The following is a 56,092-nucleotide window of genomic DNA, read 5'->3' as shown; positions in this document are numbered from 1 at the left end:
GCTTTTGAGGAATCAAAGCAAGCACCGAGCCCGTCGCCTTGTACCGCTTCAACCAACGGTAGATCGTGGCCGTATCCACGCCTGTTTGTTTAGCACGCTCTTCCGCTGCATCTCGCCCTACGGTATGGCGATCCACCAAGGGCTTAATAATGGAAAGGCGATGCTCAGCCTCCCGCCAATCGGCATCCCCAATCTCAGACAAATCCTGCTCAAGGGGAGCAGGCCCTCTATGGAAAGGCGTTAATTCACTGATGCGAAGCGGACAACTACGCCCGGACTCAACGGCTATACCAATGACCGTCTCAAAATCGAGCACCTGAGAAATTCGGTAAACGGTGTCACCTTTCTGAACCTGCTCACCCACCGTGATTTGCAAGTGTTGGCGTGTTTGGGCAACACCGTTACTGGGTTCATCTGTGTTGTCACGAGGATTATTCATGATCGGGTATCCACACCTCTGATAGAGGGCTAAAGGATTGCGCCATATCGCAATCTAGCTGCCGGGTCGCCAGCAGATGCCATAAATGCGCAATTCCCTCTGCCCGATAAATGTCACCCATGAAGTGCCGAGACAACAGGTAATCCAAGGTCGCCACCCCCATCTCCCTCACCGTGTTGAGCACTGCCTGGCTTTCAACCGAGGCAAACACCATTCGTTTGTAGCGCGCCAAGAAGGTGATGTTGTCCAGGGTCTTATCACGAATGCGGCTCTCGTCATGAATGCTAAATGACCACCCCTCGTTGCTGGCATGCCGCATCGCCGCCTTCCATTTAGGCGACCATTCACGCCAATGTGCTTGCCACTTTTCCCGTGGTTTGACCTCCACCAGGAGAGGTTTTGGGTAATCCCTGTAATCACGATTACCGAGACGGTAATAAACCAAATAATCCGGCGTGTAGGTGTAGCGTCTACCGGTCACGGGATGATGAAACGGAATCTCGCACGGCTGGGAAATCACACCAAGGACGCTTACATCAAAGTCAGCCTTGATGAGGAAATCACGTTCGAGCGTCGACTCGAACGCAATAGACTCCTCCCCGCGAAAGGCATAGTAGCCAGACACACTTCGTCGGGTAGGGCCGATGTTACGAACGGATGTAGGCAGTGGCATGAGCAGTCGCACCAAATATTGAACAAAACGCGGTCTGTCGCAGCAATTACTATTAATTCTGTCGCACTCAATCTTGTACAGACTACCATAATAGCCCGATATTACGCGCTGAGGGTCGCATTAATTGCTGAAAATGACAGCGGCTCAAAACCCAAACCCGGAGAGATATCGCTGGCTCATCACGGCGTGCTGTTTTTGGATGAACTACCGGAGTTTTCCCGCCATGTGCTAGAGGTTTTGCGCCAACCGCTAGAAACGGGAGAGATCCATTTAGCCCGCGCCAGCCATGAGCGCCGTTACCCAGCTCAATTCCAGCTCGTCGCTGCAATGAACCCTTGCCCCTGCGGCCATTTGGGCGATCCGCGCCAGCGCTGCCAGTGTACCGCCAGTCAAATCCAACGTTATCAAGCGCGGCTTTCCGGGCCGCTGCTAGACCGCATAGACCTCCAGGTGGAAGTCCCTGCCCTGCCGCCAGATCAGCTCACCGCACAAACCCAAGGCGAGTCTTCAGAAGCCGTGCGTGAGCGGGTGATGGCCGCCCGAGAACGCCAAATGGCCCGCGGCGCGCTGAATAGCCAGCTAAGCGGCAAAGCCCTGGAGGCCGCCTGTGCGCTTAACGATGAAGAGCGCGCTTGGCTTGCGGGCGTGCTCGAAAAGCTCAAGCTCTCCGCCCGCGCCTATCACCGCGTACTGCGCGTAGCCCTGACCCTGGCCGACCTTCAGGGCGAACCCAAGCCCACCCAGCCGCATCTAATTGAGGCCATTGGTTACCGCCAGCTGGATCGGATGCTAAAGGGGGCGTAAGCCCCCGCAACCCACTGGACGGTTAGCGAGTGGCGGCGAGTGAGTCCACTAGGCGTTGGCACAACGCATCCAGCTTCTGCCCCGTGGTTTCATCGTGTAACGCGCCACTATCGTTGAAGGCGCTGCCCGCTTTTGCCAGCGATAATGGCTGTGGCAGCACAACCAGCCCCAGATTGGCTAACAGTTGCTGGCCCAGCGGTAGCGCACGGATGCCACCTAGCCCACCGGGGGAAGCCGCCACCAGCGCTGCCCACTTACCGGCAAACAACCCGAGCCCCGGCGTATCCTGGTAGGGTCGTGACAGCCAGTCCAGAGTGTTTTTCAGCAGCGGGGTGATAAAACCGTTGTACTCCGGCGAGGCGATCATCACTGCTTGGTGATCCGCAAGAATCTCACGCAGCTTCAGCACATTCTCCGGCATGCCCTGGGCTTCGATATCTTCATCAAACAGTGGGCAGGGGTAATCCTTTAAATCGATAAAAGTGGCTTCCCCGCCAAGCGCCTCAATACGCTTGGCGGCCAGCTTGGCTAGCTGCTTATTCAGTGACGCTTCTCGGGCACTGCCCGCAAATACCAGTACCTTTTTGACCGATGATCCCATTGTCATTTCCTCTTTGAATAATATATTTGAAAGCCACACCATTTATTAATATTTACGCCTGTTGAGCAAGGCGTATTTTACGACTCAGGGCCAGACTCGATGTGAAACCCTGCTGCCATTAAAACGTCTGCACTTTGTCATTCAACTATCACTATTACGGATGAAAATTAGCAAACGCTGCACCTGCTCTAATTTCTCTTCCCAAATGGTGAAATAGTGATGACAAAGCCGTTACTAGCGACTGCTCTACTCGCCTTTGCGTTTACCAGTACGGCACACGCCCAGCAGAGCTTCCCCGCCACACTGTCCGGCCATGCCCAACTGCCCGGCAGCACCTTTGTGACGGCCCCTGCCGGTGCCGCTGAGCACTACAACGTCTCAGGCCGTTTTACTGGCCAAGAGGGCCGCGTTGAGCAGCTGTATACGAACATGCAAGAGACCGGCCTAGCGCTACCCTTCCCCAGCCAGCCTCTTCAGGGGTTTTCTGGTATTCGCTCACTTGGCGATAACCGTTTCCTGGTGTTGACCGATAACGGCTTTGGCTCCAAGGCGAACTCCTCCGACGTCATTCTGATGTTTAACATCATAAAGACTGACTGGGACACTGGGCGTGTCATCGTTGAGGAGACCGTTCAACTCTCGGATCCAAACCGCAAGGTGCCCTTCCCGATTATGAATGAAGCCACCCCTGGCCGATTCTTAACCGGTGCCGATTTCGACCTCGAATCGATACAGCCGGTGGGCGATAGCTACTGGATTGGCGATGAGTTCGGCCCCTGGATTATCCAGGTCGATAACGAAGGTGAGGTGTTGCAGGTGCTGGCCACAGACCCAGGCGGCACACTAATGCGCTCACCCGACAATGCCTTTGCCCTCACCCCGAACCCTGGCGCGCCTCTCGCTGATGATGTGGTGGTGTTTCGCTCCGGCGGCTATGAAGGCATGGCGCTCTCCGAAGACCAAACAACCCTTTATCCCTTATTGGAAAAGCCAGTCTGGGACAGCAACGCCAACGCCCCGGAAACCATTGATGACGTCCCTGTGTTAAGAATGTTCGAGCTCCATACTGAAACCGGCGAATGGGGCGACGCAACCCGCTACTACCCCTTGGAGTCAGCGGATCATGCGATTGGCGATTTCAATCTTATTGGCGGTACCCGCGGCCTAATCATTGAGCGTGATAGCCGCCAGGGCGACCCGCGAGAAGAGTGGGCAGAGAATCCCGCCGAGTTCAAACGCATCTATCTCATCGACCTCGAACGTACGGACGAGCAGGGTGTACTTGAGAAAATCGCCTATATCGACTTGATGGACATCCAGGATCCAGAGGGCCTTGCACCGCGGGGCACGATCAACGGCACCTTTAACTTTCCCTTTGTGACCATTGAGAACGTGGATCGTGTCGATGAGAGCACCATCGTGGTTGCCAACGACAATAACTACCCGTTCTCGATTGGCCGCCAGCAGGATCGCGCCGATGATAATGAACTGATACTGCTCGATGTAGAGGACTTCCTGAACGCCCAGTAATGAAAGTAGGTATGAACATAGAAAGGTAAAAGCACTGAATAACCCCGTAGCGGGGTTTATTCAGTGCTCGTGACGTATAGGGAGTAATCTCGCCAATGTGTTTTACAAAATCTATTGGCTAGCACTTTCAACAAACCCATCTACAAAGTTATCCAACGCTTCAAACAGCACTTCACGGATGGGATCTGCCTCGTTTACCAAGTGGTGGCGAGCTTCCGGGTGACGATGAATTTCGGCATTAGGAAACTTCTTCGCCAGAATCGCTAAATTCCACTCCCAATCGACGGTCAAATCCTGCTCGCCCTGGAGTATCAGGGTAGGCAGTGGGTTGGGCTCCTGGGCCAGTAGGCGAGGCATCCAGCGGCGCATAGCGCTCACCCAGGCAACGCTCAAGCGCTCAGGCTGCAGCGGGTCACCCTCACGTAGAAACTCGGTGAACTGCTCGTCGGTAGAGTTGGGGCGATATTTACGCGGCAACTCTTTTACGAACGGGCTGGCAATCAAGTGCAGCCAGCTGGTTTGGCTCCATCCCCAAGGCCGCACCAGGGGCGCCAGCAGCACCAAACCCGACCAGCCGGACGCCTCACGGCGGGTGAGTGCATCGGTAGCCAGAATCGCCCCACCGGTACTCTGGCCCACGCCTAACCACGGCTCAGGCGCCATGGCTTGGCTCTTTAGGGTCATCTGCAAATGGGCCAGGCAGTGCTGATAATCATCGAAATCTTCTATTGCCGCCCGCGCACCGCTGGAAAGGCCGTGGCCGGGAAGATCCCACAGCACCACTCGCCACCCCTTAGCCAGCAGGCGTTCAAGCAAATGGCGATATAGCCCCATATGATCGAAATAGCCATGTACCACAAAGGCAGTGCCCACCGGCTGCGGGGGGCTCCACACTTGGCACCACAGCGCAAAGCGCCCTGTATCGATAAAGCCTGCATGCACTTCACTGGTATCTAACAGCAGTGCTTCTAAGCCATAGTGGTGGAAATAGCCTTGCATGGCGTCTGCCAATACTTCCCCTGGCAACAGGCGGCTAAGAGCGGTATCGCCCGAGGCGTGGCGAAACAAGCCTTCCAGATGTTGGAAATCACGCATCGTTGTTTCTCCATAACGCCATGTTCCGTTGGCCTAGACGCGGCTGTCGAGCCGCATTCCCAAAACCTAATACCTAGTCATTTGGTCGAGCATTTTACCGCATTAGGGTCTACGCTGTTTACATGCCCGAGCAGGTGTGGAATTATTTTCCATAAATACATTTTACTCTGACCGTGGCCAACACATTCCCCACGGGCATCCTCACAGGAGAAACCCCATGAGCGAGCGTATCACGCGCCACCGTTTACAAGTGGCAGCCGATTTAGACCGTTTTATAAATGAGCAGGCGCTACCGGGAACAGGTGTTGATGAAAACGCCTTTTGGGCCGGTGTGGATGCTCTGTTTCATGATTTGACCCCTAAAAATCGTCAATTGCTGGAAGAGCGCGACACGCTGCAAGAAAAACTTGACGTGTGGCACCGGGAAAACCCCGGCCCGGTCACCGATATGCCGGGATACCGCCGCTTCCTGAAAGAGGTTGGCTACTTGGCTGAAGCACCGGCTAACGTCAAAGCGACCACTGCCAACGTTGACCGTGAAGTAGCCGTTCAGGCAGGCCCGCAGCTGGTTGTACCGGTGAGCAACGCACGCTATGCGCTGAATGCGGCTAACGCGCGCTGGGGCAGCCTTTACGACGCCCTGTACGGCACCGATGCGATTTCCGAAGAGGATGGCGCAGAGAAAGGCACCAGCTTCAACCCGAAACGTGGCGCCAAAGTGATTGCCTATGCCCGCGGCGTGCTTGACCGCGCGGCACCGCTGGCGACTGGTTCGCACCGTGATGCGGTGAACTACGCCATTCGTGATGAGCATCTGGTGGTGACCTTGGAAGGTGGTCGTGAAACCGGCCTGAAAGATTCTGGCAAGCTGATCGGCTTTACTGGCGAAGCGGCCAAGCCCGACGCGATTCTGTTGGGTAACAACGGCCTGCACCTGGAAATCCAGATCGATCCCAACGACTCCATCGGCAAAACCGACCCGGCAGGCGTTAAAGATGTCGTGGTGGAAGCCGCGCTGACCGCCATCATGGATTGTGAAGACTCCGTAGCGGCTGTGGATTCAGAAGATAAAGTGGGCGTTTACAGCAACTGGCTGGGCCTGATGAAGGGCGATCTGGAAGAGACGATCGAAAAAAACGGTAAGACGTTTACCCGCAAGCTTAACGCCGACCGCACCTGGCAAACCACCGATGGCAGCAGCGTAACCCTACCCGGCCGTTCGCTGATGTTCGTGCGTAATGTGGGTCACCTAATGACCACACCGGCGATTTTGGATGAGAAAGGCAACGAGCTACCGGAAGGTATCCTTGATGCGGTGGTCACTTCACTGCTCGCGCTGCATGATCTGAAGAAAGACGCCGACCAGCCGCGCAACTCACGCACCGGTTCGGTTTACATCGTTAAGCCGAAGATGCACGGCCCTACAGAAGTTGCCTTCGCCAACGAGCTGTTTAGCCGCGTTGAAGACATTTTGGGCATGAACCGTGACACCCTGAAAATGGGTATCATGGATGAAGAGCGCCGCACCACCGTCAACCTAAAAGCGTGTATCGCTGAAGCGGCTTCACGGGTGGCGTTTATCAACACCGGCTTCCTCGACCGCACCGGCGACGAAATGCATACCGCCATGGAAGCGGGCCCCATGGTGCGTAAGGGCGACATGAAGAGCGCCGCTTGGATTCAGGCCTACGAGAAGAGCAACGTACAAGTGGGTCTTGCTTGCGGTCTGCGTGGTCGTGCGCAAATCGGTAAGGGCATGTGGGCCATGCCAGATCTGATGCACAACATGCTGGAGCAGAAAATCGGTCACCCAAAAGCCGGTGCCAACACCGCTTGGGTGCCATCCCCTACCGCTGCTGCGCTGCACGCCCTGCACTACCATCAGGTCAACGTCACAGACGTTCAACGCGAGCTGGAAGCGTTGGGCGAGCCCGACTATCTGGACGACCTACTCACCGTGCCGGTAGCGGAAAACGCCAACTGGTCGGATGAAGAGAAGCAGCAGGAGTTGGATAACAACTGCCAGGGTATTCTCGGCTACGTAGTGCGCTGGGTAGAGCACGGCGTGGGCTGTTCAAAAGTGCCGGACATCCACAACGTGGGCCTGATGGAAGATCGCGCCACGCTGCGTATCTCCAGCCAGCACATTGCCAACTGGCTGCTACACGGCATTGTCGATGCACCGCGGGTGGAAGAGACCCTCAAGCGCATGGCCAAAGTAGTCGATGAGCAGAACGCTGGCGACCCCACCTACACCGCCATGAGCGCCGATTTTGAAGGCTCCACTGCTTTCAAAGCCGCCTCCGATCTGATCTTCAAAGGCCGCGTGCAGCCTTCCGGCTACACTGAACCGCTACTCCACGAGTGGCGTCAGGTGCATAAAGCGAAGTAAGATCGTTTTACGGTGTAATCAGCCTCGAGGCTCATACCTCGGGGCTTTTTTTATAAAGGAAAACAATAATGACCGTAATGACTGCCGAGCAAATCGAACACTTTCTAGATGAAGTGTTTCCCCAGCGGATGGGCAAGATAGAGAGCGTGGGTGACATGACGGCCACCCTGCGCTTGAAGATAGGCAACGAGCACCTACGCCCCGGCCCGCGGGTTTCCGGGCCCACCATGATGGGCTTTGCGGATGTGGCTATGTACGTGGCGATCTTGGCACAGATCGGCCCCGAACCCATGGCGGTGACCAGCGACTTAAACTGCCACTTCCTCCGCGCAGCGTCCGGTGATCATGACATTATCGCCCACGCCAAGCTGATCAAACTCGGCCGTCGCTTAGCGGTGGGCGAAGTACAGCTATTCTCAGCCAGCGACGAAACGCGACCCGTGGTGCATGTCACCGCCAGCTATGCATTGCCTCAAAAACCTGATGACGTTTCAGCCTGAGCCACCCCGCGTCAGGCTATCAAGGTGCAGTATCAGGGAGTTGGTCGATCATTCGATCAAGGGTTATGGGGTATTCACGCACCCGAACGCCGGTGGCGTTATAAACCGCGTTGGCGATAGCCGCCGCAACGCCGCAGATGCCCAGCTCACCGACTCCCTTGGATTTCAGGGGCGATGAAGCCGCATCCGTGGTATCCAGAAAAATAACCTCCTGCTCGGGGATATCGGCATGAACCGCAACCTCGTAACTGGCAAGGTCGTGATTAACAAAGAAACCGCGCTCAAGGTCAACGGTTAGCCCCTCCGACAACGCAGCACCCACGCCCATCGTCATACCGCCGAGCACTTGGCTACGGGCGGTGATCGGATTTAGGATGCGGCCCGCATCACACACCGCGAGCATACGCCGAACACGCGTTTCGCCGGTATAGGCATGCACGCCCACCTCGATGAAATGCGCCCCAAAGGTGCCAATCTGCATGTCGTCTTTAAAGTCGCCAAAGTGGATCGTATCTTCGGCGACAAGCTCCTCACCATCTGCCACGTCGGCAAGCGCCAAATCAGTATCCCCGGCTAGTACGCGGCTGTTCTCAAAACGCGGCGTTTCAACGCCCAAACGCTTGGCGATCTGCTCTTGAAGCGCCAAACAGGCGGCGTACACGCCAGCGGTAGAACTAGTTGCGCCAAACTGCCCGCCCGACCCCGAAGAAGTGGGATAGGCACTGTTGCCTAGCCGAATCTCAACGTCCTCCATGGCCATCCCCATCGTCTCGGCAGCCGTCTGAGCAAGAATGGTGTAGGAGCCGGTGCCGATATCGGTCATATCGGTCTCAACGATCAGTCGCCCGCCCTGCAAACGTACGCGTGCCCCGGAATCCAGCGTGGGCGCTCTGCGATAGGCCCCTGCCATACCGTGGCCGATCAACCACTCTCCTTCGCGTTTTTCCCCTGGCGTGCGGTTGCGCGCCTCCCAGCCAAAGGCTGCTGCACCTTGGCGTAAACATTCGACATAATGGCGGTCGCTAAAGGGCTTTGAGGGATCTTCCGGATCGACTTGGGTGTCGTTGAATATCCTGAACTCGACGGGATCCATCCCCAGCTTCTGCGCCATTTCATCCATGGCAATTTCCAGCACGGCAAGCCCTGAGGCTTCTCCAGGAGCGCGCATATCCGCCGATTCGGGTAAATCCATCTCAACAGGCTGATGAGCGACTCGGCGACTCGCACCGGCATAAAACGTGCGGGTTTGATTGACCGGGTTCTCGCCACTGCCACCGGGCAGGGTATGCGAAACTGCCGAATGGTCGAAGGCAGTTATCTTGCCCTGGGCATCGGCCGCAATGCGCAGGCGCTGAATGGTGCCGGAGCGGTGTGTGGCATTGTTAAACACCAGCGGGCGAGGTAAAGCCAGCTTGACCGGCCGACCCGAGGCCCGCGAGCCGAGGGCGGCGAGTACCGCGTCAGCGCGTAGCCACAGTTTTCCGCCAAAGCCACCGCCGATGTAGGGGCTTTCGACGCGAATCGTGTCGGGGTCGATATTGAAGGAGGTCGCCAACGCCTGTTTATTCATTTCGATCATCTGGTTTGACGTCCACACCGTCATCTGGCCGCCATCCGACCAGTCCACGATCGTTGCGTGGGGCTCCATCATGGCGTGGCTTTGGGAAGCGGTGCGATAAACTTCATCTAGCGTGAAGGCCGCGGTTTGAAACGCCGCGTCAACGTCACCCACATCTGCCAACGGTTCACCGGTGCTATCTGGCTGTTTCCAGACCTCCTCAAGATCAAAGATTCCCTTCTCTTGTTGATAGCTGACATCGATCAACGCCGCGGCGCTGCGCGCCTGCTCCAGGGTATCCGCCACCACTACCGCGATGGCCTGATGGTAGTGGGCAATCTTATCGCCACCGAACAGCCGGGCAACGTTGTTTTCCGAGCGATCAAGGGGCTCAATCTCCAGCGTCGTTACTACTGACACAACGCCTGGTGCAACACGGGCAGCAGACGCATCCATATGGGTAATTCGACCCTTGGCAATGGTCGCGCACAGGGGATAACCCACCAGTTGGTTTGCCACAACGTCATGACGCTCGTAAGCATAGGGCGCACACCCCATCACCTTAAGCGTGCCGTCGATTCGCGCATGGGGTTTGCCAATAATACGGGCGCGATCGAACAGGTTATCTTCCGCTGATTGATTAAAGTCCATGGGTCACTCCTGAGCCAGCAGCGTGGCAAGCGTTCGCTCTGCTAGGGTAAGCTTATAAGCGTTGTCTTGGGTCGGGCGGGCGCCGTCCAGTAATCGGCTCATGACCGCTGAAGCTCCCTGCGGCAGCGCTGCATCGGCTTCGTCACGGCGCCAAGGCTTCGGGGCCACGCCGCCAAGCGCGACACGGCCTTTGCCATCCAGCGTTTGGATAAGCGCAACGGAGACCAGCGCGAATGCGTAAGAGGCTCGGTCACGCACCTTAAAATAGGCGTGGCGGCCTTCAACAGGCGCGGGCAGCTCAACGGCGGTAATCATCTCGCCCGCCTCCAGGGTGTTTTCTACCTCGGGAGTGTCTCCAGGCAGCTGGTAAAACGCATCCAGTGGCTTACGCCGCGTCTCCCCACTAGGCGTGATGGTTTCCACTTCGGCATCTAATACCCTAAGCGCAACGGCCATGTCCGAGGGGTGAGTGGCAATACACGCCTCTGACGTGCCAATAACGCCTAGCCCACGCGAGCTGGCGCCTTTGTCGAGTGCCGCACAGCCAGCCCCAGGCGAGCGCTTGTTGCAGGGCATCCCTGTATCGTAAAAATACGGGCAGCGGGTGCGCTGGAGCAGATTACCGCCGGTAGTGGCTTTATTGCGAAGCTGGCCCGATGCGCCTGAGACGAGTGCCCGGCTGAGCACCGCATAATCGCGACGAATTCGTGGGTCGGCGGCTAGCGCGCTGTTACTCACCAAAGCCCCCACACGCAGACCTCCGCTTGGGGTAGGCGTAATAGCATTGAGCCCAGTACCCGTTACATCAATCAGGTGCAGCGGGGTTTCAATCTCGTGCTTCATTAAATCAAGCAGGTTGGTGCCACCGGCGATAAATTTGGCGCCAGGCACTTCAGCGGCACGGGCAGCCGCCTGAGCAGGATCAGATACGCGTTCATAGGAGAAGGCTCTCATGCGTGCTCCTCCGCCACCTGATTAATGGCTTTTAGAATATTGGCGTAAGCGCCGCAGCGGCAGAGGTTGCCCGACATCCGCTCGCGAATCTCGACGTCGGTCACCTCAATCGGTGCGGTCAGATCCCTCGTTACATGGCTGGGCAGGTTCGCTCGAATCTCCTCGAGTACTGCCTTTGCCGAACAAATCTGCCCCGGCGTGCAGTAGCCGCACTGGAAGGCATCATGATCGAGAAACGCTTGCTGCATGGGATCAAGATGGTCGGGCTCTCCCAATCCTTCGATGGTCGCCACGTCATCACCTTCATGCATCACCGCCAGCGTCAGGCAGGCGTTAATCCGTTCGCCATTCACCAACACCGTGCAGGCGCCGCACTGTCCGTGGTCGCAGCCCTTTTTGGTGCCAGTGAGTTTTAAATGTTCACGTAAGGCATCTAGCAGCGTCGTTCGGTTATCCAGTTCGAGCTGGTGCTTTGCTCCATTGACCACTAAAGAGACGTTCGAGCGCTCCGTGCCATTCTGTGCGGTTTCGCGATGCCTTTCAGCGCTATTAGGTGGGTTCATAACTATGCGCCTTCCCTGCTCATTGCTGTCGTTTTATGGATGTCGTAACGACTTCAGCATAGTCATGATTGAGGTGAACAACCCGGCTATTGAGCATAAAAAGGTTCTGAAAAAATCTATGGCATCCTCTGTACACGCTGTTGCTACGCTAGGCTATGCGTTTTATGTCCACGCAAAAACAGGCAGTGGATGCCGTATGCTAACTATGGGAATGGCGGTTGTGGCACTCACCCGCAACCTTCGCAAAAAGCGCCTACCAGGTAACGAGCCTGAGGCGCACAGCATTACGGCGCCAGCGTCATGAATGGCTCATCTTGCTGGTCGCTAAAGGCATAGACGTTATAGGGTTCATCCTGAGGCCCTGGCATACCCGGCGTGCCAATGGGCATGCCCGCCAGGCCAATGCCATCGACGTCAGGTTGCTCTTCAAACAGTTTGGCAACCGCTTCCAACGGCACGTGGCCTTCAATCCAATACGCGCCCATCTCGATGGTATGGCACGACCCTAAACCATAGGGGACGCCCGCCTGCTGCTTGATATCACCCAGCTCTACGTCATCAATGATCGTTACTTCTACGCCAAGCGCTTCAAGATGGCGCGCATATTCATCACAGCAGCCACACTGGGGGTTTTTATACAGCGTAGCCTCGTCAGGCAGTGCCGCATGGGCAGAAGCCGCCCCCAGAACCAGTGCACCAGACAGGACTAGCGAGGTAGTTAAGCGGTTCATAAATAACCTCCTTGATGGAAACGGCGAAAAGATAATGAGTAACACGAAGCGACACTCAGCCATAAAAACGTCAGAAGCATAAAGCTTACAACCTGTGTGTTGCCCCAAGGTCAAGGTGAGCGATGACGGCGCGGCGCTAATAGAGCTACTCCACCAAGCGCCAGCCAACCGGCCATCAACAACAGCCCGCCGACAGGCGTAATAATGCCAAGATTCAGTCCTGCCAGTACCATCAAGTAGAGCGAGCCTGAAAAACACGACATGCCTAGCGCCCACAGCGCCAGCACCCAACGCTGTCCGGCAAGCGGCTGCACTTGGCGCCATACCAGCACGATCATGATGGCTAGCGTATGCCAGGCCTGATAGCGCACGCCGGTTTCAACAGCGCTCACCATCGTTTCTGTGGTGCGCGCCGCCAAGCCATGGGCGGCATAGGCACCTAGCATTACCATCATCGCGCCCGATAGCGCCGCGATACACCACCACACTTTGTCTGTTCGTTGCACGCTACTCTCCTACACCTATTGTGGTTGGCATCCATCGCGCTGATTGCACCTACGGCTTACCTTGCACGGCGCGAAACCGCTACAATAGAGAATACCCTAGAGAACGAACTGCCACGACGAATGAGACACGCCTATCTATGTCTATCCAGATACGTCTAAACGGCGAACCCCATACGCTGTCCACCGGCCTCACCGCCGCCGACTTAGTTGAACAGCTGGGCCTTAGCGGTCGTCGTATCGCCGTCGAAATTAACGAAGAGATCGTCCCCCGCAGCCAACACGCCGACACCCGCCTGGTCGATGGTGACCAAGTGGAAGTGGTTCACGCGATTGGCGGCGGCTAAAGGAAACACTATGACCCAACAAACGCATGTAGCGCTAGCCGATACCCCGCTAACCATCGCCGGACGCGATTTTCACTCGCGCCTGCTGGTTGGAACAGGCAAGTACAAAGACTTCACCGAAACCGGCGCCGCCATTGCCCAAAGCGGCGCTGAAATCGTGACCTTTGCGGTACGCCGTACTAATTTAGGCCAGGACGCCGATGCGCCCAACCTGTTAGACGTTATTTCCCCCGAACGATACACCCTGCTGCCCAATACCGCCGGCTGCTACAACGCTAAAGATGCGGTGCGCACCTGCCGTTTGGCCCGCGAGCTGCTCGACGGTCACAACCTGGTCAAGCTGGAAGTCCTGGGCGACGACCACACGCTCTATCCCAACGTGGTCGAGACGCTAAAAGCCGCCGAAACGCTGCTTGCCGATGGCTTTGACGTCATGGTGTACACCAGCGATGATCCTATTGTGGCACGCGAATTAGAAGCCATGGGCTGCTGCGCCATCATGCCGCTAGGCTCGTTGATTGGCTCGGGTCACGGCATTCAGAACCCGCACAACGTGCGCTTGATTGTTGAGCAGAGCAGCGTACCGGTGCTGGTGGATGCGGGCATTGGCACGGCATCAGATGCGGCCATGGCCATGGAGCTCGGCTGCGACGGCGTACTGCTCAATACCGCCATTGCTCACGCCCGCGACCCGCTGCGCATGGCCAACGCCATGAAGCTGGCCGTGGAAGCCGGGCGCGATGCGTTTTTAGCCGGCCGTATGCCGCGCCGCCAATCCGCCGACCCCTCTTCACCTTTTGCTGGCCGTATTAACGGTTAATTGATTCGAGACCCCATGACTGAACCCAAAAGCGCCGCTAACGAAAGCAACGACGCCCCCGAAAACACGGCTGAGACCACCACTCGCCCGGAAAGCTCAGAGGCACCGCTACATCGCCGCGGCATTAAAAGCTACGTAATCCGCGCGGGTCGTATGACCCAGGCACAAAACCGTGGCTTAGAGGAGATTTGGCCGCGGTTTGGCCTGACCATCGCCGACGGTCGCCAAGACCTGGACGCCCTATTTGGCCGTCAGGCGCCGCGGGTAGTGGAAATCGGCTTTGGCATGGGCAACTCGCTGATAGAACAGGCCGAGACTCACCCAGACACCGACTTTATCGGCATTGAAGTCCACGCCCCTGGCGTTGGCAAGTTGCTCGACGAAGTCGATAAGCGTGGCCTCACCAACCTGCGCGTTTACCGCGAGGATGCCCTGGCAGTGCTCGAACAGTGCCTGCCCGAAGGCTCGCTGACCACGCTGCAGCTGTTCTTCCCCGACCCCTGGCCGAAGAAGAAGCACCACAAACGGCGCATCGTGCAGCCTGCCTTTGTTGAGCTGATCCGTACGCGCCTGATGCCCGGCGGCACCTTCCATATGGCCACCGACTGGGAAGCCTACGCGGAGTGGATGGCAGAAGTCATGGAAGCAGCGCCCGGTTATACCAATACCGCCAGTGCGGAAACCGCCCCCTATGTACCGCGCCCGGCGTTCCGCCCATTGACCAAGTTTGAAGCCCGCGGCGAGAAACTGGGGCACGGGGTTTGGGATTTGATCTATCGCCGGGAGGGGTGAATCTACGGGCTGTCTCCACCTCGCGATGGCCTAGTCTTTACGCGCTATCTGAAATAGTGGGTTCCTACTCAAATTCAGTTAGCGCGAAGCTCTCGCCCTCCACCACCTTCGCCTGCCAGGCATGTAGCGTCGGGTAGCGGTTTTGCCAATCAAAGGCCGGTAGGCGAAAGCTGATATACGCCAGCGCCACGGCAACGGTAATCGCCCCCAGGGTGCGCTGGGCACTGCCTGCCAGCACGCTGGGATGGGCATTAAGCGTTATCAACGTGCGTTCGATCGCTTTTAAACGGCGCTGCCCCAACAGCGTCGTATCCACTTCATTACCACCATGCTTACGGCCGATCACCACGTTAAAGGCAGCGTCCATCAAGCCCTGCCCCAGACCTGCCAGCGCCAGAGTTTCAGCTAGTATTGTACTGGGTATCAGAGACGGCCCTTCACCCACTGCATCCAGATAATGAGCAATCAACAGCGACTCGGTGATGACGTCACCCGCATCGGTTACCAGCGTTGGAATACGGCTCAGTGGTGTAATCTGTACAAGCTCGCTATCCGCCGCCCAAGGGTCGCACCAGCAAAGCTCAGTGCGCTCGATCAGTTGCTTTTCATAGAGGCAAACACGCACAACGCGTGCATAGGGAGAAGAGGTGTTTAAATAGAGCTGCATGGGGCGGTCTCCTGTTAAGTCATATGTTCGTCGCGCTGTTTTATTTTAGTGAAGTTAGTATTCCCATTTGATGCAAGCTATCAATTTCAGCGTATATCTCTTCGCAGAAGGATTCAGCCACATTACTTAACGGCTTGTGTTTAGATTTAAGTAAGGCCATTTCCCACTCAATCGTTGGCTCCATGGGCTTTGATACAACCGCTGTTCCCTGCAGCAGTAGCTCTGCGATGGGATCAATGACTGCGACCCCAACTCCGCGATCTACTAATGCGCACACCCCACGCATATGGCGCATTTCAGCGGCAATATGCCTCTTTATATCCACTGTCTGCATAATGTAGTCCACGCGGGCACGCAAAGGACTATCCGCCATCAGCTCCACGAACGTCTGGTTTTGTAAGCTAGAAATCGATACAACGTCTTGCTTCGCGAGCGGATGCGTACGATGCATGATGCAGCGCGCAGAACAACGCGCAAGACTACTGGCGGTGGCCCCATAAGTGTCGGCTTCAAGCGTGATCCCCAGCGCCACATCACAGGTATTGTTGTCGATCATTTTAAGCAACTCTTGCAACCCCGCATCGATGACTCGAACGCCTACATGAGGGTGATTTTGTTTAAAGCGCTTAATCACATCGAGCAAAAAGGTATCGCAAAAAATGGGTTGTGCAGCTACCACGACACTGCCCAATTGGTTATTAGAAATTGCATCCGCGTCTTTTTGAGTGTCTCGAATACTCGCCATCAGCCGCAATACGGACGCGTGATATAAAAAGGCTTCTGACGTCGGGGAAAGCTGATTACGGGTACGTTTGAATAATGCAAAACCTAGCTCATCCTCTAACCCGATTAGTAATCGGCTTACCATTGACTGACTGATTCCTAACGTTTCTGCGGCCGCTTTTGTAGTGCCGTGTTTCATAAAGGCATCAAAAGCTTCAATTTCTTTTATTTTCATTACCTTAAGCTCTTTTTAGTAACTTTTAGCTAAATAGTCAGCAGATAAAAACAGTCTTCATAAACGATAGGCTTGCAACTTTGGCTCACCACTAGAACAAAAACGAATACTAAATTGAATTGTTGCAACATTTTTCATACCTGTCTATGTTTAAAGCGCTGGATTCAATTAATGCTCGTTACTCAGACCTTCAATAACAGCCATTAAGTAGCAGCCATTAAGTAGCAGCCATTCAATAACAGCTATGCAACAACCACTGCGGAGACAAGTATGAAACTCACCTTTAGCTTAGCGGCAGCAACGCTTCTCGCTGCCTCCACCGCCTATGCTCAGAGCTACCCCTCCGAACCCGTCACGCTGGTAGTTCCTTATGGCCCTGGCGGCGCTTCCGATCTGGCCGGTCGGGCGCTAGCGGAGTCTGCTCGTGAATATCTAGGTCAGCCTGTCACGGTCGTTAATCAAGCCGGCGCAGGGGGGATGACCGGCGCTCGTGATGTCGTACAGGCTGACCCCGATGGTTACACCTTGCTATTAGCCCGCGTCGGTATGGCGCTCTCACCAGCGGTCAACGAAAACAGCAGCGTTGACTGGGACGAGTACACCTTTATTAGCCCATTGGAAGCCACACCGATGATTCTTGCCGTGGCCGACGACTCACCCTATGAAAGCGTTGAGGATTTGCTGGAGGGCATTGAAAACGACCCGGGCGCGATGAGCTATGCCGCCTCCGGCGCCACCGCCATCGATGGCTTTACCGTGCAGTCACTACTGGCTGACGCAGAAATGGATCCGCTGACAGCGGCAACCTTGATTCCCTACCGTGGGGGCGGTGAGCTCGCAACGGCGCTACTGGGCGGGCATGTTGATTTTCTCGCCATCGCTGCTGCTTCGCTAATGCCGCATATTGAGAGCGGTGATATGCGCCCGTTAATGGTGTTCTCACCAGAGCGCATGGAAGCACTCCCAGACGTGCCGACTGCTGAAGAGTTGGGTTATGAGCTAGCTGGGCAAGTGATTGGTTGGAGCGCGCTGTATGGCCCGCCAGATCTACCTGAAGAAGTGGTTAACACTTGGGCTGACGTGATGGAGCAGGTGGCTGAGGATGAGACATGGCTCAGCCGTGCTGATGATCGTGGCTCAATTTCCACCATCGGTAGTGTCGATATGGAGACCTACGCAAAAGAGCAGTACGAGTTTTATCGCACCTTAGCAGAACAGTTTGGCTATCTGGAGTGAGTCAGCGTTAAGCACCACGTTGTTGTCACTACCTACATCATTTCATCACTGGAGGGGACATGGGTATAACACGCGGTTTAGTTATCACGGTGCTGTTCGGTATCGTTCTGTTTTTACTGATACCCGCCTATGTGCCCCGCCCGCGCTTTATTCCCGGGTTTGCGCCACCGCCTGATATGTGGCCACGCACGGTTTCCATGCTCGGCATGGCATTGGGCATACTGCTCGTAGGGCTGTCTTGTTCACGTAAAACCGAAGCCATCGCCGACCCTGAAGACGCCCGCTCAATACGTGGCGATACGCCGCTTGCCACACTACTCACTCGCTTCGGTTGGACGGTGCTGGCCTTTGCGCTGTTTATCGGCTCCGTGATGCTGCTCGGCTTTCTGCTATCGAGCATCCTGTTGTTGATGGCGATGCTGATACTGACCGGTTATTGGCGCCATAAAGTGGTGGCGACCATCGTTGCTGTCGCACTCCCACTGGTTCTCTACCTGTTTTTCTCCAGCGCACTCAATACGCGTTTCCCTGTCGGCAGCCTTTTCAAGGCGATCGGTATTTAACCAACCGCGTATAGGACTTACCACTATGCTCAACGACCTGCTGGTTGCCTTCCAGGCGGTGGCCACTATTGAGAATTTTTTGATCATGGCCGCCGGTATTTGGGGTGGCGTGATTATCGGCGCCATTCCCGGCATGACCGGCACCATGGCGGTTACGCTGGCGCTGCCCTTTACGTTTTATATGCAGCCGATACCGAGTATTTTATTACTTGTTGCGCTCTACAAAGGCTCAACCTACGGCGGCTCGGTATCCGCAATATTGATCAAGACGCCAGGCACCGCGTCGGCCGCCTGTACCACCCTTGACGGCTACCCGCTGGCCCAACAGGGCAAGGCAGGCAAAGCCCTCAACATGGCGCTCTATTCGTCCTGTACCGGGGACTTTATTTCCAACCTTTCGCTGATTTTTATCGCCGCGCCACTGGCGCTTCTCGCACTGCGTATTGGGCCACCCGAATACTTTATGCTGATGATATTCGCACTCACCACCGTCGCTGGGGTGTCAGGGCGTTCGCTGCTGCTTGGCCTTGTGTCGGCGTGCTTAGGGCTACTGCTCGCCACCGTGGGCGAAGATATGTACGGCTCGTTTCGCTTTGATCTAACCGTGGATATGCAGAGCGGTCTTGCCGTTGCGCCCGTGCTCATCGGTCTGTTTGCGATCCCTGAGCTGCTTAAAATTATTGTCTTTCGTCACAACCAAAGCCATAAGCCCATGCAGTTGGGCGATAACCGCGTAACGCGAGACGAGCTGCGTCGATCCTTAAAGGCAATGCTAAAAGGCAGCATGATTGGTGTCGTGATGGGAGCCATTCCCGGCATTGGCCCCTCGGCAGCGGCGTTCTCCTCCTACGGCGAAGCACAGCGTAGCTCAAAGAATCGCGAGAACTTTGGTAAAGGCGAACTGGAAGGAATCGCGGCATCCGAGTCCGCCAATAATGGTTGCTGTGGCTCCACCATGATCCCGCTATTAGCGCTGGGCGTGCCGGGCGATGTGATTACCGGCGTGATGCTGGGCGCCTTTATGATTCACGGTATGACCCCAGGCCCGATGCTGTTTGAGAACAACCTTCATGAGGTTTACATGCTGTTTATTGGCATGCTGTTCTCCTCTGTTCTGCTGTTTGGTGCGGGTAAAGCAACGATGCACTTTTTCTCGCATATCTCGCGAATTCCCCCCGGCCTAATGGCGCCTATCGTGCTTGCGCTATGCGTCTTCGGCATTTTTTCTATCTCCAACAGCCTGTATGACGTCATCGTACTGCTGGCGATGGGCATATTTGGTTTTTTCATGTTCCTGTTCGCCATTCCCGCCGCGCCCTTTTTAATCGCCTTCATTCTTGGCCCGATGCTGGAAGAGAACCTGCGGCGCGCCCTTGCGCTCTCGCGCGGGGATCCCAGCATCCTGGTGTCGTCGCCGATCACCTGGCTTTTCGCTTCGCTGGCGGTGTTTGTGGTGGTCGTGACGATTCGTCAACAGCTTAAGAAGGCCAAAGCCTGAGCCAACAACTCCCTTATTGCCAAGGAATGAACATTATGCAAGTTAGTGCCACGCCTAACGCTCACCCGCAGTTGGAAGCCGCGGTATCACACCTCGCTGACCTGATTGCTTACGACACAACCAGTGCTTACTCCAACCTCGAGCTTATTCATCACATGGAGACGTTCTTCTCCAGTCTTGGCGCGGAAGTAACGGTGCTACCAGATGAGAGCGGCGAAAAGGCCAATTTGGTCGCCCGTCTGGGGCCCGCCGACATGCCTGGTATCGTCCTCTCTGGCCATACGGACGTCGTACCCGCCAACCCTAAGAACTGGCAGAGCGACCCGTACAAAATGGAGCAGCGCGGCAGTCGCTTGTTTGGTCGGGGCACCTGCGATATGAAAGGCTTTGCCGCCTGTGTGATGGCGGCGGCGCCGGCGTTTGCCAGCGGCGAACTGCAGCGACCTTTCTATTTCTGCTTCTCTCATGATGAGGAAGTAGGCTGCCTGGGTGCCCCCGCCATGGCACGTTTCTTGGCCGCGCTTAAGGTACCACCAGCCCTGGCCATTATCGGTGAGCCCAGCGAGATGAAGCTGATCAACGGCCAGAAGGGCAAGATCGCTATGCGGGTGACGGTGCGCGGTGAAGGGGGCCACTCGTCGTTCTCCCCTCAACATGTCAATGCGGTGGAGTATGCCTCGCGTATCATCACCATGATCGCCGAACGATCACGACGATATGAGCAAGAGGGCCCTTTCGACCACGACTTTACCGTTCCCCACGCCACCACACTGACCACCATGATAGAAGGCGGTGTAGCGACCAACGTCACCCCCGACACCTGTAGCTTTATCTTTGAGCTACGCAGCATCGACCAGGATGCCGCTGCCACGGATATCCAAACACTGATCAGCGATATTGAGGCCACTCTACTACCCGACATGCAGCGCCAATCAGCCGATTCCGCCATTGAGTGGCAAGAGCTATTTGCCTACCCCGCCATGGGCGATGCCACCGACAGCGAGATGTTCAAGAAGCTCGAACCCATTCTTCCTGAGCGTGGTGGCAAGGTCTCTTATGGGTCTGAAGGTGGGGTTTTCGAGATCGATGGCGACATCCCCTCGGTAATTCTTGGGCCCGGCTCTATTCGCCAGGCCCATAAGCCCGATGAGTTTATTGAAATTGATCAACTCAGCCAGTGCCTAGCGTTCTTGGATGAGTTAAACACCTGGATGAAACGCTAACGCCTACATGAGTGGAGGTGAGTTATTTGGCACACACCCGATGCATGGTGCCACTTCCACTTTCAAAAGCATCGATGTTCGCCAGCGTGGTCTCGGCGATATTGGTCAGCGCCTCGGCAGTGAAGAAAGCCTGATGACCGGTGATCAGTACATTATGGAAGGTCGTTAGGCGCATAAACTGATCGTCGTCAATCACACCCTGGGAGAGGTCTTCAAAGAACAACTGCTCTTCCTCTTCGTAAACATCCAACCCTAAGCGGCCGATTTTGCCGCTTTTCAGTCCTGCTATCACAGCTTGGGTATCGACCACCCTTCCGCGGCCGGTATTGATCAGCATGACGCCTTCCTTCATTTGCGCGATGGCGTCAGCATCAATCAAATGGTGAGTCTCAGGCGTTAACGGACAGTGCAGAGAAATAATGTCGGCGCTGGCAAACAGCGTAGCTAGCGGCACGTACTCAACAAAGGATTTCGCAGCCGGGCTGGGAAATGGGTCGCTGGCCACTACCCGGCAACCAAAGCCGTGCATAATATCGGCAAAAATCAGCCCAATATGCCCCGTGCCAATAATGCCTACCGTTTTACCGTGCAGGTCGAACCCTAGCAGGCCATCAAGGGCAAAATTGCCCTCCCGCACACGGTTGTAAGCGCGATAAGTCATGCGGTTCAGGCTTAGCACGAGCGCCACCGCATGCTCGGCAACCGCATGGGGTGAATAGGCGGGTACCCGCGCAACCGCTATGCCTAACCGTTCAGCGGCAGCCAAATCGACATGATTAAAGCCCGCTGAACGTAGCGCTACCAATGTTGTGCCGCCATCATGCAGTTGCTCTAACACGGCGGCATCAAGGCAGTCATTCACGAAGGCACAAACCGCGTCAAAACCGTTGGCTAAGGTCGCCGTGTCTTCAGTTAAACGCGCCTCAAAAAAGCTTAAGTGGTGGCGATGCCCCGAGTTGGCGCGTGTAAGAAAAGTGCGGTCGTAGGGTTTAGCACTAAACACGGCGATGCGCATGGGCTTTACTCGTTGAGCGGTTTTAGCGGCTCCCAATCCGAACGATTGGCCAGAAACTCAGGCCTGGGCCGGTTACCGCAGTAAGGGTCGTGCAGCGTGTTTTCAACACTGTTGTAAACAAAGAACAGATTACTTCTCGGCCAGCAAGACATATTGATATTCGAGCCGTGCATGGTATTGCATTCAAAGATCACCAGCGAACCGGCAGGCCCCTTAGGCGCCTCGATATCGTTTTCTAGCATTATCTCGCGAAGACTACTGGCTGGGGGCACGCCTACCTCTTGGCTTTTTAGCGACTCTTTATAGTTATTTTCCGGCGTTCGTCCCACACAGGGAACAAAGTACTGATGCGAACCGGGGATTAGCATGAGTGGACCGTTAAATTCACCGTTGTCAGTGAGTACGATGGAGCAACTTAACGCACGCATACGCGGCATGCCATCTTCGCTATGCCATGTTTCAAAGTCGGAGTGCCACTCAAACCCTTTGCCTTTGAAGCCTGGCTTATAGTTAATGCGTGACTGGTGGATATATACATCGCTGCCCAGCAGTTGCTTGACGATCGCTAACAATTTGGGATCTTGAGTCAAGCGCTGGAAACGTTTTGAAACATCATGAATGCCGAAAACGGTGCGTATCTCTTCACGTCCTGGCTCAAGGATAGTGCCTTCTGAGAGCTTGAGATCAGCATCGTCTTCATACTCACGCAGCTCTTGAAGAAAAGCCTGCATATCATCGGCGTCAAAAAAGCCTTCAAATGACAGAAACCCCTTTTTCTCGTACTCATCAATTTCTGACTTGCTCAAAGGGCCATTCGCAAGCTGTGATTCATCGCCATATACCACGGGATCAATACGCTTAAACATTCCCAACTTTCGTTCCAAGCGAGTCGGGAAAAGATCTTGTGTATCGCTCATAGCAAACTCCTCCGTTAGTGTGCTTATTAATAAACGCCTTTAAACGCTACTTATAAAACGTAGACGCCAAAGCGCCCCCAAGCAATGACACATGTCATCCTGCGGCGCTACAGCGGTTTTTGTATTAAAAATATAAGCGGCTAAGCGCATACACGTAGCCAAAAATCGGTAAGCGTAGAGAGCGGGGAAGGTTAGTAGACGCAAAAAAGAAAGCCGCTCCATTGGAGCGGCAAAAAGACCGTGACTAGCAATGAGAGGGAGAAACCATGACAGGAAACTGGCGGTTTCTGTCGTGGTTGCCAGCGTCTCATTAAACGCTGACAATCACACTGTAATAGTTCTCATTTACCCCGTCAATACAAATACGAATATTTTTTATTACCGTTTGTCGAAAGCGAACAACGCAATCGCCCCCACAGGAGGTGAATAAAAATGGGTACCATAAAAAAAGAAAGCCGCTCCAATGGAGCGGCAAAAAGACCGTGACTAGCAATGAGAGGGAGAAACCATGACAGAAAACTGGCGATGAATGTTTGCCAAGCAGCTGTCCTGGTTGCCAGCGTCTCATCAAACGCTGACAATCACACTGTAATAGTTCTCATTTACACCGTCAACATAAATACGAATATTTTTTATTTAGCTTTCCCACTCTTAGCTAACCAGCTGAAGCCACAACGGGAGGGTGAGCATGGCCAGTAGGGTTTGGCCAGTAATGATCGCGGCCATCAGTTCGGCATCGCCGCCCAGCTGGCGGGCTAGGATATACGCAGAGGTGGCGGTGGGCAGTGCTGCAAACAGTAGCGCTACGTCGCGGCTTACGGGATCCAGCTGCAGGATCCAGGTTAATGCCAATACCAGCGCGGGCATGAGCAGCAGTTTAACGCTATTGGTGGCCAGTACGCCGCGGTCAATGCGTAGTAGCGCCGCCGGGCGCAGCGCCACACCCACGGCCACCAAGCCTAATGGCAACGCCGCACGCCCCAGCAGCGCCACCGTATCTTGACTCCAGCCGGGCAAACCAACGCCCGACAGGTTCAGGCCAATACCCGCCAAGCAGGCCAGAATCAGCGGATTTTTAATCAACGCCATGGCACTTTTACCTACGCTCGCACCGCCTAGAGTGCCAGCGGCGACAAAGCTGGCCACACACATTACGTTAACCACTGGCACCATTAGTGCCACGGCGACGGCTGCGGTGGTCGCGCCTAGGCTGCCGTGTAGCGCGGCGGCGCCAGCAACGCCCACATAGGTATTAAAACGTACCGCGCCTTGAAATACCGACGTAAACGCCGCAGGCGTTAGCTGTAGCCAGCCACGTAAACGCCAGAGCAGCAGGCCAAACAGCGCCATCGCGCCCAGCAGCACCAGCGCCAAGCGGCCAACCGGCACCTGGCTGACATCAGCGGTGGCCAGGGTTCCCACCAGCATAGAGGGAAACAGCACAAAGTAGATCAGCCGCTCCATTTGCGGCCAGAAGGTGTCGCTAGGCCAACGCCCATAGCCAAGCACGGCACCCAGTAAGATCAATAGAAATAGTGGGCCTAAAGCGCCAGTGATACTCTCCATTTACGTCCCTTTTGCCTGCGACATCCCAGCACAGCGATATCGGCGCGATTGCTGTTACCATGGCTATAACACCCCGCCCCCACGGCTTGCGTAGCGATTATTCTGCCATGAAGATGATATCAAAACCTGCTCCCCCGGCGGGCTTCCCCGCCTTAAGGGTACTGATACTGGTCACTGGCTTGGCGTTGGCGGCCTGCGCATGGTACGCCTTTGCCCATTGGCTTCATCGCGATAGCGATGTGACATGGTTTCCGCCCACATCAAGCTGTAACCTGCACGCAGCGCCCTGCACTGCTACTTTGGGTGATGTAGGCCGTATCACGCTCAACGTGCAGGCAAATGGACGGATTGATGCATTGGAGATACTGCCGCTGGAAGTGGAGGTGGATGGCCTCACCGCCACCCAGGTCGAGGTCGATTTTATTGGTCGGGATATGGACTTGGGCTTACATCGCTTTGCCCTTAGCGCCGATGCACCCGGCCACTTTCAAGGTCAAGGCCAAGTGGGGATTTGCACTCAGAACGTTATGCCCTGGCGAGCGCGTGTCATACTGCAAACCGCAGAAGGCAAGGTAGGCAGCTGGTTCGATTTTGACGTGATTCGGAGTTAACGCATATGGCACGAAAACCCTTATGGCTAGGCGCCGGGTTAGTCGCGGTTTTACTCATAGCCAGCGGCATTGGCCTCTATCAGTATGCCTTCGCCCCTCAAGATGGCGAACCCGTAGGAGGCCCGGTAGACTTACCCTCTACTCAGGGTGATTTTTCATTGACCCAGCTGGACGACGATCAAGTCGCGATTGTTTCGTTTGGCTATACCTACTGCCCTGACATTTGCCCCATGACCCAATCGGTTAAACGCCAAGCCCTGGCCCAGCTCTCTGAGGAGCAGCGCGAGCGTGTAGTGCCGGTAATGATCACCGTTGACCCCGAACGCGACACGATTGAGCGCATGCAGGAGTACATGGGCTTTTTCGGCGAGGCGTTTATCGGTGCAGTGGGCAGCCAGGAGCAGCTTGAGGATGTCGCCTCACGCTATGGGGTGATCTGGCGGAAAGTCGAAGCGCCGGGTTCAGCAATGGACTACACCATTGACCACAGCGCCTCGCTTTTTTTGGTTAATCGCGAGGGCGATATTCTTCAGCGGGTGCTCTACTCACCGACCCCGCATGGACTGGTTTCCGCATTAGAGAGCGAGCTGGGCGGCTAAGCGGCGCCTCTTAATCGGCTTGTTCAGGTGCTGACTGCAAACGATCCAACATCGCCATCAGCGCCCCAATTTGGGTACCGTCGCGGGTATCGTGCTGGGGGCTTAACTGCCAGGTGCTTTCGGCAAACCCCCACCAGTCCCAGCAGCCCTGCGGGTTCGCCATGCTGCTTTCGGCCTGAGGATAGAGTACGATTTGTTGATGCGCTGCCGCCCAGGCATTTAACCCGGTGTAGCGTATAAACGTATCGCCAATGGCCTCTGCGTTCATTTGACAGCCGTGCAGCGCCAGCGTGACCGGGCACTCGCCCGCTTCACAGCCTTCGGGTATAAACGCATAGCCGGTGTCCGCTAGGCCCTTTACCGCAAACTCTGACTGATCAAAGGCGACCAATTCACCACCTTGCCCTGCCTCTTGCTCACTAGCGCCCGAGGCTTCTCGTTCGGGATAGAGCCAATCCAGCATTTCTCCGGCAATATCCTCATCGCAGGACAACAAAAAGCTCCCCCCACCCTGACGACAATCACCCCACTCGTGGGGCCCGGGGGCGGCTTCGCTGGGTAACTGTATCGGCCAGCCATGCCCCGCCTTTTCACTGCGTGCAACGCGCAGTTGATCAGGCGAAGCAAGCCACTGCTGCCACTGCTCAGCAAGCAGGTCGCCGAGCTGTGGCTCAACCACTTCATCCTCTTCGCCGTGCCATAAGTAGGCTCTAAGCTGGCTAAGCGCCTCAGCGCTGCCAACCTGTTCAAGCTCAATATAGCGCTGGTGGCGAGCCTCCAATTCATCTAGCGAAGGCAAGCCACGGCGGGTCATCATGCACTGATTAAGCGCCAAACTGAGCGAGCCCTGGGCGCAGCTCCAGGGCCCTGCTGCCAGTACACCTAGGCCACTAAACCGCTCGGGCCAAGCTACCGCTAGCTGGGTCGCCATATAGCCGCCCGAGGATACCCCCACTACGCTGGCCTGCTCACTCGCAGCACTTAGGGCGGGCAAATTCTCAGGCTCACTGTCCGTCTCGGCCTGCGCTAGCAGCGGCGTGCACAGACCTAAGCAAACCAGTGTCTGGGCGAGAGAACGCAGGTTCGAAGAGGGGGTTGTGATCATCGCTTATTCGACGCCCAACAGTTCAACGCGGAAGGTCAGCACTTCGTTAGGCCCAATCGGCCCTTGACCATTCTCGCCGTAAGCAAGATCCGCAGGAATATACAGCATCCAGCTATCACCAACGCTCATCATCTGCAGCGCTTCCTGCCAACCTTCGATCACTTGGTTGGTTTGGAAGCTGACGGATTCGCCACGCTCAAATGAGCTATCGAAAACGGTGCCATCCAGCAGCATACCCTCGTAGTTCACTTCGACGGTGTCTTCAGGGCCAGGCTTCGCGCCGTCGCCCGTTTCAAGCACTTCATACTGGAGGCCTGAGTCAGTGACGGACACTTCGTCGCGCTCAGCGTTTTCAGCCAGGAAAGCTTCACCCTCCTCGAGATTCATCTGCGCAATCTCTTCAGCTTCTGCTTCACGCGCCTGCATTGACTGCTCCTGGAAGGCCATCAACGCTTCGGTCATCTCTTCTTCACTGAGCGCCAAGTCATTGCCTTCAAAGACGTCACTCATACCCTCGTGAAATGCATCCAAGTCGAGATCTTCGATATCCGCCTGCATGCTTTCACCCAGAGTGACACCCAGGCTGTAAGCCAAGCGCTGTTCATCGGTTTCGGGCGCTGCCGCGGCAAAAGGGGCAACCAAAAGCAAACCTGTCAGAGCCGTAGTAGAGAGCAGTTGTTTCATGAAAGATCCTTTTTATAGCGGCGCCGAACGCCAATCAGTGTTACGCAAAGACTAACACCCACCGCCCCGAGCTGCATCTTCGGGGTGGTGGGTGCCAATAAGACCACAAAATGAGAGAGAGGTTTAGCGGCTTTAGACCACCAGGGTGGGGCAGTGCGCCGCTCCCGCCACTCGTTGAGAAACGCTGCCCAACAGCGGGTTCTTCTCGCCATTGGTGCCCTGGGCGCCAATCACGATCAGATCGCACTCCCGCTTACGGGCAAAGCGGACAATAATGCGCGAGGGCCGCCCGCCCTTTACAAAAGCACGCACACGGGCACTGTCCGCGCCCAGTTCAATCGCATGGGACTTCGCATGCACAGCGATCTCGGTGGCGTACTCTTTTAACGCGTCGTCAGGAATATCCAACTGGTTAGGCCGCACCATAGAGAGCGAGGCTTCCAGCAGGCTGTGGTGTTTAAACACACACAGCAGATAGAGCTCAGCGCCGGTTAGCATTTGCAAACCCACCGCCTTTTCCAGCGCCCGCAAGGCGCCTTTAGAACCATCCACCGGGACTAAAATGCGATTAAACATTCGCGTACTCCTTGTGGCTGTTTAGCGGAAGGCAACATCGCGCAGGAACAGCGCAATTTGCGGGAACATAATCAGTAGAGCGGCCGCTAGGATCAGCATGAAAATAAACGGCGGAGTACCTTTGATCACATCCCAGTAGGGGCGCTTGAAAATTGCAATCGCGGTGAAAATATCGCACCCAAAGGGCGGGGTTGCCGAACCTATCGCCACCTGCAGGGTAATCAGAATACCCACCAGCACAGGATCCAGACCCGTCGCCGCAATGGCAGGCGCAAAAATGGGCGTCAGCACCAGAATAACCACAATCGGGTCAACAAACATACAGGCCACAAAGAAGGAGATGCAGATGGCGATCAATACGCCGGTTGGGCCTGCATCATTGACCCCCACCGCCTCCAGGATCATTTGTGGGATCTGGGCAAACGAAATGATCCATGAGAAGCCGTTACCGACTGCGACCAGGATAAATACCACGGCGGTAATCAGGCCGGTAGACTTGGCGATGGCATAGATGTCGTTCATCTTAAGCGAGCGGAAGACCACAAACTCAAGCAATATGGCATACAGCACACAGGCCGCAGCGGCTTCCGTTGGGCTGAAGATACCGCCGTAAATACCACCGACAATAATGACCGGAAAGCCAAGTGGCCAAAGAGCCTGCTGAACCGCTACCGCCCGCTCTCTCCAGCTCGATTTTGCTTCCGTAGGCACATCTTTAACGATGGCGTAAATAATGCAGTAAATCGAGAACATACACAGGATCATTAACCCTGGGCCAATACCGGCAATAAACAGTTCGCCGATGGAAGTACCCGAAATAACCCCATAAATGATCATGCCGATACTGGGGGGAATCAAAAACGCGATATCACTGGCATTGATAATCAGCGCCAGCGTGAAAGAGTCTGAGTAGCCCGCTTTAAGCATTTTCGGACGCAGCGGTGAGCCAACGGCCACCACGGTCGCCTGGGTAGAACCGGATACAGCACCGAACAGCGTGCACGAAGCCGCCGTGCTTACCGCCAAGCCGCCTTTAATATGACCAATAAACGCCATGACCATATCAATCAAACGGTTAGCGGACTGCCCGCGGGTCATAATATCGGCAGCAAGGATAAACATGGGCACAGCAATTAACGAGGCTGGTCGTATACCCGCCATCATCTGCTGGATCAGCGTATCCATCTGACCAAAGCCGTTAAACATCATATAGAAGCCAATTACCGCGGCGGTAATCAGCGGAATCATCATTGGAAAGCCCAGCAGCAGCAGGGCAATCATGGTGGTGACCATTATTGTCGTCATAGCTGTTCCCCTAGGGTGCAGTGCCCCGCATTAGACTTCTGTTTCAGTGTCTTTATAGCCATCCACCACGCCCGTCGAAAGATAGACATCGTGGGATGTAACGTTTTTAACGGCAGTCAGCAGGTATTGAATACCGGTGATTAAAAAACCCATCGGCACCCATAGGTAAATGATCCACACCGGTAAGCCCAGGGAGGGCAGCACACGGCCTTTACTTTGCAGATCAAGAATATAAACAATCGAATAGTAGAGGAGGAAAAACATCACCAGCGAGGTGAACAGCGCAATAAAAATCATCAGTACTTTGCGGCCGCCTACCGGTAACGCATCATAAATAGCCGACATACGTATATGGCGGCCATGGCGCGCGGCATAGCCGATGCCCGCGAACGTAATCATGATGATTAAAATGCGGTTTAGCTCACCCGAAAACATAATGCTGTTGCCAAATACAAAGCGGGCAACTACGTTGGTGACCGTATTCAGCGCCATTAGCAAAACACCCATCGCGAGTATCACGGCTTCTATTTTGCTAATTGCAGTGTCGATCACACCCAGTATCCCCGGCAAACCGGAGCGGTAACTCTTTTCCATCTCATCATCGGTCATGGCCGGACTCCTTTTGAACGGCGCTAACGGCATCCGTTAAGTGCCGTCGGCACAATAAACAAAGCGTTATCCCAGAGCTATCTAGTCCACACCCACTTCGTGTTACTGTCGAAGCGTTAATTCTAGCGTAACGGCATGCAGCCGCCGGTGATTCAACGCTTGATGTACGTAACCCACGGTTACGTTGTTAACACAGCCCGCATGGCTTGCGCCTTACCGCGCAAAACAAAAAGGGGCAGCCTGTGCTGCCCCTTGATCATCACCCCTACGCCAGTGTGGCTAAAAAAGGTGCTTACTCGTTAGTCACGGCTTCAAGGTCAGCTTTAAACTGCTCCAGTAGCTCCTGACCTTTCTCACCGGTCATTTCCAGGAAGGCTTCTTCAACCTGCGGGGCACGATCACGGAAGGCTTGAATTTGCTCTTCATCGAGACGTGTCACCGTCACTTCATCAGACGCTGCCTGAATCTTCTCTAGCGACTCTTCAGCCAAGCCTTTGATATGCTCAATGGTGTGGTCATAGGCGGCTTCAGAGGCTTCTTGCACTAGTTCCTGATCTTCTTCAGATAGCCCTTCGTAGAAGTCCTGGTTGGCCATCATGGCGGTGGTGAACCAACCGTGGCCAGTAAATGTCAGGTGTGGAGAGACCTCATACAGACCGCCAGATTCGATCCAGAAGATCGGATTCTCTTGACCATCGATGATGCCCGTTTGTAGACCACCATATACTTCGCCCCATGGCAGCGGGGTCGGCGTTGCACCAAAGGCGTCGTAGGTCTCTGTCAGGAGCGGGTTGGTCATAGTGCGAATTTTTTTGTTATCCAGTTCCTCAGGCGATGAGAACGGCTCATTGGTCGTAATAACCATTTCGCCTTCCGGATACATCTTCAACAGCTCTAGGCCTTGCTCAGCGTAAAGCTCAGGGAACATCTCGTTGATAGCTTTACTTTCGTCGAAGAACTCTAGGACGGTTTCTTCATCAGTCGGCAACAAGTAAGGAATGAAGAAAATTTGCGCTTCAGGAATCAGCGCCCCGGTAAAACCAGGAGACTGGTTTACGAACTGTAGAATGCCGTTCTGGGTCTGCTCCATAATATCGTCGGACTCGCCCAGCTCACCAAAGCGGTAAACTTGTACGGTGTGGTCTGAGTTATCTTCGATATACTCTTTAAAAGCGTAGGCAAAAACGTCTTGAACGTCGCCTTCATACTCTTCGTGAGCGTAGCGCCAGTTATCTGCTTGAGCAGCGGCGCTGAGACCAAACAGCAGTGCGCCTACACTGGCTGTGGTCAATAACTTTGTCGTTACAGAACGAGTAGAAACGGATTTGCTTGCCTTCATGCGGTGTTCCCCTTGCAGTGGTAAGCGCGCTGTACGAATGCGCAAAAACCTAGTTTTGAGAACCCCACTGTTAAAATTCAATGTTTTAACAGTGAGGTCAGTATCGCATTTCCCAACGCGACACTTTATTCGCCAACCGGGGTTTATTAACCCGTATCCCGGTGTGCACTAACAGGTAGTCATGCAATCCATACAGCAATTCACACTGCCTGCTAGCGGGCGAAAAACGCTAGGTATTTCAAAAACAGCTTAAATTCAGGCTAGCGCGCTCCTTGGTAAGGGTCAAGCTGGCAAGTAAGCGTTTGTAGCGACTTAAGCCACGTAGGTAGCTGTTTTAAGCGATTCTCAGAGAGACTATCATGCGGGCTAATAACAAGCTGTTTTCGCAGCCATTTAGACGCATCTGACGTCTTTTCGGCAACGTTTGCGACACGTTCTCTATTGTCGGACGCTTCCAAAGCCCACATTTGCCAACGTTGAAGGTTCTCACGCTCAGCCATCAATTCTGCCTGTTTGATGGTTGAGCGCAGCGCTTTCACGGACTCACTCGTCGCCGCCATGGCTTTTAGGTCGCGGCGTAATCCACGCAAAACCGCCGTCACATTACACTGCCACAAGCGGCGCTGCTCACGCTCACGTTTCAGTGCAGCGGGAATGGCTTCCAACCCGGACGAATAGAGCCAGCAATGAAACAGCACCTCGCAAACGTCCAGCCCAGCATCATCTTGAAGCGTCAGACAGGCGGCCTCAACGCCAGGCTTGGCATACAGCGTCAGTGCAAAATCCCATAAGGGTGTCTGCTGTAAGCGCTGCAATCGGGTAGAATCAAGCGTCATAGCATCTCGCATCAAATGACCCACTTTCTTCGGGAGAAGGCATGATCGCACTGCGCCAAGTCGCCCTGCAACGCGGCACGCAAACGCTACTCGACAACGCGGACGTCACCCTGAACAACGGAGTGAAGGCCGGGATTATCGGGGCAAACGGCGCCGGTAAATCGAGCCTGTTCAAACTGCTGCTCGGCGAGCTTGCGCCTGACCAGGGCGACGTCGAGATGAGCGGTGGCCAGCGCATTGCGCACATGGCCCAGGAAGTTGACGCCCTCGACCGTCCGATTATCGAGTATGTACTCGATGGCGACTTGGCGCTACGCCAGGCTGAGGCTGACTTACTTGCCGCCCGTGAGGCCGGGGAGGCGCATCGCGAAGCTGAACTGCACGGTTTGATTGAAACCCTGGATGGCTACCGCGCAGAGTCACGCGCAGCGCAACTGCTGGTGGGGCTGGGCTTTGTCCAGGCGGATCTCTCACGCCCGCTCTCGGCGTTTTCCGGCGGCTGGCGAATGCGGGTAAACCTTGCCCGTACGCTATTTATGCCTTCCGACTTACTGCTGCTGGATGAGCCCACCAACCACCTGGATCTGGATGCCCTGCTGTGGCTGGAGCAGTGGCTGACCCGCTACCCCGGCACCCTGCTGCTGATCTCACACGACCGCGACTTTTTGGATGCGGTGTGCGACCACATCGTGCATATGCATCACCAAACCCTGGAACTCTACCGCGGCAATTACTCCCAGTTTGAGCGCACCCGCGCCGAAAAGCTCGCCCTGCAGCAGGCTGAAGCCGCCAAACAGCAGGCTCGTCGAGAGGAAATCGAGCGCTTTATCGCCCGCTTCAAAGCCAAGGCAACTAAGGCGAAGCAGGCACAGAGTCGGGTAAAAATGCTCGAGCGAATGGAGGATATTGCCGTTGCCCATGTCGATTCCCCTTTCCATTTCACGCTGCCCGCCGCCGATAAAACGTCCCACCCGCTGCTGGTGCTGGATCAGGCCCAGCTAGGTTATCGAGGGGAAAAGAGTGATGTCATCCAACTGGATAACGTTAACCTTACTCTGCTGCCCGGCAGCCGAATTGGCCTTCTGGGCCCCAATGGGGCGGGTAAATCGACACTGATTAAGTCGCTTACCGGGGAGCTGGAACTGCTTAATGGCAAGCGGATACCCGGCGAGCACTTGGCGATTGGTTACTTCGCTCAGCATCAGCTTGAAGGGCTGGATGTTACCTCAACGCCCTTTGTGCACGTCCAGCGCCTTTCCCCCACCGCCAGTGATCAGGATATCCGCAACTTCCTGGGCGGTTTTGGTTTTAAGGGCGATGACGCCTTTGGCACCGTCGCCAACTACTCCGGGGGTGAGAAAGCCCGCTTGGCGCTGGCGCTCGTCGCCTGGCAGAAACCCAACTTGCTGCTACTCGATGAGCCTACCAACCACCTGGATTTAGAGATGCGGGAGGCGCTGACCCAGGCGCTGGCCAGCTTTGAAGGCACGGTGATTCTGGTCTCCCACGACCGCCACCTGCTGCGCGCCACGGTCGATGAGTTTTGGAAGGTGGCGGATAACCGCGTCGAGCCCTTCGATGGCGATTTGGAAGACTATCGGGTTTGGCTCAAAGCGCGCCTGGAAGAGAGTCGACGGGATTCTCGCGGCGAAAAAGCCGAGCGCCAGGGCCAGCAGCCCAGCGGCGACAGCCGTGAAGCGCGTAAGGCGTCACGCAAAGCGGCCGCCGAGCTGCGCGAAAAGCTACGCCCGCTGAAAAAGCAGCGCGATCAGGCTGAAAAAACCATGGAAAAGGCCCAGCAGGAACTTGATCAGGTAGAGCAAGTACTGGCAGACCCAGAACTTTACACCGACAGCGCCCGCAAAGCCGAACTCACCAAGACGCTTAGCCAGCAAGCGGAGATTAAAGCGCGATTAGACGAGTCAGAACGGCAGTGGCTTAGCGCCGAAGAGGCGTTGGAAGCAATGGAAGCAGAACTGCTCGCCAGCGAAGAGACGGCTAGCTAGCGGAAAGCGAATACTCAACAACAGGGCTAGCTTTCCAACAAAAACGTTACCGGGCCATCGTGGAACTGGAATGCCTGATCATTAGCTCGTAGAGGAACCCTGGGGATGTGAGATGTCTATTTGGCTCTCGGGAGCGTCACCACCTGCCAACTCAGGTTTGCCGTCTTTCCAAATAACCGCGTACTGGCCAAGTCGACGCTTACGCTCCAATGTTTCTGTCACAGCGGCACGAAGGCTGTTGAGCATTTCCTGCGTGTCGGGTGCAAGCTGGCTCATGGCGCTGACTCCTTACAGATTAATTGAAAATACGGATCATTGATTATAACTCGTTTGCTTCCACGCTGCTCAAAGACAAGTTCTGGCATATCGCCATCATTCATAAAACAACGAGCGCGAGTAACACATGGCGCAAATAGCGTTAATAGGTTGCGCAAACTTCGCGGAAATCGGCGCTGAATGTCTTTCGAAGGAATATCGTGGCCGCCATGTGAAACACGCTCTGCAACGCGTAGACGTGACATTTCGACGGAAGGTAGGGCTAGATAAACTAACTCTACGCGCCAACCCTCTGATAGCAGTTGTTTCACCAGCCGCATATAGCCTCGTCCAGATAGTGTTGTTTCAAAGGCAAAGTCATCCCTTTCCTCAATTGCCTGTTGGACTTCGCCCAAGAAAATTCTGCTAGCGGTTAGTAGCTCCCGCTCTGGCGCCAGCGGAGAGAGCCCTGCAGCAATCAAGTCGGCATTGATAAACCGGGAGCAATGCGCTACCTGAGGGAGATAATGAAGTGCGAAGGTCGTCTTACCGGCTCCATTAGGCCCAGCAACGATCCAGCAAGTGGGTGGCTGAGTATTCGATGTAATGACGACTCTCCTTTCCATCGAAGGATATTTGCAAAGTAAACAACTAGCTTTCCAACAAAAACGTTACCGGGCCATCGTTGATTAGCGCCACCTGCATATCAGCGCCAAATTCACCGGTGGCGACATTCGGCCAGGCAGTGCGGGCCTGGGTAACCAGCAAGTTGAATAGCGCTTCGCCTTGGGCGGGTGGCGCGGCGCTGGAGAAGCTGGGGCGCAGCCCCTTGTGGGTATCTGCCGCCAGGGTGAACTGAGAGACCAGCAGCAAGCCGCCGTTCACCTGCTGCAGGTTTTGATTCATTTTGCCTTCGGCATCGCTGAAAACCCGGTAGTGGAGCAGTTTATGCAGCAGCTTTTCTACAGCGGCCACGTCATCGTGCTTCTCCACCCCCACCAGCGCCAGCAGCCCGTGATCGATACTGCCAACAATCTCGCCTTCCACTTCTACGCTAGCACGCCTCACGCGCTGAATCAGTGCCTTCACAACGCCTCTCCCAGCTAACAAACGGCCATTATAACGACCACTTGTTAATTTTTCCCCAGCAGCGCATCGCGGAAATCTTCACCCAAAGGCCGTTCCCCTAGCCAGATACCAAACATGGCGCTAGCCAGTTCTGCGTTATCTCCCTCATATAGCGTGTCGCCGTTTAGCGCTAGGCGCAGCGTGTCACCGTCCCAACTCAGCACATAGCGATCTTGCGGCTCGACATCCTGGTAGCTTTGGTTAAATGCCTCAACCTCTGCTTCCAACTGGGAAAATTCATAGGCGGTAAGGCTCTTTTGCAGCGTTTCTGTGGTGGCTTCCGCGAAGTCGGGAGCGTCGATGGCGTGAAAATAAGCAAGCTCCAGACGCCGTGGTACGTCGCTCAACGGCTGCGGCTGGGTTTCTCCCTCAAGCTGGTAATAGGCGCCAGCATAGGCTGTCCAGATCATATAACGAAACACGCCGCTCCCGATTAGCCGATAGCGCTGGCCGTGCTCCTCTACCGTGCGCTCAAAGGTTTCGCCTTTTTCGGTCACACTGCTGGCCACCGCCGAGTGCATTAGCGAGAGCCCCGCTAACAGCAGTGACAATTGAACAGCGCGCCTTGCACCCAATATGCGTGTGTACATAGAACCTCCTCATATCATCGTATCTATACATACCGATACGGTAAATAAAGGTTCCGTACAACATTTATTATTGCCAGCACAATACTGTTATTGAATTTCGCTGTTTACCAGGCGCGGCAGAGCATTAGATCGCAGTGCGGTTCACATAGCAGCATCTCGGTTAGCTGGCTGGTGTGATGGGGCTGCCCACGACTGCCGATCATCACCAGATCCGGCGAGTGGCGCTTCATATACGCCTGCAGTACGTCGCAGGGCGCGCCTTGCTCTAGCACCAACTCAACATCGGGAACACCTGCAAGCTCTCCCATCAGGCTATCAATTTCGTTATTCAACTGCTCGCGCAGTCGAAGCACCTCATGCTCCCGCCAGTGGGCGTAATAAGCCTGTGAACCCAGTTCACGTTCACCGGGCAGTGTCCAGGCATGCAGCAGGGTAAGCGTCGCTTCAGGAAAGAGGATCAATGCCTCTTTCAAGGTATGCCGCGCCGTCAGCGAAAAATCGATAGGTACCAGAATATGCTGCCAGGGCTGGGTGGGCTGGTGAGAAGAGACCACCACCGGGCAAGGCGCGCTGCGCAACACGCGCATGGCAGTGGTGCCCGACAGCAGATCTTTTTGCCCCCGTTTGCGGTGCATACCCAGTACAATCAGCTCGGCGTTGCGCTCATGGGCTTCGCGGACGATTTCAACGTGAGGCGAGCCGGTCACGGTCTGGATCAGCGTTTTCGGCGCTTCCAGGGCATAGTCTTCGCGCAGATCTGTCAACATGGCGGTAATGTCTTCCACCACCGCACTCTCGACATCGCGCAGCACACGCCGGGGTAGATAGGGATCCAGTACGTGCAGCACATCTAGCTGAACACCTCGGGCATAGGCCAGTCGTAAAGCTCGTGCAAACGCAGCGCGGTTGTCAGCAGAAAGATCGGTGGCAAACAAGATCGTACGAGGCATGGCGAAACGCTCCTCGGCTGAGCAACCCAGCCTTATAAGCCGTTAAGCAAACACTCCTTAGCATGGTGTGCAATGCGCTTTCTCGCAAGTTACCGATTGCCCAAATGCCTCAAAGCGGTACACCCATCACCACCAAGCGTGAAAATGGTGCACCGGGCCACGGCCTTTACCCACGCTTAAGCGTACGCTCGCTTCTAACGCCGCGTGCAGCCACTGCTTGGCATCGCTGATGGCGGCGACCGGGGCATCCGTACCGGCATCCACGGGTAGCTTCGCCAGGCAGGCAGCAATCGCCGAAGAGAGCGCACAGCCGGTACCGTGTAAATTGTCGGTATCGATACGCGAGGCAGGCAACCATTCATGGCCATTGGGGGTTGCCAGCAAATCCGGGCAGGTCGCCCCACGCAAATGACCGCCTTTCAGCACCACATAGGGCGCGCCCAATTGCGTTAACCCCGGCAGCATTGCTTCCATGGCGTCTAAACTGGTGGGCGAGGGCATGTCGAGCAGTACCGCGGCTTCTGGCAGATTGGGGGTTATCACATCGGCCAAGGGCACGAGCACATCGCGTACGGCGCGAATGCCTTCATCGTCGACCAGAATATCGCTGCTCTTAGCGACCATCACTGGGTCGAGGACAATCCAGCGTGGACGGCGCTGACGCAATACGTCCGCGATAACCTCGGCGACCTCGCGGCTTGCCACCATGCCAATTTTGACCGCATCTATCGCCACATCATCCAGCAGGTGTTCCAACTGCTCGCGAATGGCCTGGGGAGCGACAGGGTACACCGAGGCCACGCCGCAGGTGTTTTGGGCAATCACCGCGGTAATCACGTTGGTGCCGTAAACGCCGAGGGCTGAAAAGGTTTTCAAATCCCCCTGTAGACCAGCACCACCGGAAGGGTCGGAACCTGCGATGGTAAGCACATTGCGAAGATGGGAATGGGTAGACATGGGGCTCCTTCACGGCAAAATCGGCAACAAACGCCACTGTGCCTCTAGGATACCCAAGCTGGGCGCCTTATGCTGCCGAAACGTACCTGCCAGCCACACAAAAGCCGCCCGAAGGCGGCCATTGCGTTCGTGTGCGTGAGCACGGCAGACTATTGAGCGGTGTCGCCTTCCGGGTTGCGGGCGTTGTAGTACGCCTGCTCGGAAATGGCGTGGTAATCCTCGACTTTTTCCTGGAACGCTTGATAAGAGTCATAGATACGCGTGGCCAGCTCGCTCGATTCCGCCAACTCTGCAACCACATCAGCCGAATGCTCGCGGGCTTGAGCGAGTACATCGTCAGGAATGCGGCGTAGCTCAACATCATGCTCGTTGACCAGGGTTTCCAGCGCATCGTTGTTACGCGCGGTGTACTCATCCAGGACGCTTTGGTTGATGTCGCTAATAGCACTGCGCAGGATCGCCTGTAGATCCGCGGGCAGCTCCGCGTAAGCCTCTTCGTTAACAATCGCCTCGAACATTACCGTGGGCTCATGCCAGCCTGGATAGTAGTAATAGTCGGCGGCTTGATGCAGACCAAATGCCAGGTCGTTATAGGGACCAATCCACTCTGTTGCGTCAATCGCTCCCGACTGCAGCGAGGTAAAGATCTCGCCGCCCGGCATATTGACAATCGCCACCCCCATGCGGCTCATTACTTCGCCACCCAAGCCGGGCATACGCATTTTCAGGCCGTTCAAATCGTCAACGGAGTTGATCTCTTTGTTGTACCAGCCGCCCATCTGCACGCCTGAGGCACCCGCGACCATTACGTCAACGCCGAAGTCATCGTAGAGCTCGTTCCACAGCTCCATACCACCGCCATAGCTTAGCCAGGCGTTCATCTCTTGGGCGTTCATACCAAACGGCACGGCGGCAAAGAACTGTGCAGCAGGGGCCTTGCCCTTCCAGTAGTAGGAGGCAGAGTGACCCAGCTCAGCAGTGCCGTCAGAAACGGCATCAAACACCTCGAATCCGGGTACTAACTGACCGGCACCGAAGACTTCGATGGTCAGACGGCCATTCGACATTTCATCGACCAACTGCGATAGGCGCTCAGGGCCTTGACCAACACCTGGGAAATTCTTCGGCCAGGAGGTGACCATTTTCCAACGGAACTCTTCCTCTTGGGCCTGGGCTTGGTTATCGAAGCTAGAAACCACCAGCAAGCTGGCGGAGAGTGCGGTCGTCATGGCGATGGCGACGGGGAGCGTTTTGGCTTTCATACAAGAACCCTCTTACTTTCTATTATTACTATTATTGAGTAGGGAATACTCCGCCTAGCGTAGAACACTAGGCGGTTTACGGCAGGCCCTTAACGGCTGCTAACTGCTTTTTAATTAGATTGCCACATATATCCGTTGATAGCTGAGATGTTTTTCAACTAACGCCCCGTTCGTTAAAACTGGTCGGGAAGCCACGTTGCCAGCTGCGGGAAGAAGCTCAGCATGAGCAACATTCCTAGCTGCATGAGGATAAACGGGATAACACCGCGGTAAATAGCTGACGTAGAGACCGACGGCGGCGCCACACCGCGCAAGTAGAACAGCGCGAAGCCAAACGGCGGCGTTAAGAATGACGTTTGCAGGTTTATCGCGATCATGATGCCCAGCCAAATCGGATCAAGCCCCATGGCGAGCAGAATCGGCCCGACAATCGGCACTACCACAAAGGTGATTTCGATAAAGTCGAGAATAAAGCCGAGCAGGAAGATCACCAGCATAACGATAATCGTCGCGCCGACCACCCCACCAGGCATTGCCTCGAACAATTCAGTCACCATATGCTCGCCGCCGTAGGCACGAAACACCAGCGAAAACAGCGCCGCACCGATCAGGATCAGAAACACCATGGTGGTGACGTGGGTAGTCGAACGCAATACGTCTTTCAGGGTCGCCCAGTCAAGCTGACGATAGGCCAATGCCAGCACTAGAGCGCCGAAGGCGCCCACCGCAGAGGCCTCTGTGGGGGTGGCAAAACCGCTTAGGATCGAGCCCAGTACCGCCACAATCAGCACTACGGGCGGTACTAGCCCTTTGAGCAGCAGCATACCAATCCCCGAGGTATGGCCCAGTTCGGCCATCAGCTCTTCACGGTCGGCAGCAGGCGCCATGTGCGGGCGCAGCCAGGCCACCAGGGCCACGTAAATCATATACATCACGACCAGCAGCAACCCAGGCACCAGCGCGCCCATAAACAGATCGCCTACGGAGACGGTTTTAGGGCTGAAGATCCCCATATCCAGCTGCGCTTGCTGATACGCCGATGACAGCACGTCACCGAGCAGTACCAGGGCAATGGAGGGCGGAATAATCTGGCCCAGCGTGCCGGTGGCGCAAATAGTGCCTGTTGCCAACGAGGTGCTGTAGCCACGCTTTAGCATGGTGGGAAGCGACATCAGCCCCATGGTGACCACGGTGGCCCCGACGATGCCGGTAGAGGCCGCCATTAGCATGCCCACCAGAGTCACCGAAATACCCAAACCACCACGCATTGCGCCAAACAGTAACGCCATAGCGTCCAGCAGCGTCTCGGCCACTTTGGATTTTTCCAGCAACACACCCATTAAAACAAACAGTGGCACCGCCAACAGCGTTTGGTTGGTCATAATGCCGTAAAGCCGGTTGGGTAAGGCGGCAAGATAGCCACTATCAAAGTTGGCGTCGATGCCAATGGCTTCCAGACCCAGCCCCATACCGGCAAACAGCAGCGCCGTGCCCGCCAGCGAGAGCGCCACGGGAAAGCCGAACATCAGCACTATGCATATAACGGCAAATAAAATAATCGGCATGAATTCCAGCATCAAACACGCTCCTCAAGATGGTTGCCACCGGCAGCAGACGGCACTATCCGCCCGGCCATCACATAGCCATTGCGCACAATCTCAATCACGCCTTGCACGATCATTAGCACGGCAAACAGCGGTATTAAGGTTTTCAGTGCGTAGACTGCCGGAATACCGCCGTAATCGGAGGAGGTTTCCAGAATGCGCCATGAGTTGGCCACGTAACCCAGGCTGGAAGCGATGATAAAGATCATCACTGGAATCAATAGGGTAATAATGCCCACGACGTTGATTAATGCTTGACGGCGCGGAGTCATCCCTCGATAGAAGATATCCACCCGCACGTGGCCGTCGTGGCGAAAGGTATAGGCGGCAGCGAGCATAAAGACAGTCGCGTGCATATACATTACGAGCTCTTGCATAAAGATGCTGTTCACACTGAAGGCGTAACGCAGCAGTACAATCGCGAACTGAATCAACATCATTATGATGATCAGCCACGCAAGGGAACGCCCGAACCACTCTGAAGCGCGGTCCAGCGCACCAATAAACGCAGGTAGTTGTGTTGTGTCCGACATGGGAGTGTCTCGCGTAAAACGGCTAAGGGGAGTCAGCGCTCCAGACAATAGCGCATATACGCGCACAATGCAGCGCCCTCGCGCTGCACGGAGTGCTTATTATTAAACGCTTGGGCGAATTGCCGCTAAACAGGCCTCTGGCAAGGGCAGATCGACAGCGATCGGCAGGTGGTCAGAGAATAGGTGATCCAGCACTCGCACCTCAGCGGCCTCTAACGACTGCGACAACAGGATATGATCCAGCGCGTGGCGCGGCTGCCAGGAGGGGTAACTTAACAGAGGTTTAACCGGATGCAGCGGTAGCGACGCACTAAAACGCTCATGAGCATGCAGTTGGTCAGGGGTACAGTTGAGATCTCCCATCACCACAACATGGCGCAGCGGTTGGATAATCTCGCTTAAATAATTGAGCTGACGCACCCGACCACGATGGCTAAGCGCCAAGTGAGCAACGAATATGTGCAGTGCATCCGGCCCTTCGCCAAAGCGTGCATGAATCGCACCGCGGCCAGGCATCACCCCAGGCAAACGGTGCTCTTCTACTTGGCTGGGTACCAGCCGCGAGAGTAAACCGTTACTGTGCTGAGCAATACGGCCCAGATTACGGTTGAGCTGCTGAACGTGATGGGGAAACCCCGCTTTGGCAGCGAGGTACTCGACTTGGTTGACGCGGCTTGAGCGAAAACTACCGCCATCGACCTCTTGAAGACCGACCACGTCATACTTGCTCAGCACCTCCCCCATTACATCCAGCCGCTTCTGGCGACGCGGATGAGGCAGAAGGTGCTGCCAACTGCGCGTGAGATAGTGATGGTACGCCGATGTCTGGATACCCACTTGCAAATTAAAGGTCAGCAAACGCAAGTGTCCATCTTCAAACAGCGTCGAGCGTGGGCCGTTTATGGCTGCTTCATCACGCTCTCTGGCTTCGCGCAACACGGTTATTCTGCGCGCTCTTCACGCACCTGCTCTACCAACGCCTCAGCGATTTTCGGCATGTTGTCCAGACTGCCGGCAGAGCTCGGCGTTACCAGATAGCGACCATCAATCACAATGGCCGGCACGCCCATTAACTTCATTTTGCGCATACGATTATTGGCATCATTTACTTCACTGCGCACACCAAAGTCGGTCAGCGCCTGCTTGGCTTCTTCTTCACTGACACCATAGTTGGCGAAGAAAGCAGCGATGTCATCGGGCTCGGTGAGCGATTGATTTTCCTGATGGATGGCGTTAAAGAAGTCGGCATGGAGTTCATCTTCGATGCCCAGCGACTCCGCCGCGTAAAACGCTGTAGCGTGGGTATTCCAATCACCGCCCATGGTGGCAGGCATCTTGACGACACTCACATCATCGTCCAGCGTCTCGTACCACTCGTTAATCGGCGTTTGCAGACGATAGCAGTGCGGGCAGCCAAACCAGAATATTTCAGTGACTTCAATTTGCCCGTCGTCAACCTGGGTCTCTACCGGCGATTCAAGCAGCTCATAGTGCTGGCCTTCCACCACTTCCTGGGCACTTACCGCCGCAGAAAGCCCCAAACCTGCCACTGCAACCATTAGCGTTTTAAACATATTAGACATCGTGTAAGTTTCTCCGTGGGTAAGCGAGGAGTGAGACCGTTGATACGCCAGCGGGTTCCCTCAGTTGGCGAACGTTGCCAACTGAGGGCCCGCAAACGGCATAAGGAAGTGTTTAGGCTATCGATTTCTGGTTTGAAACGCGCTTACTGACAACCTTAGTTCAAACCCAGCACGTAATTAGCCACGGCTTCCATATCGTTGTCGCTCATTTTTGAAGCGATGTCGCCCATGATGTTATTGGGGCTATTGTTACGATCGCCTGATGCGAATGCCTGCAGCGTTGAGACCGTGTACTGAGCGTGCTGCCCAGACAGGCCGGGGTAAACGGCGCTGCCGATACCGACACCCGTCGGCGTATGGCAGGCTGAACAGGCGGGGATACCCTTGGACATATCGCCAGCGCGGTAAAGCTCTTCACCGCGGGCCAGCAACTCAGCGTCCTCGTCGCTGGTTTGCCCCAGGTTGGCATTCTGGCGCGCAAAGTGTGCCGCAACATCCCAGGCGTCTTGATCGGAGAAATCATCCACTTGACCCGCCATTTGGGGAACCATGCGGTTGCCGTCGCGGATATCCATAATCTGTTTGGCCAGATAAGACATCTGCTGACCCGCCAGGTTAGGGAAAGCGCCCGACGGGCTAATACCCTGCTGCCCATGGCAGGCGGCGCAGGTTTGGGCCATTTCCTGGCCGGCGGATGCGTCTGCATCGGCCTGGTAGTCCGTTTGAGCGTGGGCGATGCCAACGGCGCCCATGGTAATTGCTAGGCTTGCCAGTAACTTTCTCATTGCTATTCCACTATGCCGTTTTATGTTTGACTGGTACGCACCCTGGGCGCTTCCCAGGTTTCACAAGTTACCAGGGTTAGCTCCGCCAATACCAACCTTCGCTAATACCTACAACGTATCGCGATGGTACACTAGCGCCCCAGGTCGCAGATATAAACCGCTTGCATTATAACGAATCACCCCAGCGGCGGGAATGCAAGTACTTACCTGCTTTAGGGGTAATTCGTCGCGGTACCGCTCTCACTTCTTTATCATTAGTCGCGATTATGCGTTCTACTTTACCTGATGGTGAGGCGATAATGAGTTGATAGTGCGCAGAGTAGGCCGCTTTTATGTTCGTTTTTCAGGATTAACCCCATGACTACCCCCCATGATAGCCCAGTCCCTCGGCTGAACTACCCGACGGCAAGTTTCCTTATTAGCGCCCCAACCCTGGCCCTGTGCCCGGACGACACCGGCGCCGAAGTCGCCTTTGCCGGGCGTTCAAACGCGGGCAAATCAAGTGCTATCAATGCATTAACGCAACAAAATGCGTTAGCACGTACCTCGCGAACGCCGGGGCGCACCCAACTGATCAACTTTTTCAGCGTGATGAATGACGAGGCGCGGCGCTTGGTCGATCTCCCTGGCTACGGCTACGCCAAGGTTCCGGAGGCGGTCAAACTGGAGTGGCAAAAGCATCTAGCCGAGTACTTACGCAACCGTTTTAGCCTGCGCGGCTTAGTACTGCTAATGGACGTGCGCCACCCGCTCACCGAGTTCGACCAAATGATGCTCGACTATGCCGACCAGCGCGGTATGCCGGTACATATTTTGCTCACCAAAGCCGACAAACTGAAGCGAGGCCCGGCCAGTGCTGCCTTGCAGAAAGTGCGCTCACGGTTAAAAGAGTGGGAAGACCTCGTCTCTGTTCAGCTGTTCTCTTCACTCAAGCGCGACGGCGTAGATACGCTATCCCAGAAGCTCAACCAGTGGCTGTATACGCCACCTGAATGATGTCGCTATCGCTCCGCTGATTTATAACTTCTCAAGCACACTGGGCAATTGTTTAATATGGGCTATGCGATGCACCCGTGGCGGGAGTGGTTGATCCTCTGTTTGAGAAATCCATACTGCATGCATGCCCAACTGCTGGGCGGGCAGCACATCCTCCAGCCACGAATCACCCACGTGCATGGCGCACTCGGGGGCCACGTTTAGTCGCGACAGTGCGGTGAGGAACGGCGTAGGATCAGGTTTGGGCGCCAATATCTCGCCCGCGGCAATGGCGACCGGAAAGTAGGCTGCCAGCGGCTGACGTTTAAGATGAATATTGCCGTTGGTGATCGCCGCCAACTGATAGCGTTCCGCCAGGGCAGCCAGCAAACCGGCCGCTTCCGGGTGAGGCGTAACCTGCACGCGCAGGCGGTGGAACTCATTCATCGCCGCGGATGCCCACATCAACGCAGCGCTACGGTGCAAACCTGCCTCTTCTAACTGGGCCTCCAGAGCACGCAAACGCAGCCAGGTGAAATCCCCGCGACGCTCCGGCACCTCTTTGGCCAACTGTTGACGACGCTGAAGATAATCCAGCCCGCCCTCTTCATAGGATAGCCCCAGGGTAGCTTCCTGGCGCGCTGCCCGCCATGTATCCACCGCCTCCAGTAGCCAGCGGTAGTGCCCTTCTTCGGTGCGCGCCATCACTCCATGGTTATCCCACAGCGTATCGTCGAGATCGAAGGTAATCGCCTGTAGCATCGTCATGGCTTGCTCCTGGGGCTATTCGTGGGATCGTTGGGGCCTCGCTTGGCCCGGGGGTGTGCGGCATCGTAACTGGTGGCCAGATGCTGCCAGTCAAGCCGGGTGTAAATTTGCGTGGTCGACAGATTGGCGTGCCCCAGAAGCTCTTGCACGGCGCGCAGATCCTGGCTTGATTCCAACAGGTGGCTGGCAAAGGAGTGGCGCAAACGGTGGGGATGAAGGTGTTCGGGCAAGCCACGGGCAACCGACAGCTGCGCTAACCGCTTTTGAATGGCGCGGTGGCCTAACCGCTGCCCGCGCTGGCCCACAAACAGCGCCTGCTCAGACATAGGTGCCAGCACGGAGCGACACCCGAGCCATTCGGCCAGCGCCTGCTGGGCGCGGCGCCCTACCGGCACCTGGCGGGGTTTGCCGCCTTTGCCCATTACCCTGACCCGGCTGTTTTGCAAATCGCCCAAATCGAGCGCCGCCAACTCCGCCAAGCGCAGACCGCTGGAGTAAAACAGCTCAAGAATGGCTTGATCCCGCACGCCCAGCGGCGAGCCGTCGTGGGGGGTATCGAGAAAGCGCGCCAGAGCATCGACATCCACTGGGCGCGGCAGGTGGCTGGGCTGCTTTGGCGTACGCAGTAGTCCCACCGGGTTATCCACCAGTACGCCCTGCTTGACCAAGTAATCGGCAAAGCGAGAGAGTGCCGCCCGTCGCCGAGCCAGGCTTCTAGGTGCCAAGCCCCTGCTGCGTTCTGAACCTAAAAACGCCCGCAGCAGCGCGGTATCTAACGCCGCTGGATCCGTCACTGCGCGACGTTCGGTGAAGGCACACAGCGCGGCCAGATCGTGCCGATACGCCTCGACAGTGGCCGGACTGGCATGGGACGCCAGCGTTGCCAGAAAGGCCCCAACGCGCTCGGTTATCGGCGTTTCAACCAGGGGTGTCTCATCCACCATGGTCGCCCAGTCGCACCAGCAAGCGCGCGACGATATCGCCCAAGTACTCGGTGAACAGCGTGTCCATACTGGCGCGGTAAGCGTCAGGGCTGGGGCTGGCCAGCAGTAAATAGCCCAAGGGGTCACCCGCGGAGAGCCGTGAAATCGCACAGGAGCCCGCTTTGCGGGGTGCTTTGACATGGGGCAACAGGCACTTCCAGTCGCTGACACTCAGTTTTACGCAGCGGCTGGTGCGGCCATCCAGCAGCGCCGACAGCCGCGCGCTGGCATGCTGATCAAGCACGTGCCGCGGCGCCTGGGGCGGCGTCGGTTCACTATCGCTTAAGGCGGAGGGGCACCATAGCGCCATGGCGGGGGTCTCAAAGCGCTCGCTCAGTTGGGTGGCCAACGCTTGCGCCAGCGCATCGCGGTCTGGCGCTTCCACCAGCGCTATCAACGTTTCCCGCAGTCGACGGTACTGGGACTCGTTATGGCGAGCGGTCTCCAGCAGGTGTTCCAGGCGACCCTCGGCGGTTTCCGCACGCTTACGCAGATCCAGCACCAGGCGCTCTAGCAGCGATACCGCCCCGTCGATATGAGGGTGAGGCACCTGCAGTTGCTGAAGCAACCCTTCACGGCCGACAAAAAAATCGGGATGGCGCGCCAGCCAGAACGCCACTTGATCAGGCTCGAGCGTTTTGCGGGGTTCGGGGGCTTGTGACATCGCCGTTCTCCTCGAATTAATTAAGTGCTACGCGGCCATCAAAGACGCGTGTCGCTGGCCCCACCATCGTTAGCGCCCCTTCTGGGTCAGGCCACTCAATGCTGAGTTCTCCACCGGGTAAATGGACTTTTACCGGGCTTTTCAGCAGCCCCTGGCGAATGCCGCTGGCCACTGCGGCGCAGGCACCGGTACCGCAGGCCAGCGTTTCACCGCTGCCGCGCTCATACACGCGCAAGCGAATTTCACTGGGCGAGAGTACCTGCATAAAGCCCACGTTAACACGCTTAGGGAAACGAGGATGCGCCTCTACCAGTGGCCCAAGGCGTTCGACCGGGGCGTCGTCCACGCTATCGACCTGCAGCACCGCATGGGGATTGCCCATGGAGACCACGCCAATCTGCAGCGTTTCATCCCCCACTTCGAGCTGATGCAGGGGTTGATCCCCAGGGGCATCGAACGGCAGCGCCAGAGGACTAAACCGTGGCCGGCCCATATCCACCCGCACCATGCCGTCGTGCTGAACGGTTAGCACCAAGGGGCCACCGGCGGTTTCCACATGAATTTCATGCTTATGGGTTAGCCGCTGATCGCGCACGAAGCGGGCAAAACAGCGCGCGCCATTGCCGCAGTTCTCCACTTCACTGCCATCGGCATTGTAAATGCGGTAGCGAAAATCCATCTCCGGATCGCGGGGAGGCTCGACCACTAACAGCTGGTCAAAGCCAATACCGAAACGACGGTCTGCCAGTGCGCGGATTTGAGCTTCGTCCAGCCGTGCGCGCTGAGTGACCAGATCCACCATGACAAAGTCATTGCCCAGGCCATGCATTTTGGTGAAGTGCAACAGCATCAGCGCCCCCCTTCGGGCAGCAGCGCTTCGCCCGCCCACAGGCTGGCGACGGTTTCCCGTGCGCGTACCACGTGGCAGTTGTCGCCATCGACCATTAGCTCGGCGGCACGAGGGCGGCTGTTGTAGTTCGAGGCCATGACAAACCCATAGGCTCCCGCCGAGCGCACCGCCAGCAGATCACCTTCGGCAATGGCCAGCTCGCGCTCTTTGCCCAGAAAGTCACCGGTTTCGCAAACGGGGCCCACCACGTCGTAGAAGGCACTCTCCCGGGATTGGCGGGTATCCACCGGCACAATCGCCTGCCAGGCCTGGTACAGCGCCGGACGAATCAGGTCGTTCATGGCCGCATCGACAATGGCAAAGTTTTTGGTCTCTCCGGGCTTTAAGAACTCCACCCGAGTGAGCATAACGCCCGCATTGGCGGCTATCGAACGGCCTGGCTCGAACAGCAGCGTAAGCGCTTCGCCACCTTCCCAGCGCGAAAGCCGCGCCAGCAGTTGGCTGGCGTAATCGAACGGCTGGGGCGGCTTTTCGTCACGATATGGCACGCCTAAACCACCGCCTAAATCGAGGTGCTCGATTTCGATGCCTCGCTCGCGCAGCCGCTCCATGAGTACCAACAAGCGTTCAAGGGCATCCAAAAACGGCGCCGTTTCAGTAAGCTGGGAACCGATGTGGCAGTCGAGCCCCTTCACTTGCACATTGGGCAGGCTTGCGGCCAGCTCATAAACAGCCAGCGCTTCATCCACCGGAATACCAAACTTGTTATCCTTCAAACCGGTGGAGATATACGGATGAGTACCCGCATCCACGTCCGGATTAACCCGCAACGAGACCGGTGCCACTTTACCCAGCTCGCCAGCGACGCGATTCAAGCGCTCGAGCTCAGGGCGCGACTCAACGTTAAAGCACTTAATGCCCACTTCCAGCGCACGGGCCATTTCATGGGGCTGCTTGGCGACCCCGGAAAAGACCACCTTCACCGGGTCGCCCCCCGCCTTCAGCACCCGCTCAAGCTCGCCGATGGAAACGATATCGAACCCCGCACCCAGTTTGGCCAACAGGCCCAGCACGGCCAGATTGGAGTTGGCCTTCACCGCGTAACAAATCAAGTGCGGGTGGCCGCCCAGCGCTTCCGTGTAGGCGCGAAAGTGGCGCTCAAAGGTCGCTTTCGAGTAGACGTAGCAGGGCGTGCCGTACTCGTCGGCAATCCGTGACAGCGGCACATCTTCGGCGTACAGCACGCCATCGCGGTAATTAAAATAATCCATGAGGCTCTCCCCTTCTCCTACGCCTGTCTATTCAGACGGCTGCTCATCGGCGGGTGCATCTTCCGGCAGATAAAGCGGCCCCTTTTGCCCACAGGCAGTAACTGCGGTTAACAGCAGCGCCGCAAGAGCGATGATTGCCAGCGTTTTCATGCGCCCGCCTTGAGCGCGGCCAACGCCTCACGCGCCCGCTGGGCGGCCGCCCGCACTTGGTTGGGAGCCGTGCCACCAATATGGTTACGGGCGGCGACCGAGCCTTCCAGAGTCAATACCTCGAACACATCCTGCTCGATGGTAGCGGAGAACTGCTGGAGCTCTTCCAGGCTCATTTCAGACAGGTCTTTTTCGCTTTTCAGGCCATACGCCACCGACTGGCCGACAATTTCGTGGGCATCGCGGAAGGCCACGCCTTTGCGCACCAGATAGTCGGCCAAATCCGTGGCGGTAGAGAAACCACGCCGTGCTGCTTCATACATGCTGGCTTTTTTGGGCTCAATAGCAGGCACCATATCGGCGAAGGCTTTCAGGCAGTCGCGCACGGTGTCCACGGCATCGAACAGCGGCTCTTTATCTTCCTGATTGTCTTTGTTGTAGGCCAACGGCTGCGATTTCATCAGCGTTAACAGCGACATCAGGTGGCCATAAACACGACCGGTTTTGCCGCGCACCAGTTCCGGCACGTCGGGGTTTTTCTTCTGCGGCATGATGGATGAGCCGGTGCAGAAACGATCGGGCAGGTCGATAAAGTTGAACTGGGCGCTGGTCCACAGCACCAGCTCTTCGCTCATGCGCGACAGGTGCATCAATAGGATGCTGGCAAAGCTGGTGAATTCAATAGCGAAGTCACGATCCGAGACGGCGTCCAGGGAGTTCTCCGTGGGGCGGTCAAAGCCTAACAGCTCTGCGGTGACGTGGCGGTCGATGGGATAGGTAGTGCCAGCGAGCGCCGCGGCACCCAGCGGCATGATGTTGACGCGCTTACGGCAGTCCAGCAGGCGTTCGTGATCGCGAGCCAGCATCTCTTGCCAAGCCAGAATATGATGACCAAAGGTGACCGGCTGGGCGGTTTGCAGATGGGTAAAGCCGGGCATAATGGTCTCGGCTTCACGGTCAGCCAGCTCGATCATGCCTTCGCGCAGACGTTTCAGCTCCACTTCGATAACGTCGATCTCATCGCGCATAAACAGGCGGATATCGGTGGCCACCTGATCGTTACGTGAACGCCCGGTGTGGAGCTTTTTACCGGTAATGCCGATCTTTTCGGTCAGCCGCGCTTCGATGTTCATATGCACATCTTCCAGCGGCACCGACCAGTTAAATTCGCCGCGCTCGATTTCGCCCTGTATCTCGTTCAGGCCGTTAATAATCGCATCGCGCTCATCATCGGTAAGCACGCCTACCCGAGCAAGCATGGTGGCGTGGGCAATAGAACCCTGGATGTCCTGGGGGGCCAGACGCTGGTCGAAATTAACCGACGCGGTGAAGCGTGCAACAAAGGCATCGGTGGGCTCGCTAAAGCGACCGCCCCAAGACTGATTCGTGGCTTGGCTCATCGAAGATATATCCTGCTGACAAAACAATGGAGTCGTTAGCAGAAAGTGTACCAGAGTCGCCCCGGTCAGCGGCACGCCGTTTTTATTTCTGCGGAGGCTAAGAGCATGACGTTATGACCGCAGGTGGTTTGTGCAGCAATTCGCACAAGGCATTGAGAGGCATTGGGCGAGCAAAGTAGTAGCCCTGATAGTAGTCACAGTGACGCTGTTGAAGATAGCCAAACTGCTCTACCGTCTCTACGCCTTCGACCAATACCTCCAAACCCATTTTCCCCGCCATGGCGACCACGCCATCGATAATGGCGGCATCGTGGCGGTCAAAGATCACATCACGCACAAAGGAGCGGTCAATCTTGATGCGGTTAATCGGCAGGCGCTTTAAATAGCTTAGGCTTGAGAAGCCGGTGCCAAAATCGTCTAAAGCAATCTGAACTCCCAGCGCTCGCAAGTTCTTTAACGCCTGGATGGCTTGCTCGGCGCTATCCATCAGCACCCCTTCGGTAAGCTCTAACTCTAACAACGCTGGCGTTAGGCCGCTGCTCGCCAGCACCTGCTCAATGGAGGCGAGGAACCCGGGACGTTGAAACTGCATCGGCGAGATATTGACCGCCATGGTGATCTCGCCCAACCCCAGGCTATTGAGCTGATGGGCATCGCGACAGGCGGTAGCCAACACCCACTCGCTGATGGGAATGATCTGACCAGTATCCTCGGCAAGGCTGATAAAATCAGAGGGCGGAATATTGCCGCGCTCAGGGTGCTGCCAGCGGATCAGCGCCTCAACCCCCACCACGCGACCGCTTGGCGCATGAATCTGCGGCTGGTAATGAAGCTCAAACTGCTGCTGCTCAATGGCTTGCTGTAGCGCGCTGCGTAAGCTGACCCGTTCGCTCACCTTGCGATTCAAGTCTTCGGTATACCAGTGGTAGGTATTACGCCCGCGCCGTTTGGCTTTATACATGGCCAAATCCGCCTGCTGGATAAGCTGGTGGGGGTTTTTCATACGGCCGTCATTGATGGCAATGCCGATACTGGCGGTGATGCGCAGCTCACTGCCGCGGTACCAGTAAGGGGGCGAAAGGCCCTGAAGCACTCGTTCGACCACTTGTATCACGTCATCTTGGTGGGCCAGATCCGGCAGCAGCACAACGAACTCATCGCTACCAAAGCGCGCCACGGTGTCCCAGGGGCGCAGTTCATTTTCCAGCCGCTTGGCGACCTCGACTAAAATAAAGTCGCCCACTTCATGACCCAGGGTATCGTTGATCGGTTTGAAGTCGTCCAGGTCAATAAACAGCACGGCTATGTAGCGCTGATAGCGGCGCGCCACCACGCACCCCTCTTCCAAACGCTGACCTAGCAGCAGGCGATTGGGCAGCCCCGTCAGCGCATCATGGTGGGCGTTGTGGGCGAGCTGGGCCTGATATTCGCGCTGCTCCGATATATCGTTCTGGACGCCAATAAAGTGGGTCACCTGGCCGTTCTCATCGAGAACGGGTGAAATGTACAGATCATTCCAAAAAACCGTACCATCGCGCCGATAGTTACGGATCACCACGTGCACTTCACGCTGCTCGGCAATTCCTGACTTTAGCTGCTTGATAGTGGCGGGGTCGGTCTCTTCACCCTGCAGAAAACGACAGTTGCGTCCCAGCGCCTGGCTGCGCGAGTAGCCGGTAATGCGCTCGAAGGCAGCGTTAACGTAGACCATAGGCAGGGCGCTGCGCTGGGCATCGACAATCACTACCCCGTTAGTACTTGACTCAACGCTACGCTCAAGCAGTTTTAGCTGATGCTCGGTCGCTTTACGCTCGTTAATATCACGGAAATAGACCGTAAGCCCTTCGGATGACGGATATGCGTGCACCTCAAGCCAACTATTGAGACGCGGATTGAACGCTTCAAAATGTACCGCTTCCTGCTGGCTCGCAGCACGCTGATACTCTTTTTGAAACCTGCTGCCCATGGCGTCAGGAAACGTCTGCCAAATATATTGGCCTATCAGTTCACCTTCACGGCGCTTCAAAATACGTTCAGCTTCCCTGTTCACGTAAGTAAAACGCCACTCCGTGTCTAGAGTAAAAAAACTGTCGGTGATGCTATCCAGCGTAATGGTGAGCCGGTGCGCAAGCTGGGAAAGGTTTTCGCGCAGCTGCTTTTGCTCGGTAATATCCTGGGACGCCCCCTGTACCTGAATAATGCGGCCCTCGTCATCACGCACCGCTTTACCAATGGCCCGCACCCAAAGATGCTCACCTTGGCGGGTAATCACCTCAAACTCATCATCAAAACTAATGCCGTCCTCACAGCAAGCATTGAATGCCGCCATCAGGCGTTCTCGTGACTCAGGTGCATAGAAGGAAAACGCCTCCTCAACGCTGGGCTGAAAGCCAGTGGGCATACCGTGAATCTGGCTAAGCTCATCCGACCAGATAAACTTGCCGTCCACCATGTCGACAAACCAACCACCAATCAGCGCGGTTTCACCGGCAATTTTAAACAGCCGTTGGTTGCGCTGCAGTTGCTCATCGGCTGCCTTACGCCGCGTAATGACCCGGGCGATCACGTAAATCACGCCCTCCCCAAATGAAGCAGTGACTTCCAGCCAGTGCTTCTTGCCGGTGGCGGAGACAGCGCGCACCTCGAAGGGGGCGATTTTTCCGCCTTGATGCAGTCGCTGTAACGCCCCCTCGATCACGGAATGATCAAGGGGGTCTATAACGACGCCACAGGCACGCCCGATCAATTTTTCGGACGAATACCCCAGCAGCGTTTCGAAGGCTGGATTGACTTGCAACAGCGTGCCTTCAAAGTCGATACAGCAGAACAGATCCCGTGAAAGCAGGAAAAACTGGTCAAGCTGGCCGTGGGGTAACACTAAGGACATAGGGTTTCCTAGAGAGCGAATAAAACACGTGACGGGAGCATAATGAGTTCCGTTATTTTTACTGTGGCGTTCGGTGCTTTATGATGACACTTATCATAGCTTGACTCGCCGTGTCTGCGGTATAGGGAGAATAACGTGCTATCAATCACCAAACTGCGCATTGCCACGCGTAAAAGCCAATTGGCCATGTGGCAGGCTGAGTACGTTCGCGACCGCTTAATGGCGGCCCACGACGGCCTTGAGGTCGAGCTTGTGGCACTGTCTACCAAGGGCGACAAAATTCTCGATACGCCGCTTTCTAAAATTGGCGGTAAAGGGTTGTTCGTTAAAGAGTTGGAAGACGCCATGCTCGATGGCCGCGCCGATATTGCCGTCCACTCAATGAAAGATGTCCCCATGCACTTCCCCGAAGGATTGGGGCTATCGGTCATTCTAGAGGGCGCCGACCCTACCGATGCGTTTGTATCCAACCACTACTCTAGCATTGATGAGCTTCCCGAAGGGGCACGGATTGGCACTGCCAGTCTGCGCCGTGGGCTGCAGATGCGTGAAGCCCGCCCCGACCTGCAAATTCTTAATCTGCGCGGCAACGTGCAAACGCGACTAGGCAAATTAGACGCGGGGGAATTCGACGCCATCATCCTGGCGACCTCTGGCCTTAAGCGGTTGGGCTTGGATGAGCGGATTGCCCAGGCACTGCCGCCGGAAGTGTGCTTACCCGCCTGCGGCCAGGGCGCCTTAGGCATTGAGTGCCGCCTGCATGATCCTGAACTGATTGCCTTGCTGGCCCCGCTGGATGACGCAGATACCGCGACACGCGTGCGTGCCGAAAGAGCCATGAACACGCGTTTAGAGGGCGGCTGCCAGGTACCCATTGCAGGCCACGCGGTACTGGACACCGCCAATGAAACTCTTTGGCTACGCGGCTTAGTCGGCAATCCTGAAGGGACTGAAGTATTACGTGCCGAAGGGCGTGGTTCGATGCATGAGCCGGAAGCGCTGGGCATCCGGATTGCCGAAGAGCTGCTTGATCAGGGCGCCGGCGATATTCTGGCTGAGGTTTACGGCCGCGCCATATGAGCCAACCGGTATTGATCTGCCGCCCCGGCGAGCGCGGTGAAGCGCTCGCTGCTGCGCTTCGCGAACGGGGCGAGAGCGTTGAATCACTTAATGTGATGCAACTCGAAGCCTTGCCAGAAAATCCCGATATGCGACAAATCTGGCTGGATATAGATCAGTACCATAAGATAATCGTCATCAGCCCCTTTGCGGCGATATGTTTAAGCGAAGCGCTGGATCGCTACTGGCCACAACTACCGATGGGTATCGATTACTACAGCGTTGGCAGCGCCACCGCGGCGACGCTCTATGATCAGTTGGGTGTCCGCGTGCATGTGCCATCGACCAGTGTCGGCGAAGATACCAGCGAAGCACTGCTTGCGCTTGCCTCACTGCAGCGGTTAGCGCACCAGCGTATTCTGCTGGTGGCCGGCGAGGGTGGCCGTTCACTGCTCGCGGAATCGCTTGCCGAGCGGGGGGCAAAGGTGACTCGCGTGGCGGTGTATCGCCGCACCTATCACCCCCTTGCACCTGCTCTGCAAACGCGTCTTTCTTCAGGTAATTATCGGGCGTTGATCGTCACCAGCAGCGAACTGCTGGAACATCTGGCAAAATGGTGTAATCAGGCGGCCTTGAACCAACCGCTAATCGTTTCCAGTCGCCGTTTGGCTACACTGGCTGGCATACTGGGTTTTCGTGACCTCAAGGTGGCGTCCGGAGCTACGCCAGCTGCATTGATAGCGGCGTTGGAGACCTGCGACCCACAGGGTGCCGATGTCGATCAAGGAACTTACTAAGGGCTAGCGACACATGAGCAAACAAGTAAACGATCAGGACGATGTACAACCGACGTCCGCCGATGCCTCCCAAGGCGTCACTAAAGCGACCGACAAAGCAGCTTCCACGACCGACGCGACTGAGCCCAGCACGCCGACCACACCGCCGAGCTCAACGACACCTGCTCAGAGTGGTGCCAAAAACAGTCGGTCGCGGCGGCGTGGAAAGGGCTCTGCGAGCTCAACCGCTGCTAGCAGCACCACCGCTAAACCAGCGGAGACCACGACCTCCAGCAGCGCGGCCTCACCGTCACCGAGTGCAGCGCAACAAAGCCCTTCTTCATCGTCAAGTGCCACATCTTCAAGCACGGCTTCGTCCAAGCCGACCGGCGACAA

58 protein-coding genes and 1 pseudogene (1 of these 59 only partly in view) are annotated in these 56,092 nt (G+C 56.1%); 17 read left to right on the top strand and 42 right to left on the bottom strand.

The annotated features are described in order from the left end of the window. Together JI62_RS10865 and JI62_RS10860 are read right to left on the bottom strand one after the other, a co-directional pair. Positions 1-439, bottom strand: partial view of a Mu transposase C-terminal domain-containing protein gene (locus JI62_RS10865; RefSeq protein ID WP_088700172.1) — the beginning only. The gene continues 1,490 nt to the left of window position 1, outside the view; the window shows 439 of its 1,929 coding nt (coding positions 1-439); it begins with the start codon at positions 437-439; its stop codon lies off the left edge, out of view. Continuing rightward, the gene (locus JI62_RS10860; RefSeq protein WP_088700171.1) at positions 432-1,112 is read right to left on the bottom strand and encodes a TnsA endonuclease N-terminal domain-containing protein; all 681 of its coding nucleotides are present in this window, start codon (positions 1,110-1,112) and stop codon (positions 432-434) included. The genes JI62_RS10865 and JI62_RS10860 overlap by 8 nt, the downstream gene beginning before the upstream one ends. A 141-nt stretch (positions 1,113-1,253) precedes the next feature. On the opposite strand from JI62_RS10860, the pseudogene JI62_RS10855 reads away from it, so the two are divergent. Further along, positions 1,254-1,916, top strand: a pseudogene (locus JI62_RS10855) (ATP-binding protein); the annotation flags it as partial. 22 nt (positions 1,917-1,938) lie between these two features. Here JI62_RS10855 and JI62_RS10850 read toward each other — a convergent pair. Next, a complete protein-coding gene (locus JI62_RS10850; RefSeq protein WP_240513219.1) occupies positions 1,939-2,517 on the bottom strand; it encodes an NADPH-dependent FMN reductase in 579 nt (192 codons plus the stop codon). A gap of 219 nt (positions 2,518-2,736) precedes the next feature. On the opposite strand from JI62_RS10850, the gene JI62_RS10845 reads away from it, so the two are divergent. Further along, positions 2,737-4,047, top strand: coding sequence for an esterase-like activity of phytase family protein (locus JI62_RS10845; RefSeq protein ID WP_240513218.1), 1,311 nt, complete (start codon positions 2,737-2,739; stop codon positions 4,045-4,047). A gap of 111 nt (positions 4,048-4,158) precedes the next feature. Here JI62_RS10845 and JI62_RS10840 read toward each other — a convergent pair whose 3' ends face one another. Beyond that, entirely contained in the window at positions 4,159-5,142 is a 984-nt protein-coding gene (locus JI62_RS10840; RefSeq protein WP_088700168.1) for an alpha/beta hydrolase, read from the bottom strand. Positions 5,143-5,359: 217 nt separating this feature from the next. On the opposite strand from JI62_RS10840, the gene JI62_RS10835 reads away from it, so the two are divergent. Beyond that, entirely contained in the window at positions 5,360-7,534 is a 2,175-nt protein-coding gene (locus JI62_RS10835) for a malate synthase G (RefSeq protein ID WP_088700167.1), read from the top strand. 68 nt (positions 7,535-7,602) lie between these two features. Further along, the gene (locus JI62_RS10830) at positions 7,603-8,034 is read left to right on the top strand and encodes a PaaI family thioesterase (protein WP_088700166.1); all 432 of its coding nucleotides are present in this window, start codon (positions 7,603-7,605) and stop codon (positions 8,032-8,034) included. Positions 8,035-8,053: 19 nt separating this feature from the next. Here JI62_RS10830 and paoC read toward each other — a convergent pair whose 3' ends face one another. The 5 genes from paoC to JI62_RS10800 form a co-directional block, all read right to left on the bottom strand. After that, positions 8,054-10,243, bottom strand: a complete 2,190-nt coding sequence (paoC, locus tag JI62_RS10825; protein ID WP_088700165.1) for an aldehyde oxidoreductase molybdenum-binding subunit PaoC — start codon at positions 10,241-10,243, stop codon at positions 8,054-8,056. Between the two features lie 3 nt (positions 10,244-10,246). Continuing rightward, positions 10,247-11,197 (bottom strand): FAD binding domain-containing protein, encoded by a 951-nt coding sequence (locus JI62_RS10820; RefSeq protein WP_088700164.1) that lies wholly within the window; start codon positions 11,195-11,197, stop codon positions 10,247-10,249. Continuing rightward, the gene (paoA, locus tag JI62_RS10815; RefSeq protein WP_088700163.1) at positions 11,194-11,760 is read right to left on the bottom strand and encodes an aldehyde dehydrogenase iron-sulfur subunit PaoA; all 567 of its coding nucleotides are present in this window, start codon (positions 11,758-11,760) and stop codon (positions 11,194-11,196) included. The genes JI62_RS10820 and paoA overlap by 4 nt, the downstream gene beginning before the upstream one ends. A gap of 284 nt (positions 11,761-12,044) precedes the next feature. Beyond that, on the bottom strand, positions 12,045-12,491 hold the full coding sequence (locus JI62_RS10805) for a DUF411 domain-containing protein (protein ID WP_088700161.1): 447 nt from the start codon (positions 12,489-12,491) through the stop codon (positions 12,045-12,047). Positions 12,492-12,601: 110 nt separating this feature from the next. Further along, positions 12,602-12,997, bottom strand: coding sequence for a DUF423 domain-containing protein (locus JI62_RS10800; RefSeq protein WP_088700160.1), 396 nt, complete (start codon positions 12,995-12,997; stop codon positions 12,602-12,604). 137 nt (positions 12,998-13,134) lie between these two features. Here JI62_RS10800 and thiS point away from each other — a divergent pair, with 137 nt between their 5' ends. The 3 genes from thiS to trmB are packed head-to-tail and all read left to right on the top strand — an operon-like array spanning position 13,135 to position 14,953. After that, a complete protein-coding gene (thiS, locus tag JI62_RS10795) occupies positions 13,135-13,341 on the top strand; it encodes a sulfur carrier protein ThiS (protein WP_088700159.1) in 207 nt (68 codons plus the stop codon). 10 nt (positions 13,342-13,351) lie between these two features. Next, positions 13,352-14,161, top strand: coding sequence for a thiazole synthase (locus JI62_RS10790; protein ID WP_088700158.1), 810 nt, complete (start codon positions 13,352-13,354; stop codon positions 14,159-14,161). Positions 14,162-14,176: 15 nt separating this feature from the next. After that, positions 14,177-14,953 (top strand): tRNA (guanosine(46)-N7)-methyltransferase TrmB, encoded by a 777-nt coding sequence (trmB, locus tag JI62_RS10785; RefSeq protein WP_088700157.1) that lies wholly within the window; start codon positions 14,177-14,179, stop codon positions 14,951-14,953. 64 nt (positions 14,954-15,017) lie between these two features. Here trmB and JI62_RS10780 read toward each other — a convergent pair whose 3' ends face one another. Together JI62_RS10780 and JI62_RS10775 are read right to left on the bottom strand one after the other, a co-directional pair. Further along, complete coding sequence (locus tag JI62_RS10780) at positions 15,018-15,620, bottom strand: glutathione S-transferase N-terminal domain-containing protein (RefSeq protein ID WP_088700156.1); 603 nt, start codon at positions 15,618-15,620, stop codon at positions 15,018-15,020. Between the two features lie 40 nt (positions 15,621-15,660). Then, complete coding sequence (locus JI62_RS10775) at positions 15,661-16,578, bottom strand: LysR family transcriptional regulator (protein ID WP_088700155.1); 918 nt, start codon at positions 16,576-16,578, stop codon at positions 15,661-15,663. Between the two features lie 270 nt (positions 16,579-16,848). Here JI62_RS10775 and JI62_RS10770 point away from each other — a divergent pair, with 270 nt between their 5' ends. Genes JI62_RS10770 through argE form a run of 4 tightly spaced genes read left to right on the top strand, consistent with a single transcriptional unit; the run spans position 16,849 to position 21,098 of the window. Then, positions 16,849-17,814, top strand: coding sequence for a Bug family tripartite tricarboxylate transporter substrate binding protein (locus JI62_RS10770; RefSeq protein ID WP_088700154.1), 966 nt, complete (start codon positions 16,849-16,851; stop codon positions 17,812-17,814). 59 nt (positions 17,815-17,873) lie between these two features. Next, a complete protein-coding gene (locus tag JI62_RS10765) occupies positions 17,874-18,377 on the top strand; it encodes a tripartite tricarboxylate transporter TctB family protein (RefSeq protein ID WP_088700153.1) in 504 nt (167 codons plus the stop codon). 25 nt (positions 18,378-18,402) lie between these two features. After that, a complete protein-coding gene (locus JI62_RS10760) occupies positions 18,403-19,875 on the top strand; it encodes a tripartite tricarboxylate transporter permease (protein ID WP_088700152.1) in 1,473 nt (490 codons plus the stop codon). A 35-nt stretch (positions 19,876-19,910) separates the two neighbouring features. Continuing rightward, positions 19,911-21,098, top strand: coding sequence for an acetylornithine deacetylase (gene argE, locus JI62_RS10755; RefSeq protein ID WP_088700151.1), 1,188 nt, complete (start codon positions 19,911-19,913; stop codon positions 21,096-21,098). 22 nt (positions 21,099-21,120) lie between these two features. Here the strand turns inward: argE and JI62_RS10750 are convergent, their stop codons facing one another. The 3 genes from JI62_RS10750 to JI62_RS10740 form a co-directional block, all read right to left on the bottom strand. After that, positions 21,121-22,113: a 2-hydroxyacid dehydrogenase gene (locus JI62_RS10750; protein ID WP_088700150.1), complete on the bottom strand. Its 993-nt coding sequence runs from the start codon at positions 22,111-22,113 to the stop codon at positions 21,121-21,123. A gap of 5 nt (positions 22,114-22,118) precedes the next feature. Then, on the bottom strand, positions 22,119-23,030 hold the full coding sequence (gene thpD / locus JI62_RS10745) for an ectoine hydroxylase (RefSeq protein ID WP_088700149.1): 912 nt from the start codon (positions 23,028-23,030) through the stop codon (positions 22,119-22,121). 651 nt (positions 23,031-23,681) lie between these two features. Beyond that, a complete protein-coding gene (locus tag JI62_RS10740; RefSeq protein ID WP_088700148.1) occupies positions 23,682-24,596 on the bottom strand; it encodes an AEC family transporter in 915 nt (304 codons plus the stop codon). 107 nt (positions 24,597-24,703) lie between these two features. Between JI62_RS10740 and JI62_RS10735 the strand changes: the two genes are divergently transcribed. Both JI62_RS10735 and JI62_RS10730 read left to right on the top strand, forming a co-directional pair. Next, on the top strand, positions 24,704-25,207 hold the full coding sequence (locus JI62_RS10735) for a hypothetical protein (protein WP_240513217.1): 504 nt from the start codon (positions 24,704-24,706) through the stop codon (positions 25,205-25,207). Between the two features lie 5 nt (positions 25,208-25,212). After that, the gene (locus tag JI62_RS10730; RefSeq protein WP_088700147.1) at positions 25,213-25,806 is read left to right on the top strand and encodes an SCO family protein; all 594 of its coding nucleotides are present in this window, start codon (positions 25,213-25,215) and stop codon (positions 25,804-25,806) included. A 10-nt stretch (positions 25,807-25,816) separates the two neighbouring features. Here the strand turns inward: JI62_RS10730 and JI62_RS10725 are convergent, their stop codons facing one another. The 7 genes from JI62_RS10725 to JI62_RS10695 all read right to left on the bottom strand — a co-directional run bounded on the left by JI62_RS10725 (position 25,817) and on the right by JI62_RS10695 (position 32,260). Continuing rightward, positions 25,817-26,911, bottom strand: coding sequence for a PHB depolymerase family esterase (locus JI62_RS10725; protein ID WP_088700146.1), 1,095 nt, complete (start codon positions 26,909-26,911; stop codon positions 25,817-25,819). A gap of 3 nt (positions 26,912-26,914) precedes the next feature. Continuing rightward, entirely contained in the window at positions 26,915-27,595 is a 681-nt protein-coding gene (locus JI62_RS10720; protein WP_088700145.1) for an FKBP-type peptidyl-prolyl cis-trans isomerase, read from the bottom strand. A gap of 132 nt (positions 27,596-27,727) precedes the next feature. After that, positions 27,728-28,171: a universal stress protein gene (locus tag JI62_RS10715; RefSeq protein ID WP_088700144.1), complete on the bottom strand. Its 444-nt coding sequence runs from the start codon at positions 28,169-28,171 to the stop codon at positions 27,728-27,730. A 21-nt stretch (positions 28,172-28,192) separates the two neighbouring features. Next, the gene (locus JI62_RS10710; RefSeq protein ID WP_088700143.1) at positions 28,193-29,476 is read right to left on the bottom strand and encodes a TRAP transporter large permease; all 1,284 of its coding nucleotides are present in this window, start codon (positions 29,474-29,476) and stop codon (positions 28,193-28,195) included. Between the two features lie 30 nt (positions 29,477-29,506). Then, positions 29,507-30,085: a TRAP transporter small permease gene (locus JI62_RS10705; RefSeq protein WP_088700142.1), complete on the bottom strand. Its 579-nt coding sequence runs from the start codon at positions 30,083-30,085 to the stop codon at positions 29,507-29,509. Positions 30,086-30,377: 292 nt separating this feature from the next. Beyond that, complete coding sequence (dctP, locus tag JI62_RS10700) at positions 30,378-31,424, bottom strand: TRAP transporter substrate-binding protein DctP (protein WP_088700141.1); 1,047 nt, start codon at positions 31,422-31,424, stop codon at positions 30,378-30,380. 260 nt (positions 31,425-31,684) lie between these two features. Then, entirely contained in the window at positions 31,685-32,260 is a 576-nt protein-coding gene (locus JI62_RS10695; RefSeq protein ID WP_240513216.1) for a TIGR02444 family protein, read from the bottom strand. Positions 32,261-32,301: 41 nt separating this feature from the next. Between JI62_RS10695 and JI62_RS10690 the strand changes: the two genes are divergently transcribed. Then, positions 32,302-34,266, top strand: a complete 1,965-nt coding sequence (locus tag JI62_RS10690) for an ATP-binding cassette domain-containing protein (RefSeq protein WP_088700139.1) — start codon at positions 32,302-32,304, stop codon at positions 34,264-34,266. Positions 34,267-34,347: 81 nt separating this feature from the next. On the opposite strand, the gene JI62_RS10685 is transcribed toward JI62_RS10690, so the two are convergent. The 12 genes from JI62_RS10685 to JI62_RS10630 all read right to left on the bottom strand — a co-directional run bounded on the left by JI62_RS10685 (position 34,348) and on the right by JI62_RS10630 (position 43,913). Continuing rightward, positions 34,348-34,542 (bottom strand): hypothetical protein, encoded by a 195-nt coding sequence (locus JI62_RS10685; protein WP_088700138.1) that lies wholly within the window; start codon positions 34,540-34,542, stop codon positions 34,348-34,350. Beyond that, on the bottom strand, positions 34,539-35,147 hold the full coding sequence (locus tag JI62_RS10680; RefSeq protein WP_088700137.1) for a zeta toxin family protein: 609 nt from the start codon (positions 35,145-35,147) through the stop codon (positions 34,539-34,541). Before JI62_RS10680 ends, JI62_RS10685 begins: the two co-directional genes overlap by 4 nt. 25 nt (positions 35,148-35,172) lie before the next feature. After that, positions 35,173-35,610, bottom strand: coding sequence for a D-aminoacyl-tRNA deacylase (gene dtd, locus JI62_RS10675; protein ID WP_088700136.1), 438 nt, complete (start codon positions 35,608-35,610; stop codon positions 35,173-35,175). A gap of 44 nt (positions 35,611-35,654) precedes the next feature. After that, a complete protein-coding gene (locus JI62_RS10670) occupies positions 35,655-36,239 on the bottom strand; it encodes a chalcone isomerase family protein (protein ID WP_088700135.1) in 585 nt (194 codons plus the stop codon). Between the two features lie 104 nt (positions 36,240-36,343). Continuing rightward, positions 36,344-37,189, bottom strand: a complete 846-nt coding sequence (locus JI62_RS10665; protein WP_088700134.1) for a universal stress protein — start codon at positions 37,187-37,189, stop codon at positions 36,344-36,346. Positions 37,190-37,315: 126 nt separating this feature from the next. Further along, positions 37,316-38,146, bottom strand: a complete 831-nt coding sequence (gene thiD, locus JI62_RS10660) for a bifunctional hydroxymethylpyrimidine kinase/phosphomethylpyrimidine kinase (protein ID WP_088700133.1) — start codon at positions 38,144-38,146, stop codon at positions 37,316-37,318. A 149-nt stretch (positions 38,147-38,295) separates the two neighbouring features. Continuing rightward, a complete protein-coding gene (locus JI62_RS10655; RefSeq protein ID WP_088700132.1) occupies positions 38,296-39,408 on the bottom strand; it encodes a TRAP transporter substrate-binding protein in 1,113 nt (370 codons plus the stop codon). A gap of 173 nt (positions 39,409-39,581) precedes the next feature. Next, positions 39,582-40,985 carry a TRAP transporter large permease gene (locus tag JI62_RS10650; protein ID WP_064235725.1) on the bottom strand — a complete coding sequence of 468 codons (1,404 nt, stop codon included), beginning with the start codon at positions 40,983-40,985 and terminating at the stop codon, positions 39,582-39,584. Next, on the bottom strand, positions 40,985-41,545 hold the full coding sequence (locus tag JI62_RS10645; RefSeq protein ID WP_088700131.1) for a TRAP transporter small permease subunit: 561 nt from the start codon (positions 41,543-41,545) through the stop codon (positions 40,985-40,987). Before JI62_RS10645 ends, JI62_RS10650 begins: the two co-directional genes overlap by 1 nt. Before the next feature lie 102 nt (positions 41,546-41,647). Next, positions 41,648-42,481 carry an endonuclease/exonuclease/phosphatase family protein gene (locus tag JI62_RS10640; RefSeq protein WP_430750721.1) on the bottom strand — a complete coding sequence of 278 codons (834 nt, stop codon included), beginning with the start codon at positions 42,479-42,481 and terminating at the stop codon, positions 41,648-41,650. Positions 42,482-42,486: 5 nt separating this feature from the next. Next, positions 42,487-43,119 (bottom strand): thiol:disulfide interchange protein DsbA/DsbL, encoded by a 633-nt coding sequence (locus tag JI62_RS10635; RefSeq protein ID WP_088700239.1) that lies wholly within the window; start codon positions 43,117-43,119, stop codon positions 42,487-42,489. Between the two features lie 164 nt (positions 43,120-43,283). After that, on the bottom strand, positions 43,284-43,913 hold the full coding sequence (locus JI62_RS10630; protein ID WP_088700130.1) for a c-type cytochrome: 630 nt from the start codon (positions 43,911-43,913) through the stop codon (positions 43,284-43,286). A gap of 357 nt (positions 43,914-44,270) precedes the next feature. Here JI62_RS10630 and yihA point away from each other — a divergent pair, with 357 nt between their 5' ends. Then, the gene (yihA, locus tag JI62_RS10625) at positions 44,271-44,909 is read left to right on the top strand and encodes a ribosome biogenesis GTP-binding protein YihA/YsxC (RefSeq protein WP_088700129.1); all 639 of its coding nucleotides are present in this window, start codon (positions 44,271-44,273) and stop codon (positions 44,907-44,909) included. Positions 44,910-44,930: 21 nt separating this feature from the next. Here the strand turns inward: yihA and JI62_RS10620 are convergent, their stop codons facing one another. From JI62_RS10620 to JI62_RS10585, 8 genes are all read right to left on the bottom strand, one after another. Next, positions 44,931-45,656: an HAD family hydrolase gene (locus tag JI62_RS10620; RefSeq protein WP_088700128.1), complete on the bottom strand. Its 726-nt coding sequence runs from the start codon at positions 45,654-45,656 to the stop codon at positions 44,931-44,933. After that, positions 45,653-46,597: a tyrosine recombinase XerC gene (locus tag JI62_RS10615; RefSeq protein ID WP_240513215.1), complete on the bottom strand. Its 945-nt coding sequence runs from the start codon at positions 46,595-46,597 to the stop codon at positions 45,653-45,655. Before JI62_RS10615 ends, JI62_RS10620 begins: the two co-directional genes overlap by 4 nt. Beyond that, a complete protein-coding gene (locus JI62_RS10610; protein ID WP_088700126.1) occupies positions 46,590-47,303 on the bottom strand; it encodes a DUF484 family protein in 714 nt (237 codons plus the stop codon). The genes JI62_RS10615 and JI62_RS10610 overlap by 8 nt, the downstream gene beginning before the upstream one ends. A 16-nt stretch (positions 47,304-47,319) precedes the next feature. Then, on the bottom strand, positions 47,320-48,153 hold the full coding sequence (dapF, locus tag JI62_RS10605; protein ID WP_088700125.1) for a diaminopimelate epimerase: 834 nt from the start codon (positions 48,151-48,153) through the stop codon (positions 47,320-47,322). Beyond that, on the bottom strand, positions 48,153-49,424 hold the full coding sequence (lysA, locus tag JI62_RS10600; protein ID WP_088700124.1) for a diaminopimelate decarboxylase: 1,272 nt from the start codon (positions 49,422-49,424) through the stop codon (positions 48,153-48,155). The genes dapF and lysA overlap by 1 nt, the downstream gene beginning before the upstream one ends. Before the next feature lie 27 nt (positions 49,425-49,451). Beyond that, on the bottom strand, positions 49,452-49,574 hold the full coding sequence (lptM, locus tag JI62_RS10595) for an LPS translocon maturation chaperone LptM (RefSeq protein ID WP_088700123.1): 123 nt from the start codon (positions 49,572-49,574) through the stop codon (positions 49,452-49,454). Further along, entirely contained in the window at positions 49,571-50,974 is a 1,404-nt protein-coding gene (gene argH, locus JI62_RS10590) for an argininosuccinate lyase (RefSeq protein WP_088700122.1), read from the bottom strand. Before argH ends, lptM begins: the two co-directional genes overlap by 4 nt. Positions 50,975-51,071: 97 nt before the next feature. Further along, positions 51,072-53,861, bottom strand: coding sequence for a bifunctional diguanylate cyclase/phosphodiesterase (locus JI62_RS10585; RefSeq protein WP_240513213.1), 2,790 nt, complete (start codon positions 53,859-53,861; stop codon positions 51,072-51,074). Between the two features lie 135 nt (positions 53,862-53,996). On the opposite strand from JI62_RS10585, the gene hemC reads away from it, so the two are divergent. After that, positions 53,997-54,941 carry a hydroxymethylbilane synthase gene (hemC, locus tag JI62_RS10580; protein WP_088700121.1) on the top strand — a complete coding sequence of 315 codons (945 nt, stop codon included), beginning with the start codon at positions 53,997-53,999 and terminating at the stop codon, positions 54,939-54,941. Next, positions 54,938-55,717: a uroporphyrinogen-III synthase gene (locus tag JI62_RS10575; RefSeq protein ID WP_088700120.1), complete on the top strand. Its 780-nt coding sequence runs from the start codon at positions 54,938-54,940 to the stop codon at positions 55,715-55,717. Before hemC ends, JI62_RS10575 begins: the two co-directional genes overlap by 4 nt. Positions 55,718-55,882: 165 nt before the next feature. Here JI62_RS10575 and JI62_RS10570 read toward each other — a convergent pair. Further along, positions 55,883-56,092: hypothetical protein (locus tag JI62_RS10570; protein ID WP_170938534.1), on the bottom strand; the 210-nt coding region annotated here is incomplete at its 5' end.

This window comes from Halomonas campaniensis (genome assembly GCF_002211105.1).
Lineage (GTDB): Bacteria > Pseudomonadota > Gammaproteobacteria > Pseudomonadales > Halomonadaceae > Vreelandella > Vreelandella campaniensis_A.
The sequence above is the reverse complement of the archived record's forward strand: the minus strand, read 5'-3'. Positions and strand labels throughout refer to the sequence as shown.

Bases quoted from the DNA above. Each gene is read 5' to 3' on its own strand.
- thpD (WP_088700149.1), bottom strand. From the start codon at position 23,030: ATGAGCGATACACAAGATCTTTTCCCGACTCGCTTGGAACGAAAGTTG.
- JI62_RS10725 (WP_088700146.1), bottom strand. From the start codon at position 26,911: ATGATCACAACCCCCTCTTCGAACCTGCGTTCTCTCGCCCAGACACTG.
- JI62_RS10685 (WP_088700138.1), bottom strand. From the start codon at position 34,542: ATGAGCCAGCTTGCACCCGACACGCAGGAAATGCTCAACAGCCTTCGT.
- JI62_RS10860 (WP_088700171.1), bottom strand. From the start codon at position 1,112: ATGCCACTGCCTACATCCGTTCGTAACATCGGCCCTACCCGACGAAGT.
- JI62_RS10790 (WP_088700158.1), top strand. From the start codon at position 13,352: ATGACCCAACAAACGCATGTAGCGCTAGCCGATACCCCGCTAACCATC.
- JI62_RS10760 (WP_088700152.1), top strand. From the start codon at position 18,403: ATGCTCAACGACCTGCTGGTTGCCTTCCAGGCGGTGGCCACTATTGAG.
- dctP (WP_088700141.1), bottom strand. From the start codon at position 31,424: ATGAAGGCAAGCAAATCCGTTTCTACTCGTTCTGTAACGACAAAGTTA.
- JI62_RS10765 (WP_088700153.1), top strand. From the start codon at position 17,874: ATGGGTATAACACGCGGTTTAGTTATCACGGTGCTGTTCGGTATCGTT.
- JI62_RS10575 (WP_088700120.1), top strand. From the start codon at position 54,938: ATGAGCCAACCGGTATTGATCTGCCGCCCCGGCGAGCGCGGTGAAGCG.
- JI62_RS10840 (WP_088700168.1), bottom strand. From the start codon at position 5,142: ATGCGTGATTTCCAACATCTGGAAGGCTTGTTTCGCCACGCCTCGGGC.
- JI62_RS10645 (WP_088700131.1), bottom strand. From the start codon at position 41,545: ATGTCGGACACAACACAACTACCTGCGTTTATTGGTGCGCTGGACCGC.
- JI62_RS10770 (WP_088700154.1), top strand. From the start codon at position 16,849: ATGAAACTCACCTTTAGCTTAGCGGCAGCAACGCTTCTCGCTGCCTCC.
- JI62_RS10740 (WP_088700148.1), bottom strand. From the start codon at position 24,596: ATGGAGAGTATCACTGGCGCTTTAGGCCCACTATTTCTATTGATCTTA.
- paoC (WP_088700165.1), bottom strand. From the start codon at position 10,243: ATGGACTTTAATCAATCAGCGGAAGATAACCTGTTCGATCGCGCCCGT.
- JI62_RS10835 (WP_088700167.1), top strand. From the start codon at position 5,360: ATGAGCGAGCGTATCACGCGCCACCGTTTACAAGTGGCAGCCGATTTA.
- JI62_RS10735 (WP_240513217.1), top strand. From the start codon at position 24,704: ATGAAGATGATATCAAAACCTGCTCCCCCGGCGGGCTTCCCCGCCTTA.
- JI62_RS10650 (WP_064235725.1), bottom strand. From the start codon at position 40,985: ATGCTGGAATTCATGCCGATTATTTTATTTGCCGTTATATGCATAGTG.
- JI62_RS10850 (WP_240513219.1), bottom strand. From the start codon at position 2,517: ATGGGATCATCGGTCAAAAAGGTACTGGTATTTGCGGGCAGTGCCCGA.
- JI62_RS10665 (WP_088700134.1), bottom strand. From the start codon at position 37,189: ATGCCTCGTACGATCTTGTTTGCCACCGATCTTTCTGCTGACAACCGC.
- JI62_RS10775 (WP_088700155.1), bottom strand. From the start codon at position 16,578: ATGAAAATAAAAGAAATTGAAGCTTTTGATGCCTTTATGAAACACGGC.
- JI62_RS10690 (WP_088700139.1), top strand. From the start codon at position 32,302: ATGATCGCACTGCGCCAAGTCGCCCTGCAACGCGGCACGCAAACGCTA.
- JI62_RS10670 (WP_088700135.1), bottom strand. From the start codon at position 36,239: ATGTACACACGCATATTGGGTGCAAGGCGCGCTGTTCAATTGTCACTG.
- JI62_RS10780 (WP_088700156.1), bottom strand. From the start codon at position 15,620: ATGCAGCTCTATTTAAACACCTCTTCTCCCTATGCACGCGTTGTGCGT.
- JI62_RS10695 (WP_240513216.1), bottom strand. From the start codon at position 32,260: ATGACGCTTGATTCTACCCGATTGCAGCGCTTACAGCAGACACCCTTA.
- JI62_RS10805 (WP_088700161.1), bottom strand. From the start codon at position 12,491: ATGAACCGCTTAACTACCTCGCTAGTCCTGTCTGGTGCACTGGTTCTG.
- JI62_RS10635 (WP_088700239.1), bottom strand. From the start codon at position 43,119: ATGTTTAAAACGCTAATGGTTGCAGTGGCAGGTTTGGGGCTTTCTGCG.
- thiD (WP_088700133.1), bottom strand. From the start codon at position 38,146: ATGTCTACCCATTCCCATCTTCGCAATGTGCTTACCATCGCAGGTTCC.
- JI62_RS10610 (WP_088700126.1), bottom strand. From the start codon at position 47,303: ATGTCACAAGCCCCCGAACCCCGCAAAACGCTCGAGCCTGATCAAGTG.
- JI62_RS10710 (WP_088700143.1), bottom strand. From the start codon at position 29,476: ATGACGACAATAATGGTCACCACCATGATTGCCCTGCTGCTGCTGGGC.
- yihA (WP_088700129.1), top strand. From the start codon at position 44,271: ATGACTACCCCCCATGATAGCCCAGTCCCTCGGCTGAACTACCCGACG.
- argH (WP_088700122.1), bottom strand. From the start codon at position 50,974: ATGAGCCAAGCCACGAATCAGTCTTGGGGCGGTCGCTTTAGCGAGCCC.
- JI62_RS10620 (WP_088700128.1), bottom strand. From the start codon at position 45,656: ATGACGATGCTACAGGCGATTACCTTCGATCTCGACGATACGCTGTGG.
- JI62_RS10630 (WP_088700130.1), bottom strand. From the start codon at position 43,913: ATGAGAAAGTTACTGGCAAGCCTAGCAATTACCATGGGCGCCGTTGGC.
- JI62_RS10820 (WP_088700164.1), bottom strand. From the start codon at position 11,197: ATGAGAGCCTTCTCCTATGAACGCGTATCTGATCCTGCTCAGGCGGCT.
- trmB (WP_088700157.1), top strand. From the start codon at position 14,177: ATGACTGAACCCAAAAGCGCCGCTAACGAAAGCAACGACGCCCCCGAA.
- thiS (WP_088700159.1), top strand. From the start codon at position 13,135: ATGTCTATCCAGATACGTCTAAACGGCGAACCCCATACGCTGTCCACC.
- JI62_RS10750 (WP_088700150.1), bottom strand. From the start codon at position 22,113: ATGCGCATCGCCGTGTTTAGTGCTAAACCCTACGACCGCACTTTTCTT.
- JI62_RS10720 (WP_088700145.1), bottom strand. From the start codon at position 27,595: ATGAAACAACTGCTCTCTACTACGGCTCTGACAGGTTTGCTTTTGGTT.
- paoA (WP_088700163.1), bottom strand. From the start codon at position 11,760: ATGAACCCACCTAATAGCGCTGAAAGGCATCGCGAAACCGCACAGAAT.
- JI62_RS10845 (WP_240513218.1), top strand. From the start codon at position 2,737: ATGACAAAGCCGTTACTAGCGACTGCTCTACTCGCCTTTGCGTTTACC.
- lysA (WP_088700124.1), bottom strand. From the start codon at position 49,424: ATGGATTATTTTAATTACCGCGATGGCGTGCTGTACGCCGAAGATGTG.
- JI62_RS10830 (WP_088700166.1), top strand. From the start codon at position 7,603: ATGACCGTAATGACTGCCGAGCAAATCGAACACTTTCTAGATGAAGTG.
- JI62_RS10715 (WP_088700144.1), bottom strand. From the start codon at position 28,171: ATGTTTAATCGCATTTTAGTCCCGGTGGATGGTTCTAAAGGCGCCTTG.
- JI62_RS10680 (WP_088700137.1), bottom strand. From the start codon at position 35,147: ATGGAAAGGAGAGTCGTCATTACATCGAATACTCAGCCACCCACTTGC.
- JI62_RS10655 (WP_088700132.1), bottom strand. From the start codon at position 39,408: ATGAAAGCCAAAACGCTCCCCGTCGCCATCGCCATGACGACCGCACTC.
- JI62_RS10585 (WP_240513213.1), bottom strand. From the start codon at position 53,861: ATGTCCTTAGTGTTACCCCACGGCCAGCTTGACCAGTTTTTCCTGCTT.
- JI62_RS10705 (WP_088700142.1), bottom strand. From the start codon at position 30,085: ATGACCGATGATGAGATGGAAAAGAGTTACCGCTCCGGTTTGCCGGGG.
- argE (WP_088700151.1), top strand. From the start codon at position 19,911: ATGCAAGTTAGTGCCACGCCTAACGCTCACCCGCAGTTGGAAGCCGCG.
- dapF (WP_088700125.1), bottom strand. From the start codon at position 48,153: ATGCTGTTGCACTTCACCAAAATGCATGGCCTGGGCAATGACTTTGTC.
- JI62_RS10730 (WP_088700147.1), top strand. From the start codon at position 25,213: ATGGCACGAAAACCCTTATGGCTAGGCGCCGGGTTAGTCGCGGTTTTA.
- lptM (WP_088700123.1), bottom strand. From the start codon at position 49,574: ATGAAAACGCTGGCAATCATCGCTCTTGCGGCGCTGCTGTTAACCGCA.